The 43845-nt window shown below is 49.9% G+C and carries 36 protein-coding genes and 1 pseudogene (1 of these 37 cut by a window edge); 27 read left to right on the top strand and 10 right to left on the bottom strand.

The features are described from left to right. Positions 1 to 266: 266 nt before the first annotated feature. Positions 267 to 931 (top strand): annotated as a pseudogene (locus AC0YN3_RS29760) (DNA alkylation repair protein); the annotation flags it as partial. A 187-nt stretch (positions 932 to 1118) separates the two neighbouring features. On the opposite strand, the gene AC0YN3_RS29755 reads toward AC0YN3_RS29760, so the two are convergent. Beyond that, positions 1119 to 1346 (bottom strand): hypothetical protein, encoded by a 228-nt coding sequence (locus tag AC0YN3_RS29755; protein ID WP_475778530.1) that lies wholly within the window; start codon positions 1344 to 1346, stop codon positions 1119 to 1121. Positions 1347 to 1530: 184 nt separating this feature from the next. Between AC0YN3_RS29755 and AC0YN3_RS29750 the strand changes: the two genes are divergently transcribed. The 5 genes from AC0YN3_RS29750 to AC0YN3_RS29730 all read left to right on the top strand — a co-directional run bounded on the left by AC0YN3_RS29750 (position 1531) and on the right by AC0YN3_RS29730 (position 7573). Continuing rightward, complete coding sequence (locus tag AC0YN3_RS29750; protein WP_475778529.1) at positions 1531 to 1986, top strand: MarR family winged helix-turn-helix transcriptional regulator; 456 nt, start codon at positions 1531 to 1533, stop codon at positions 1984 to 1986. Positions 1987 to 2069: 83 nt separating this feature from the next. Continuing rightward, positions 2070 to 3482 carry an MFS transporter gene (locus AC0YN3_RS29745; RefSeq protein WP_475778528.1) on the top strand — a complete coding sequence of 471 codons (1413 nt, stop codon included), beginning with the start codon at positions 2070 to 2072 and terminating at the stop codon, positions 3480 to 3482. Between the two features lie 131 nt (positions 3483 to 3613). Continuing rightward, the gene (locus AC0YN3_RS29740; protein ID WP_475778527.1) at positions 3614 to 4270 is read left to right on the top strand and encodes an SDR family NAD(P)-dependent oxidoreductase; all 657 of its coding nucleotides are present in this window, start codon (positions 3614 to 3616) and stop codon (positions 4268 to 4270) included. A gap of 161 nt (positions 4271 to 4431) precedes the next feature. Then, the gene (locus tag AC0YN3_RS29735) at positions 4432 to 5556 is read left to right on the top strand and encodes an NADH-dependent flavin oxidoreductase (protein ID WP_475778526.1); all 1125 of its coding nucleotides are present in this window, start codon (positions 4432 to 4434) and stop codon (positions 5554 to 5556) included. A gap of 394 nt (positions 5557 to 5950) precedes the next feature. Next, complete coding sequence (locus AC0YN3_RS29730; protein WP_475778525.1) at positions 5951 to 7573, top strand: MDR family MFS transporter; 1623 nt, start codon at positions 5951 to 5953, stop codon at positions 7571 to 7573. A 72-nt stretch (positions 7574 to 7645) separates the two neighbouring features. Here the strand turns inward: AC0YN3_RS29730 and AC0YN3_RS29725 are convergent, their stop codons facing one another. After that, complete coding sequence (locus tag AC0YN3_RS29725; RefSeq protein WP_475778524.1) at positions 7646 to 8110, bottom strand: MarR family winged helix-turn-helix transcriptional regulator; 465 nt, start codon at positions 8108 to 8110, stop codon at positions 7646 to 7648. 112 nt (positions 8111 to 8222) lie between these two features. Here AC0YN3_RS29725 and AC0YN3_RS29720 point away from each other — a divergent pair, with 112 nt between their 5' ends. From AC0YN3_RS29720 to AC0YN3_RS29705, 4 genes are all read left to right on the top strand, one after another. Next, a complete protein-coding gene (locus tag AC0YN3_RS29720) occupies positions 8223 to 8633 on the top strand; it encodes a MarR family winged helix-turn-helix transcriptional regulator (protein ID WP_475778523.1) in 411 nt (136 codons plus the stop codon). A gap of 54 nt (positions 8634 to 8687) precedes the next feature. Next, on the top strand, positions 8688 to 9434 hold the full coding sequence (locus tag AC0YN3_RS29715; RefSeq protein WP_183560280.1) for a GTP pyrophosphokinase: 747 nt from the start codon (positions 8688 to 8690) through the stop codon (positions 9432 to 9434). 30 nt (positions 9435 to 9464) lie between these two features. Continuing rightward, the gene (locus AC0YN3_RS29710) at positions 9465 to 10031 is read left to right on the top strand and encodes a hypothetical protein (RefSeq protein WP_475778522.1); all 567 of its coding nucleotides are present in this window, start codon (positions 9465 to 9467) and stop codon (positions 10029 to 10031) included. A gap of 103 nt (positions 10032 to 10134) precedes the next feature. Next, on the top strand, positions 10135 to 10311 hold the full coding sequence (locus AC0YN3_RS29705; RefSeq protein ID WP_475778521.1) for a hypothetical protein: 177 nt from the start codon (positions 10135 to 10137) through the stop codon (positions 10309 to 10311). 213 nt (positions 10312 to 10524) lie between these two features. Here AC0YN3_RS29705 and AC0YN3_RS29700 read toward each other — a convergent pair whose 3' ends face one another. Beyond that, complete coding sequence (locus AC0YN3_RS29700) at positions 10525 to 11607, bottom strand: Gfo/Idh/MocA family protein (RefSeq protein WP_475778520.1); 1083 nt, start codon at positions 11605 to 11607, stop codon at positions 10525 to 10527. Positions 11608 to 11858: 251 nt separating this feature from the next. Here AC0YN3_RS29700 and AC0YN3_RS29695 point away from each other — a divergent pair, with 251 nt between their 5' ends. Continuing rightward, positions 11859 to 13574 carry an ABC transporter ATP-binding protein gene (locus AC0YN3_RS29695; protein WP_475778519.1) on the top strand — a complete coding sequence of 572 codons (1716 nt, stop codon included), beginning with the start codon at positions 11859 to 11861 and terminating at the stop codon, positions 13572 to 13574. A 7-nt stretch (positions 13575 to 13581) separates the two neighbouring features. Here AC0YN3_RS29695 and AC0YN3_RS29690 read toward each other — a convergent pair whose 3' ends face one another. Further along, entirely contained in the window at positions 13582 to 15198 is a 1617-nt protein-coding gene (locus AC0YN3_RS29690; RefSeq protein ID WP_475778518.1) for an ABC transporter substrate-binding protein, read from the bottom strand. Between the two features lie 130 nt (positions 15199 to 15328). Next, positions 15329 to 16321, bottom strand: a complete 993-nt coding sequence (locus AC0YN3_RS29685; protein WP_475778517.1) for an ABC transporter substrate-binding protein — start codon at positions 16319 to 16321, stop codon at positions 15329 to 15331. Positions 16322 to 16550: 229 nt separating this feature from the next. Here AC0YN3_RS29685 and rpsN point away from each other — a divergent pair, with 229 nt between their 5' ends. The 7 genes from rpsN to AC0YN3_RS29650 all read left to right on the top strand — a co-directional run bounded on the left by rpsN (position 16551) and on the right by AC0YN3_RS29650 (position 23282). Then, a complete protein-coding gene (gene rpsN / locus AC0YN3_RS29680; RefSeq protein WP_475778516.1) occupies positions 16551 to 16820 on the top strand; it encodes a 30S ribosomal protein S14 in 270 nt (89 codons plus the stop codon). A 31-nt stretch (positions 16821 to 16851) separates the two neighbouring features. Next, on the top strand, positions 16852 to 17187 hold the full coding sequence (locus AC0YN3_RS29675) for a DUF3024 domain-containing protein (protein WP_475778515.1): 336 nt from the start codon (positions 16852 to 16854) through the stop codon (positions 17185 to 17187). A 557-nt stretch (positions 17188 to 17744) separates the two neighbouring features. Beyond that, the gene (locus AC0YN3_RS29670; protein WP_475778514.1) at positions 17745 to 18845 is read left to right on the top strand and encodes a Gfo/Idh/MocA family protein; all 1101 of its coding nucleotides are present in this window, start codon (positions 17745 to 17747) and stop codon (positions 18843 to 18845) included. 8 nt (positions 18846 to 18853) lie between these two features. Next, positions 18854 to 19747, top strand: coding sequence for a carbohydrate ABC transporter permease (locus tag AC0YN3_RS29665; protein ID WP_475778513.1), 894 nt, complete (start codon positions 18854 to 18856; stop codon positions 19745 to 19747). Between the two features lie 11 nt (positions 19748 to 19758). Beyond that, the gene (locus tag AC0YN3_RS29660) at positions 19759 to 20601 is read left to right on the top strand and encodes a carbohydrate ABC transporter permease (RefSeq protein WP_475778512.1); all 843 of its coding nucleotides are present in this window, start codon (positions 19759 to 19761) and stop codon (positions 20599 to 20601) included. Between the two features lie 59 nt (positions 20602 to 20660). Further along, a complete protein-coding gene (locus tag AC0YN3_RS29655) occupies positions 20661 to 22022 on the top strand; it encodes an ABC transporter substrate-binding protein (RefSeq protein WP_475778511.1) in 1362 nt (453 codons plus the stop codon). 210 nt (positions 22023 to 22232) lie between these two features. Then, entirely contained in the window at positions 22233 to 23282 is a 1050-nt protein-coding gene (locus AC0YN3_RS29650; protein WP_475778510.1) for a LacI family DNA-binding transcriptional regulator, read from the top strand. Positions 23283 to 23347: 65 nt separating this feature from the next. Here the strand turns inward: AC0YN3_RS29650 and AC0YN3_RS29645 are convergent, their stop codons facing one another. Further along, positions 23348 to 24208 carry an AraC family transcriptional regulator gene (locus AC0YN3_RS29645; RefSeq protein ID WP_475778509.1) on the bottom strand — a complete coding sequence of 287 codons (861 nt, stop codon included), beginning with the start codon at positions 24206 to 24208 and terminating at the stop codon, positions 23348 to 23350. A gap of 211 nt (positions 24209 to 24419) precedes the next feature. Between AC0YN3_RS29645 and AC0YN3_RS29640 the strand changes: the two genes are divergently transcribed. Genes AC0YN3_RS29640 through AC0YN3_RS29630 form a run of 3 tightly spaced genes read left to right on the top strand, consistent with a single transcriptional unit; the run spans position 24420 to position 26972 of the window. Beyond that, positions 24420 to 25061, top strand: coding sequence for a carbohydrate-binding family 9-like protein (locus AC0YN3_RS29640; RefSeq protein WP_475778508.1), 642 nt, complete (start codon positions 24420 to 24422; stop codon positions 25059 to 25061). 23 nt (positions 25062 to 25084) lie between these two features. Next, positions 25085 to 25933 carry a sugar phosphate isomerase/epimerase family protein gene (locus AC0YN3_RS29635; protein WP_475778507.1) on the top strand — a complete coding sequence of 283 codons (849 nt, stop codon included), beginning with the start codon at positions 25085 to 25087 and terminating at the stop codon, positions 25931 to 25933. Between the two features lie 28 nt (positions 25934 to 25961). Beyond that, a complete protein-coding gene (locus AC0YN3_RS29630) occupies positions 25962 to 26972 on the top strand; it encodes a Gfo/Idh/MocA family protein (RefSeq protein ID WP_475778506.1) in 1011 nt (336 codons plus the stop codon). Between the two features lie 124 nt (positions 26973 to 27096). Here AC0YN3_RS29630 and AC0YN3_RS29625 read toward each other — a convergent pair whose 3' ends face one another. Continuing rightward, positions 27097 to 27933, bottom strand: coding sequence for a helix-turn-helix transcriptional regulator (locus AC0YN3_RS29625; protein ID WP_475778505.1), 837 nt, complete (start codon positions 27931 to 27933; stop codon positions 27097 to 27099). Between the two features lie 219 nt (positions 27934 to 28152). On the opposite strand from AC0YN3_RS29625, the gene AC0YN3_RS29620 reads away from it, so the two are divergent. Further along, a complete protein-coding gene (locus AC0YN3_RS29620; protein WP_475778504.1) occupies positions 28153 to 29154 on the top strand; it encodes a Gfo/Idh/MocA family protein in 1002 nt (333 codons plus the stop codon). A 27-nt stretch (positions 29155 to 29181) separates the two neighbouring features. Continuing rightward, positions 29182 to 30120 carry an aldo/keto reductase gene (locus AC0YN3_RS29615; RefSeq protein ID WP_475778503.1) on the top strand — a complete coding sequence of 313 codons (939 nt, stop codon included), beginning with the start codon at positions 29182 to 29184 and terminating at the stop codon, positions 30118 to 30120. Between the two features lie 28 nt (positions 30121 to 30148). On the opposite strand, the gene AC0YN3_RS29610 is transcribed toward AC0YN3_RS29615, so the two are convergent. After that, positions 30149 to 30961: a helix-turn-helix domain-containing protein gene (locus AC0YN3_RS29610; protein WP_475778502.1), complete on the bottom strand. Its 813-nt coding sequence runs from the start codon at positions 30959 to 30961 to the stop codon at positions 30149 to 30151. Positions 30962 to 31094: 133 nt separating this feature from the next. Between AC0YN3_RS29610 and AC0YN3_RS29605 the strand changes: the two genes are divergently transcribed. Both AC0YN3_RS29605 and AC0YN3_RS29600 read left to right on the top strand, forming a co-directional pair. Next, positions 31095 to 31904: a phytanoyl-CoA dioxygenase family protein gene (locus AC0YN3_RS29605; protein WP_475778501.1), complete on the top strand. Its 810-nt coding sequence runs from the start codon at positions 31095 to 31097 to the stop codon at positions 31902 to 31904. Then, complete coding sequence (locus AC0YN3_RS29600) at positions 31904 to 32770, top strand: sugar phosphate isomerase/epimerase family protein (protein ID WP_475778500.1); 867 nt, start codon at positions 31904 to 31906, stop codon at positions 32768 to 32770. Before AC0YN3_RS29605 ends, AC0YN3_RS29600 begins: the two co-directional genes overlap by 1 nt. A 184-nt stretch (positions 32771 to 32954) precedes the next feature. Here the strand turns inward: AC0YN3_RS29600 and AC0YN3_RS29595 are convergent, their stop codons facing one another. Together AC0YN3_RS29595 and AC0YN3_RS29590 are read right to left on the bottom strand one after the other, a co-directional pair. Continuing rightward, entirely contained in the window at positions 32955 to 34634 is a 1680-nt protein-coding gene (locus AC0YN3_RS29595; protein WP_475778499.1) for a hypothetical protein, read from the bottom strand. Further along, on the bottom strand, positions 34631 to 41329 hold the full coding sequence (locus AC0YN3_RS29590) for a DUF7507 domain-containing protein (protein WP_475778535.1): 6699 nt from the start codon (positions 41327 to 41329) through the stop codon (positions 34631 to 34633). The genes AC0YN3_RS29595 and AC0YN3_RS29590 overlap by 4 nt, the downstream gene beginning before the upstream one ends. A gap of 305 nt (positions 41330 to 41634) precedes the next feature. Between AC0YN3_RS29590 and AC0YN3_RS29585 the strand changes: the two genes are divergently transcribed. Further along, positions 41635 to 42987, top strand: coding sequence for a glycoside hydrolase family 30 protein (locus AC0YN3_RS29585; RefSeq protein ID WP_475778498.1), 1353 nt, complete (start codon positions 41635 to 41637; stop codon positions 42985 to 42987). 88 nt (positions 42988 to 43075) lie between these two features. Then, positions 43076 to 43845, top strand: partial view of a sensor histidine kinase gene (locus AC0YN3_RS29580; protein WP_475778497.1) — the beginning only. It continues 1012 nt past the right edge of the window; 770 of the gene's 1782 nt are visible here — the first part of the coding sequence; its start codon is at positions 43076 to 43078; its stop codon lies beyond the right edge, outside the window.

The raw sequence follows: 43845 nt of genomic DNA, 5'->3' as shown, positions 1-43845 counted from the left end.
GTTGACCCCAATAAAGTATACGTTCTCTCGGCCACCGCCATCATATGACACCTATGAAAAAAGGCCAACCAGAAATCTCTGGTTAACCTAATAATACGAAATAAAGTATTAGCAGGCAGTTGGAGAAAGCTTTAATAATGTACAGTAGTACTAAAGTGAAATTTGGATAATTCCTGTACAATAAGACATATTACGAAATTAAGTTTTTGATATACCCCATCAAGGACATATTGTGAAACGGTGCTTTAATAAAGGAATTGTATAAAATGAATGAAAATAAAGATACAGATAGAAAACGTTCTTCAAAAGCAGAAAACATTCTACTTCAGATCAATAGTAAAGCTAAGTTAGGCGACTTACGAAATATCGCAAAGGACATCAAAAAAGATCACGAACTAGCTATGGAACTTTGGTCAACCGAAGCGTTTTTACCCAGACTATTAGCAATCTTAATTATGGATAAAAAACTTCTTTCACAAGAAGTGCTAAATAAGCTCGAGAAGGATATGCAGACTCACCTTTTTGATGAGCAAAATAACTTATTGGATGGGTTAAGTGCTAATCAACTCACCAAAGACAAGAAGACAATTGCATTGATGGAGTCATGGGGAAATAGCCCTGCTGCTCTTGAAAGGCGAGCTTTTTGGTATTATCAAGCGCGATTGAGATGGACTGGAAAATACCGCCTGTTAACACCGAAGACTTACTATCTATAATAGAAGCTAATATTGCGCAGGAAGAACCGGAGGTTCAATGGGCTATGAATTTCACCGCAGGCTGGATAGGCGTGTATGATGAGAAGAATCGGGCACGTTGTATTGAACTTGGTGAGAAAATGGGTCTTTATAAGGATTAAGTGGCATAAAAAGGAATTAATACCATATATTTTACAGGGTTCATTACGATTGAAGTTAACAAACGACAAAATAATTTGTTACCTTTGAAGAATGTATTAAGGATTGATATAAAAAATAATGGAAATCAAATTCATAATTATGAAAATTGGAATAGTCTTCGATCGAAATTTAATCTGTTCGCTTCATAACCAGAAAAGCAGCATCGGCTTATGCTTGTTAGCACATAGGCCCATGCTGCTTTTTTTCGCTTAATATGCTCATTCATGCGGTTTGGCTGGTTATTGCAGCGGGCAGAAGCGAATATACATTTTGAAGCATAGATAGATTGGGACTGAGCTTGAATGAAGAGCCGGGAAACGTGCAGCGGTCATAATTGAACCGCAGAGACTGTATATGGATTGTGCAATTCGTAAATGAACAGCCAATATAATGCGACCCGTCAAAGTAAACGTCCTCGTTGCGATAAGCTTTGTTCGTTATATATTCCATTTGATATATCCTCCTTGGTTAAAGACCCGTTTATATGAGTATATGTATCTATTTCTATTGTTTATAACCTATTCATATTATTTTGAAACAATAGAGTTGCTTATCCGTGTGAATCGTTCTTGACAAAACGAGCGCTGGCTTTTACTATTAGTTTGAATTCAAACTAATAAGGAGTGGGCCCGGAATGGGAAAAGAAACCTTTATCGCTCGTTTTCCATGGGAGCATGAGGATAGCAATACGTTATTGATCAAGCTTGCATTTACCAATATAAGGCGAGAGATTGATTCTGCCCTTCGACCGCTTGGGTTAACCCCGCAGCAGTCGCAGTCGCTTCATTTGCTGGCGATTAAGCCAGGGGCCATGAATGCGGATTTCGAGCAGCTGCTTTTTATCGACAAGTCGAGCGTCACGAGCCTCATCAACGGCATGGTAAAGCGAGGTTGGGTCATTCGCCGCGAGCATGACCAGGATGCGAGAATGAAGCGCATGTATTTGACCGACGAAGGGCTGGCGAAATATAAGCAATCGAAAGAGGCAGTCCAGCAAGCGAAAAATAAATCGAGCAATCTGCTCACGAAAGAAGAAACGGTCGTTCTACAGGATTTATTGAAAAAAATCATTAAAGCGTACGAGCAATAACGCGCGGTTCGCTTTATTTTTAAGCATTTCGTTGGAATTCAAACGAAATAGGACAGTAGATTTAGGAAGGGTGTATCCAAGCTATGGAAGCTGCAAGCACGACTAACAATGGCGAAAAGCTGATGCCTATTTTAGCTTTTACATTAGTATTTTCAATTATGAATGCATCGATGTTCAACGTGGTAATGCCTGTAATCAGCAAGGAGTTCGGCATTACGCCTTCGCAGGTAAGCTGGCTGCTTACCGGGTATATGATCGTATACGCCGTAGGATCCGTTACATACGGAAAGCTTGCCGATAAATACCGCTTGAAAGATTTATTAACGTTCGGGCTTATTTTCTTTGCCCTTGGTTCGATCGTAGGGCTTCTGGCGTCTGAATATTGGATGATTGTATTGGGCCGCATATTGCAAGCTAGCGGAGCCGCTGTCATTCCGGCTACCGCAATGATCGTGCCCGTACGCTATTTCTCTCCTGAGAAGAGGGGAAGGGCGCTCGGGACGGTAGCGGCCGGGCTTGCGTTGGGAACTGCTCTCGCTCCGATTGTGGCAGGCCTCGTGACGAGCTTTGCCAGCTGGAGATTTCTGTTCCTGCTATCGGTTATCCCGCTGCTGGCCTTGCCGTTCTTCCGCAAATATTTGGATAATCAACGGGGCAAGGCTCAGAAAATCGATTTTCTTGGGGGCATTCTGCTCGGAGGCGCAGTCGCGCTGCTGCTGCTCGGAATATCTCAAGCCAATCTCTGGTTTGCTTTAGGCGGAATCGTGCTGCTTATCCTATTCGTCATACGCATTCGGACAGCAGCAGAACCATTTATCCAGCCTAAGCTATTTCAGAATAAAAAATACTCCTTCGGGTTGTTTATTACTTTTCTTGCGACAATGCTTAGCTTCGGAATGCCGTTTGTCACGCCGCAGTTTCTTTCAAATCTAAACCAATTGTCGCCTGCCGTAATAGGTCTAGTCATGTTCCCGGCTGCGATTATTTCTGCGCTCATGGGCCGCCGAGGGGGAAGGCTTGCCGATGAGAAAGGAAATTCCTTTCTCGTATATACAGCGATTTCGCTAAGCTTTACTTGCTTTGTTTTGTTATCTATCTTTGTTGGTGCGTCGCCTTATTTGATTCTGTTTTTGCTGATGTTCGGCAATATGGGTCAAACCTTCATGCAAATCGCAATGTCGAATACGATCTCGCGAACGCTCACGAAAGAACAGATCGGGGTGGGCATGGGGCTGATGTCGCTGCTGAATTTCATTTCCGGCGCCATGACCACCAGCGTGATGGGAAAGCTGCTGGACGCGAAGGAAACTAGCTTTCACTTAAACCCGTTTGCCATTCATATAGGGGCATTCCTATATAGCAATATTTTCTTTGCGCTTGCTATCCTGGCTGCCGTCATTGTGGGCATTTACTATTTCTCGTTCAGCGCCACAGGCGGTAAAACAGAATTAAAAACGAAGCTGAAAGAGCATGAATCGACTTCTACCACTGCTTAAACGTTTCTAGGCTATAAGAGCATGGCCATATTCTATTAGTCATTCAGAATGATTCATGATAACGTTTGAGTAGGCATTCCTGCTTGTTCTCATATGTTTCTTCATCATTTGAATATTAAGGAGACTAGAATATGAGCAAACCGCTTATCGTCATTATTGGTGCAGGTCCTGGTGTTAGCTTAGGCGTTGCAAAAAAGTTCGGCAATGAAGGGTATCGGGTCGTGCTTGGGGCAAGAAACACGCAATCGCTTGATTCTTACGTTAAGGAGCTTGAAGCCTTGGGGATTGAGGCTGATCGCGTTGAGGTTGATGCCTCGCTGCCTGTTTCAGTGGAAGCGGCATTTGAACGGATCAAACAGCAATTCGGCGTTCCGGAAGTACTTGTGTACAATGCAGCTGTTATTAGCATGGTTAAACCAACAGAGCTGGCGAATGAGCGGCTAATCGAAGAATTCAAAGTAAACGTAGCGGGAGCTTTATCGAGCGCGCAACAAATTATTCCCGATCTGTTGGAAAAGGGCAGGGGAACGATATTGTTTACGGGCGGCGGTTTGGCACTTGCTCCTGCAGCAGCCGTATCATCTTTGTCGATTGGGAAAGCGGGCATTCGCTCCCTTGCCTTCACGCTGTCTGAGGAATTGCGGCCGCAAGGTATCTTTGTCGGAACCGTAACAATCTGCGGGTATGTTGCCAAAGGGACTTTTTATGATCCAGATGCGATTGCCGAAAGTTATTGGAAACTCCATACTGAAAAGAAGGATATTGAATACGTGTTTAACGAAAGCTAAAGCAAAGAGATGTAGGACAGCTATACCAAACGGTGTAGCTGTTTTTTTGTCGCTTGACAACCGCAACTGTATAAACTAATATTACAGTATTATAAAAAGTTACAGTTATACGGAGGCTGTATGATGAATTCCGCAAATAGATAACGGGAGTGTTGAACATAATGAAACAGAGCTATATGCCTTTATTTGAAAAAGTGTCCTTGAAAAGCGGAGTGGAATTAAAGAACCGCATTATTATGGCGCCAATGACGAATTTCTCCTCGAATGAAGACGGAACCGTGTCGGAAGCCGAGCTGAAGTACTACGGACGCCGAGCAGGCGGAGTAAGCCTTGTCGTGACAGCTTGCGTGTATGTATCACCGAATGGGAAAGGGTTCCAGGGCGAATTTGCCAGCGACCATGATGGCATGGTACCGAGCTTGAGCAAGCTGGCAGCGACGATCAAAGAAAAAGGGTCGAAGGCGGTCCTGCAAATTTTCCACGGGGGAAGAGAATGCCCGCCTGCCTTGGTTCCTAACGGAGACGTCGTAAGCGCAAGCGCGGTGGCATCAGAGCAAAGCGCAGGCATCGTGCCGCGGGCTTTAACGGAAACTGAAATCGAACGGATCATCGCTGATTTCGGAGATGCAACGCGAAGAGCGATCGAGGCCGGGTTTGATGGCGTAGAAATTCACGGTGCGAACGGTTATCTTATTCAGCAGTTCTTCTCCGCGCATTCGAATACGCGCAGTGATCGCTGGGGTGGGAGCATCGAGAACCGGATGCGATTCCCGCTGGCAGTCGTGGACGAGGTGAAACGGGCCATTCACACGCATGCGAAGCAGCCGTTTTTGGTCGGCTACCGTTTTTCCCCAGAGGAGGCTACTACTCCCGGCATAACGATGGAGGATACCTTTGCGCTCCTTGACGAATTGGCACGGAAAGAGCTTGATTATCTTCATGTTTCCTTAATGGATTTCTGGTCTCTTCCTAAGCGAGGAGCAGAGGAAACAAAAACCCGCATGGAATGGATTCAAGAGCGGGTGGGGCACCTTGTGCCCGTTATCGGCGTAGGCTCGATCCACACGCCTGATGAGGCTGTGAAGGCATTGGAGACCGGCATACCGCTAGTGGCAATCGGCCGTGAGCTAATCATTGAGCCTGACTGGGTAGAGAAGGTTGCGCAAGGACGCGAGAATGAAATAAAAACAACGCTCAATAAAGACGACCAAGATCGTTTGGTCGTGCCGGATCCGCTGTGGCAAGCGATTGTTCACACGCCAGGCTGGTTTCCTTTGGGCGATTAATATAGATGAGTGGAGACAGGCCGGAGCTAGCACCGGCCTGTTTTTTTGTCGTATAGGAAAGGATATATGTTTGTACATACTTTCTCTTTGCGTTTCGAAGAAAGGATGCCGTCAGTCGTTTCTTCTTAACATATAGGGAAATATATCCTTAGGCGATACATTCTCTCTATTTCTCGGAATGAAACGCGTCACGCCGCCATAGGACGGTGAAGCCGTTTCATCTTGCATGCAAATATTGCTTTTCGGTGGCAGCGCATACATTGAAATTCACAGTTGTTTTAGTACTAAAGTTATTGTATCATTATCAAATAGGTAGGTAACCTACCTAAAGGGCTGAAGTAGTTTGGCAGCCAATCGGCCATACTAAATAAAAAGGTTTAGGAGTGCAGCGCATATGGAGCATTTGACGCAAAAAAAGAAGTTAACCATTATGATTGCGCTGATGGCTGCGATGTTTTTCGCAGCGATAAATCAGACAATCGTAAGTACGGCCATGCCGAGAATCATTGCGATTCTGGGGGGCATTGAGTATTACACATGGGTAATCACGATCTACATGCTTACCTCGACGATTGCCACCGTGCTTGTCGGCAAACTGTCCGATATCTACGGGCGCAAGCCATTTCTCTTAGTAGGTATCGTGTTTTTTATTATAGGTGCCTTTTTATGCGGAACCTCCGCGACCGTCTTTCAACTCATTACGTATCGAGGCATCCAAGGCTTAGGCGGCGGTATTCTAATGTCGGCAACGGTTACGGCAGTCGGTGATTTATTCGCGCCGCGGGAGAGAGCGAAATGGACGGGTATCATGATGGCCGTGTTCGGCTTCTCCAGCGTAATCGGACCGACGCTTGGCGGTTTTCTAGTCGATCATATCGCGTGGAAATGGATTTTCTGGATATTCCTTCCGCTTGGCGTTGTGGCATTCGGAATGATCTCGTCTATGTTTCCCAAAACAGCGAGAAAAACGACGGAATCGATCGATTACTTGGGTTCATTGTTCCTGTCATTAATGTTGATTGCCCTGCTGCTTGGCTTTTCTTGGGCGGGAACGAAATATGATTGGGGATCAACGCAAATTGTCGGATTATTCGCGGCATCGATCGTATTTCTAATCATTCTGCTCCTTGTAGAGCGCAAGGCTAAAAGTCCGGTATTGCCATTATCCATGTTCAAGAACAGCATCGTTACGATTTCGAATTCGATCGGATTCCTAATGAATGCCGGCATGATGGGCGCGATGATGTATCTTCCCTTCTTCGTTCAAGGCGTGCTTGGCATTTCTCCGACCTATTCGGGCTTCGTCAATATGCCGATGTCGATCGCAATGATCTTTCTTAGCACATTGTCCGGACGCTGGATTTCCAAATCGGGCAAATACAAACGTTTTGCGTTGGCAGGCATGCCGTTCATGGTTGTCGGAATGCTTATGATGGCCTTTATGAGCAATGTCGCGGTTGCAGTTGCCGCCATGATCGTGTTCGGTATCGGACTCGGTATTTCAATGCCGGTATTCACGCTGACGGTCCAGAATGCAGTAGCGCCAACGCAGCTTGGCGTTGCGACAGCTACGGCAACCTTGTTCCGCAACTTGGGCGGTACGATCGGTATTGCTGTAATGGGCACGGTCATGAACTCCACGATGTCGAGCAAGCTTGAGGCTGCCGTGAAGGCAGGCGAGGGACCGGATTTGACGCAGGTCGATGCCGAAACGGCAAACCAGCTATCCAGCTTCCTGAACCCGCAAATGCTGCTTGACCAGCCGAAGCTCAAAGAGCTGCATGCGACGCTACCCGAACAGGTGCAGCCGTTATTTACGCACATTATCGAGATGGTGCGGTCCGTGTTAAGCGACTCGCTCACTGTCGTATTTTTATTCGGAATGTCTTTGTTAATCGTCGCGTTCGTACTCGTTCTATTCCTGAAAGAAATTCCGCTTCGCTCCTCGAATGATTCAAAGGTTAAGGCGGAACCCGAAACAGCGGACTTAATCAAAAAAGAGCCTGCTCTGCAATAAACGCAGGAGCGGCTCTAAATAAAAGGGATTTCGCCAGCGGCAGCTGCAGCTGGCGAAATCCTCTTTCTATGTTTATAGGTCATCCGTTTTGTTCGCGTATTCCAAAAACTGAAATACTTGATTCAGCATCAGGATAAGCTGATCGGACTGCTCTTTGCCAAGCTCGTCAATGATGCCCTTAAATATCGAATGGAATCGGTCAATGGCCTTGGTTGCGAGCCGATCTCCTTTTTCCGTTAAAGTGATTTCGGTAATTCTGCGATCCGTTTGATCGGCCGTTCGGATTGCGCAGCCCTCAGCGATCAAGCGGTTGAGCATTTGAGTAACCGTAGGCGAGGTTACCTCTAATATTTTGCTGATTTCAGTGACAGTCGTAGCCGCCCTGCCTTTATCATTGTTTTGCTTGATGCTGACAAGCATGCGAATTTCACTCGCCTTTAGCCCGTCCCACATCGTTTTTTTACGCCAGTCAGCTCGCGCGAAGCGTTGGAAAACAGCGATAAGCTCGGATACGTTCTCGTATTTATTTTCGCCCATTCGATTCACCTCGGTGAACATATTTAATAGATTGATTAGGAAGCCTATGCAATTATAGTAACGTTTGGCGACAGAAGTCAATGCCGGATAAGAAATGAGGATGGACATGCATATGGATGAAGAATGGAAGGAGCTGTACCCGCTATTAAAGAGCGTTTACAAAAAAATGAAATCGGAATGGCACAAAGGCCTCGAATGCGGCTTTTCTGTTAACCAAACCAGAATGCTTCAGCATTTGAATCGGAAAAGCCCGATGAAATCTACGGAATTAGCAGAAATGCTTCTCATCACGGCTGGCGGGGTTACGCTGATGGGGGACAAGCTGCTTGAGAGAGGATTAATCGAGCGCGTGCGCTGCGATTCGGACCGACGCGTTGTGCAAATCGCGATTACGGATAAGGGCAAGAATTACATGGAGTCCTTTGATGAAAGAGATTCTGCTATAATTGCTTATATAAGCGAACGAATCTCAAATGAGGATTTGCATCATTTAAGTCGTATTTTCAAGCTTCTTGATCAATAGTAGAACGATCCAGCAAGGAATAACCCGCGTGGAGCGGAAGGGGAACTAAGCAGCATGTCGATGGAACAGATGCATATGGTCAAAGATTTCAAACAGCAAATTACGCGTTTCATGATGATGTACAAATTCGCGCTGCAAGAGCTTGAAACGAAGATAGAAATTCTAAAGGAAGAATTTCAACTGCTGCATGAGTATAACCCGATTGAGCATACGAGCTCGCGATTAAAGTCGCCGAAGAGCATTATCGAGAAGCTGGTCCGCAAGCAATGCGAGTTTAATTTCACGAGCATTCGAAATGAAATAAAAGATATTGCAGGTTTGCGAATCAACTGCTCCTTTATTTCGGATATATACCGGATAAGCGATATGCTGCAAAATCAGAGCGATTTGAAATTGCTGTCCGTCAAAGATTATATTAAAAATCCTAAGCCGAATGGCTATCAAAGCCTTCATCTGCTGATCGAGGTACCGGTGTTTATATCCGACCGCCGCGAAAATGTTTGTGTGGAAGTACAGATTCGCACCATTGCGATGGATTTCTGGGCGAGTCTGGAGCACAAAATCTATTATAAATATAAGCACGCGATCCCGCCTCATTTGCTGAACGAGCTGAAGGAAGCGGCTGATTCCGCCGCTGCGCTCGATAAGAAGATGGAGAGGCTGCATAATGAGATTGCGGAAATCAAGGATGAGCATGAAAATGATCTTGGCGAGGAAATGATCCGTCTGCTAATGGGCAATCAGAATGGTTCGATTCCGCAACTGCTGCAGGAGCTTACCAAGGACGTTATGCGAAAATAATAGTCGTGAACCCGTAAACAGCGTCATAAAGTGAAAGTAGTGCGATATCGTGCTGCCAAGCGTAATGCGTTGTTGAAGGGTGGTCATGCGGAGATGGTCATTGCAAGCTTTCAAGCCTTCATCCAGGTGTTTGGTTTATCGATTTCCATGAGCTTAGTGGGCGGACTAATTGGGCATTTTGTGAAAAACGGCATTATCGAAATGCCCAAGCTCGTCATTGAATATGACGAGATCGGACTTTCGCTTTCATCGAACTGGCTGATCAGATGGATCCAGCGTATTTATTATTTTGTCATTTTCGTCATCGGCTTCCGGGATCACAGCAATGCGAAAAAAAAGATTTTTTTCGATCTTGGCTTTTTAGGCGATCTTCTAATTGCCATTGGAACAGGGATTCTGGCGAAAACAGCTTTGTCGATGGCGGACACGTCCGACAACTTTGCGGTCGTCAGCAGCTCCCTGCTTGCAGGTTATGCAGGTTTAGCCTATTTGAAGGGCAAACAGAACAAGGAGTTCGCAGATTTGTTCCCGGAGGAAATGGATGATCCAAAGAATGATCCAAAGGATGATCCAAATCCGCGAACGCCTCCAAAATAACATGCAAGTTTATCAAGGTTTTGCGTATAATGACCATAGCTGGTAACCCTGAAGCGATTATGAAACGATTTCTGATCAAACCATGGTAAGGAGGGGGGAGCACGTGGGGAAAATAACGGTCAAAGTGACCCCTGAGGAAATGCAGGAGCTCAAGAAGTTAGCCGAGATTGTCAAAAACCCTCACCTTCCGATGTCTGACCGCCGGATCGCTAAGACTCAGTATGAGTCGATCATCAACTTTGCGAAGAACAGCAACCGCGGCATTATATCTTCTGTTTAAAGAAGACAGCATGACTTGAAGCTGCACCTGCGGGGCAGCTTTTTTTATTTGGGGACGTTATGTCGTCAGTTGATAGAATAAATATTGCTATGGCGCTCATACGAATCTCATTAAAAGAACCGCTTCACTACTTCGTTAAGCAAAAAAAGAAGCAGCTCAGACGGACATGGTCCGTGCAGAGCTGCTTCTTATGGTTGCAGTCCCTCATGTAATCTAAGGCAGTTCAATCGTTACTTCGCGCTTGCTTGCAGCGGACCGGAGCACACCGTCAATGATCGCTTGGTTATACAGGATCTCCGCGCCAGGAATCGGTGCAGGGCGATTTTCTCTGATGGCGGCGACAAAGTCCCGCACCTTCTCGTCAAACAAATTCAGGCCATGGTCGATGACCGGAATGGAGGATTGAACGTGCTGGTTAACCACATCGTGATAGAGAGTCATACTGCCAACGCTTCCGTCCCATACGCCGCTCCATGGACCTGAGCCCGCAGGCGTAACCTTTAGGCCGGCATCCGTACCGAGAAACATCGTCGCGCCAAGCGAATCCATATGCATCGCCCAGCTGGTCTTGTAATTTAATATAATGTCGCCTTCAAGCCGGATCATGGCAACCCCAAAATCCTCCACGTCGAAATTAGCGGCTTCGCGGTGGTAGATCGGATTCGTGCCAAAGTGGTTCGAGGTATAAGCCGATACCGTTAGCGGCTTCGGATAACCGAGCGCATTAAGCGCCATATCCAGCGAATAGCAGCCGATGTCAGCCATAGCGCCTGCTCCCGCAAGCTCCTGGCGGATAAAGGTGCCGCCAGGCATGCCGCGCCGTCTGCCGCCGCCGGTTTCGACGAAATAAACCTTTCCGAGCTTTCCGGATTGCACGATTTCTTGGATTAAGGACATATTCGGGTCGTATCTCGGCTGAAAGCCTACCGTCAGCATCTTGCCGCTGCGTTCAGCGGCTTCAACCATTTCAATCGATTGCTGAAGCGTCACGGACATCGGCTTCTCGACCAATACATGCTTGCCTGCGTTTAAAGCGTTTACAGATGTCTCGTGGTGAGCAAAGTTCGGTGTGCAAATGCTTACTCCATCCAGGTCCAGCTCCAGAAGCTTTCTGTGATCCTCGAAGGCAGCGGCATGGACAAGCTCTTCCTGCTCGATGAAGGCCTGCGCCCTGCCTGGCAAGCTGTCGGCCACCGCAACAATCTCTACGTGCATGGGCATTTTCTTATAAGCGGATGCATGGGCTCTTGCGATGCCTCCGCTTCCTATAATTCCGATTCGGATAGGTGTGGTCATTGTATGTCCCTCATTTCGTCAATATGCTCTTACTTTAGCACAGCTTATTCACGCATGAAATGATGAGAAAAGGACATGGCTTCTCTAAAATTATGACATGAACCGGCTGCACCCGCGTTTCATTTTGTACAAAAAAATGCTCACGTTTGTCCATTGTGCGAGCCGCGGCTTTGTTTTACGATGAATGGGCTGCAATTGATAACGATTTTCATTAAGGATTTGCCAAGATTAGGTTAGAGAGGAAGTTGTGTATGCTTCGCCGTTTTTTCGCGTATTACAAGCCCTACAAGAAGCTGTTTATTTTGGATTTCAGCTGCGCCATACTGGCTGCGTTGCTTGAGCTTGCGTTCCCGCTTGCGGTTAATCGGGTTGTTGATGATTTGCTGCCAAGCGGCAACTGGAAATGGATATTATACTCTTGCGTCGGCTTGCTGGGGATTTACGTTTTCAGCGCCGCGCTGCACTACGTGGTCACCTATTGGGGGCATAAGCTGGGTATCAATATTGAATCGGACATGCGCAAGCAGCTGTTCGACCGCGTGCAGAAGCTAAGCTTCCGTTTCTTCGATAACAACAAGACGGGACATCTGGTGTCGCGGATGACCAATGACCTGATGGATATTGGCGAGATCGCGCATCATGGTCCTGAGGATTTGTTTATCGCCTTGATGACGCTGACCGGCGCATTCGCTATCATGCTGAGCATCAACTGGCAGCTCGCGCTTATGACCTTTGTCATTATTCCGCTCATGATTTATTTGTCGCTGTATTTCAGCCGCAAAATGTCTGCGGCCTTCAATCGGATGTTCTCCGATATTGCGGACTACAACGCACGCGTCGAGAACAACGTCAGCGGCATCCGCGTCGTTCAAGCGTTCGCGAACGAGAAGCATGAAATGGCTCGCTTTGCCGAGAACAACGGGCGCTTCCGGTTGACGAAGCTGATCGCTTACCGTGTCATGGCATGGAATTCCTCAATCAGCTTTATTCTAATGCGACTGATTTCATTGTTCGTGCTCGTATGCGGAACCTGGTTTGTCATCCAAGGCGACATGAGCTATGGCGAATTCATTGCTTTCGTCATGCTGTCCAACGTATTTCTAAGTCCTATCCAGCAAATCAATTCCGTCATTGAAACGTATCCGAAAGGAATCGCTGGCTTCAAACGCTATTTGGAGCTGCTCGAAACGGCACCTGACATCGACGATGCACCGGATGCCGTAGCCGTTAACCATCTAAAGGGCGATATTCAGTTTAAAAAGGTAACTTTCGGTTACGAGAACAAGGATAAGGTTCTAACAGGCCTTAACCTGTCCATTCGTGCAGGGGAGACGGTAGCGCTGGTCGGGCCGTCCGGTGCAGGGAAAACGACGCTTTGCAGCCTGCTGCCGCGATTCTATGACGTGGAGGAAGGCTCCATTCTAATCGATGACATGGATATTCGTCATATGACGCTGGAGTCGCTGCGCTCTAACATCGGGATCGTTCAGCAGGACGTATTCCTGTTCGACGGATCAATCAGGGAAAATATTGCGTACGGCAAGCTTGGGGCTTCTGACGAGGAGGTCATGCAGGCAGCGCGTCAGGCACAGCTGGAGGAGCTTGTCCTCTCGCAGCCCGAAGGTCTCGATACCCTTATCGGCGAGAGAGGCGTCAAGCTCTCAGGAGGCCAGAAGCAGCGGCTGTCCATTGCCCGCATGTTTTTGAAAAATCCGCCGATACTGATTCTGGATGAAGCGACATCCGCGCTGGATACGGAGACGGAAGCTGCTATCCAGCTGGCGCTTGCTGAGCTGTCGCGCGGAAGGACGACGCTTGTGATCGCTCACAGGCTCGCGACCATCAAAAATGCTGACCGCATCGTAGTCGTTGCTGACCAGGGGATTGCCGAGCAGGGTAAGCACGAAGAGCTGCTTGCAGAGCGCGGCGCGTACAGCCGATTGCATCAAGCACAGTTCGGTACTTAGCAGGAAGCTAGGAAGACTGGGTAAGGAGCTGCGGAAGAAGGGAGAGAAGCTTGTCTCTGGCTGCCGCATCCTCCATGTTCCAATCCTGCTCATCAAGCAGATAGCTGAATCCGTTTTTCACTGCAGGGAGATTGCGCCAAACGGGGCTGTTCATCAGCTCCTCCATGGCTGCCTTGGACTCGGAACATTGCGGAAGCATCATGAATACCCGGTCACCCGCGTATTGATGAATGGTTTTGGCCGTAATTTCCTTGTAGGGTCTGCCTGACTTCATAATCTGCTGGACCTTGCCGGCAGGGCGGAAGCCATCGGGATGGTACAGGATCGAAGATAGACCGATATTGCCCATGACGAATAAGCGTTTTCCCCTGTGGAAAACAAACACGGAAGCGGTCTCCTCCGGTCGTATAAGCGTCCGAAGCTGCTTCCACATCAATAAAGTATTGCTGTTATGATGAAGAAGCCACTGCTGGGCTTCTTTTTTTTTGCCAAACCACTCACCGAGCATTAAAAGCCTGTCATCTAGCGAACCGCGGGAATTATAGGCAAGGGTTGGCGCAATTTGCGAGATTTGCGAATACAGGGCTTCGTCATAATGATCGAAAATGATCAAGTCCGGCGATAGCTTGGATGCCAGCTCTTGACTAAGCGGGTTATCCTTGCAGAAAATATGGTTCTCGATTAAGGGAATGCCCAGCATGTTCATGTCGCCAACCGTTTCACCGCAATAAAGAACCCGGCTCGGGTGCGAAGGGATACGGACTTCATGGCCGTTCCAATCTTTGACGAGAATGTTTTGGCTCATGGAGATGGCATATTGCCTCGGCGAGAAGCCCGTCATAAGCCGAAAGCGACGGCTGAAATAATATTCGTCCGTGAAGCCTACGCGCTCGGCAATTTCCCGGAGCGTGCTTTCCGTATGAGTTAACCACTCCTTGGCCCTATTGATGCGCAGCTCCGTCAAATAATCGAGTGGTTTTTTGCCGGTCAGCTCTTTGAATATTGACGTAAACTGCCAAGAAGGAACATTCGCCATATGCGCGAGCTGCTTAACGGTTATGTTGTCTTGGAAGTTTGTTTGCATGTACTGAATCGTTTGCTCGACCGTTTGCGCGGAACTTTGCAGCTGGTCAACCTGCAAATTATGCTCAAGCAGAAATTCGATGATCTTCTGGAAATGAAGCTGCTGACGGTGCGCTTCCAAGTCATCCTGGCTTGTCTGTCCGACATACAGCTGGCTGAGCAGATCATTCCATTGTGTTTGCGGGTATATGCGCAGCTCTTGCCGGTCCGGAAATAGTGGTTTTACATAAGGGGCTGCCTGGCCGCCATCAATGTGGAAGATGCGGAATGAGATCCGGTAATATTCGATCTGGCTATCATCGACGCTCTCGAACTGATAAGCCGTGGAGGGCGAGAGCAGGAAAGTGCTGTCAGGCGAGAAGGAAGCGCTGAATGATTCCGTATAAAGCTTGCCGTTGCCGCTTTTGAATATGAGCAGCATATAGCTGGAAGTCGTCTCCTCGGCTAAAACCGCGTCAGAAGCAAAGTCGAGCAAGTCGACATCTATATAGTGAAAGAGCAAGGAGCGGAGCGGTAGACGGGCTATCGGTACTGTAGACATGATGCTGCCTCTTTTCGGTAATGAGAATTATTATCAATTAAATTCATTATAGACAAAAAGAAGAAGCTTTTCAACAAGAGCTGAAAAGCTTCTTCCGGGTTTTATTTAAAAGCAGATTTTAATTTTTCAATTACTTTTTCAATAGGATGTTCGGCAACTCATCGATTAACCATTCCCTGGAGATTGCGTCGCTGCCTGCTTTCAAAATATCAAAGTTATATACTTGTCCGCTTTGAACGGCAGGGAGCTTTTGCCAAATTTCGCTTTTGAGCAGATCGCTGGTGGACTCTTGGGCTGCTGGATCAACGGGATTGAGAATAAAGATGCGATCAGCCGCGTATTGCGGCAGCAGCTCGGCGGAAATTTCGGCGAAACCTGTTTCTTTATCGATTAGATCTTGAATGATCGGCGTTGGCTTGAAGCCGCCTTCCTCATACAAGAATTGCGGAAGTCCCGCACCTGCCATGATAAATAGACGGTTGCCTGGATACATGGTGAATACAGAAGCGGTCTCGCCTTCTTTCACTCCGTTTGCGTGCAGCTCTGTCCACATATCGGACATTTTGACTGCATGCGCGGCCAGCCAGTCCTCGGCTTCTTGCTTCTTATTGAACAGGTCGCCTAAAAAGCGCATCCGCACATCAAGCTTGTCGAACGTATTAAAGGTTACGGTAGGAGCAACCTTCGAGATAGCATCGTATTGCTGTTCGTCGGAATTGGAGAAAATAATGAGATCGGGCTTCAGCGACAAGGATTTTTCTACGCTTAGCGGAAAACCGACATCTTCAACGTCAGGAAGCTGATCCTCCATGACTGTACCTGTAATGGCATCTACCATAATGCCAATCGGCTTAACGCCAAGGGCAAGCAAATCACCGGTCGTTTCCCCATGATAAATGACGCGCTGAGGCGTTACGGGAACTTCGACCTCATGCTTCGACCAGTCGGTGAACACGCGGGTCGTAGCTGCGGCTTCCTCGGTTGCCACAGGCGCTTCCGTCGTTTCTGCGACAGGACTTGCCGCGTTGCTTTCATTGGCGTTGCTGCTGCCACAGCCTAGCAATAATGCCCCCATTAATGCGAAAGTGCTCAGTAGAGCGACAGTTTTGGAACTTCGGTACATGTGTGTTCTCCTCCGGAAAAATATTTGGGATAATGATAATCATTATCGGTTAAAGCTATCGTAAAGGATATTTGCCTTGCACTCAATGGACAAAATAAAGGAAGCCGTTTGGTTTTGTCCAAGCCCGCCTTCTTTTGCGTCATGCTTGAATAAACAAAATAAGGGTTGCAAAGCTGATCATTTCTGCTATATTTAATTAGTAATAATTACGAATAAGGAGGTGGGAAAGATGGCGAAAAAATCAAAGGTAGTGAAAGAGCTGAAGCGCCAAGCGATTGTCGCTAAATTTGCTGACCTAAGAAGAGAGCTGAAGGAAAAAGGCGACTTCGCGGCGCTGCAGAAGCTGCCCAGGGATTCCTCGGCTACGCGCTTGCACAATCGTTGCGAGCTGACTGGCCGTCCTCATGGCTACTTGAGCAAATTCAAAGTATCCCGGATTAAATTCCGCGAGCTGGCGCATGCCGGGCAAATTCCTGGCGTTAAGAAAGCTAGCTGGTAGGCTGCATGATGTTTTAAGAGGTGGGGGAAGGATGCTGGATCCTTTTACAATTAAACGACTTGCTTCAATAATGGATGGTTATATCGAGCAGAAGGTGCCTGGGGATTTGCGCGTATCCGTCAGGCTGCGGCATGAGATAGTAGGCAATCAATTGACGCTTGCCGAGGAGCGCCCCACGGCTAGACGGAACGAGTGGGACCGCATCGACATTGTACAGTTCCGCTTAGAATCGCAAAAGTGGAACGTATACGCAAAAAACGAGGAAAATGCATGGTCCTTTGTTGAAGTCATTTCTCCAAACGAAGATTTCGAGCAGCAGCTGGAATGGGTTGAGCTGGATCAGGAAGGCCTTTTCTGGAAGTCATAGCTCGTCTGTTCTAGTCTTGAATGGTTCTGTTAGCTCTGAATATAGCACATCCGGAGGCTAAACAAGGAATGTCTCTCCTCGTTGAATATAACTGCGGGTTATCCAAAAACAAGAAGGTAGCAGATCCATACAAAATAGGCATTAGATTTAACAAAGAAATAGAGCAAAAGCCGGTATCCTATACGTGGATGCCGGTTTTTTTTGCTTGGATACGAAGCTTATTTGCAACAATTGCGATAAACATTTAAATGTAACACATACATAACATTTAATAATTTGCGGCAAATGAAAAAGCTTACATTTTCAAAAAATACATTGTATATAGCTGGATGTATGGGGGTTAATGAGAAGATACGTCGAAAAAGTATCCGTAAAACCGATAAAAACGATTATCAATTTTTTGCCGCAAATTATCATGATAAATTAGCCAAAAAATTGTTGACAACGCGAAAAAATTGCATTACTATCAAAACATGAAATGAAGTTGGTTAGCTTATCTCACATGGATTCCTCGAAGTGAGGCTTGGCGCAAAAAAATGACAACGGAGAGTGCGGACATGAGCAAGATTAGGATGGCATTTATCGGCGTAGGTGATATGGGCTCGCATCATTGCATCGGCTTTGACATGTTGGAAGAATGCGAGGTGTTGTATATATGCGACATGAATGAGGCGAATGTAGCGCGTACGATGGCTGAACTAACGAATAGCAAGCCGACGGTGTGTACGGACTACCGCGAGCTTCTTCAGAAAGAGGATTTGGACGCGGTCGTAATCAGCGTTCCGAACTATTTGCACCGAGAAGTAGCGGTTGCGTTCTTGGAAGCAGGCAAGCATGTTTTTCTGGAGAAGCCAGTCGCCCATACGTTGGAGGATTGCGATGCCATCATCAAAGCGGCAGAGGACAATCAACGGATTTTGCAAATTGGCCTTGTGTATCGCTATTCGAATGTGTACCGCAGGATGGCGAAGGAGCTGGAGAAGGGGCGTCTTGGCGACGTGAAGTTGATGTGGTGCAAGGAGTTTCGCGATCCGTTCCCGCCAGCAGATTGGTTTTATGATAAATCGAAATCAGGCGGGGCGATCGTAGAGAAGGACTGCCATCACTTTGATATTTTCAACTGGATGATCAAGGCGAAGCCGGTGCGCGTGTTTGCTTCTGGCGGCCAGCATGTGATGAAGCAAGGCCAAGAAAACCGGATTACGAATTCGTACAGCCATTATCCTGCCAAAAATATTTCGGACCCATCGATCGTCGACCATGCTTTTATCACGATTGACTACGACAACGGAAGCAAAGCCAACTTGGGCTTGTGCATGTACTTAAAACCAAGAAATTTAATGGGTGACGGACTTGAAATTGGGTTAATCGGGGAAAATGGAGGTCAAATGGTAGCCAAAAACGATAAGACCATCGATATTGTCGGCGGTGAGGATTTGACCAAGGATCATCTTGAGATTGACGTAACCTCTGACTCGATCATGGGCGGGCACACAGGCGGACAAACCCAGCGTAAAGCGTTCGTTGCTTGCCTGAAGGAAGGGAAGCAGCCATTCGCTACCGCGCAGATTGGACGAGATGCTTTGCTAATTGCTCTTGCCGCGGAGAAATCGATTATTGAGGAACGGTATGTCTATTTGGAAGAACTAATGGGCTAAGGGGTGTCATGATGAAGAGTTTGAGGAAGTATGACACATTGCTGTTCTTTGTGTTCATTATGCCGTGGATCATCGGTTTCATTACCTTTTTCTTAATTCCGTTCGGAACCTCGGTCTTTTATTCGTTTACGGATGCGAAGCTGCCGGGAGCAGTTGAATATGATTTTGTAGGCCTCAGCAATTTCATCCATATGATCGATGATCCTATATTTATGAAAAGCCTGCTGAACACGATGTATTTCGTTGTCTTCGGCGTTCCGATCGTAACGGCAGGCATGCTGGTTCTAGCGCTGCTGCTCAATTTCAACGTACGGGGCATCGCCTTGTTCCGTACGTTCTATTACTTGCCGACCTTAGTGCCAATCGTCGCTACGGTCATAATATGGAGACTCGTATTCAACTCCGAGTTCGGCATTCTGAATGCAGGTCTCAGCCTGCTCGGGCTGGCGAAGACGGATTGGATCGGCGGCGAGCATACGATTAAGCCGGTTATTATTTTACTGCAGGTATGGATATCCGGCAGCGGCGTGCTGATATTCCTGGCGGCGCTCAAAAACGTTCCGATGCACCTGTATGAGGCGGCTGATATTGACGGGGCCAGCAGATTGAGACGGTTTTTCGCGATTACGCTGCCGATGATCAGCCCGTCGATACTCTTCGTCATTATTATTCAGACGATGTACAACTTTCAAATGTTCACGGAGGCCTTGCTGCTTTCAAAGGGCGGACCGAACTACGCGGCTTATACGTTCGTGTATAACATCTACAAGTCGGCTTTTACGGATTTGAAGTTTAGTATGGCCATGTCGCAGTCTATCTTTTTATTCGCATTAATTGCACTGGTCACTTTTGTCCTCATGAAGCTATCAAACCGCTTTGTGTATTACGAAGGCGAGAAATAGGGGGAACATATATGAATGGCGGACAAAAAACCAGCCTAGGCGGAACCGCGCTGAAATATTTCTTGCTGTGCGCAACGCTGATGGTATTTGCAGGGCCTCTCGTTTGGATGCTCTCCACGATGATGAAGACGAAGATGGAAACCTATAAGGTGCCTCCATCCTTGTTTCCGGAGCAGCTGACCTTCGAAGCCTTCGATCGCCTGTTTACCGTACAGCCGCTCATGTGGAAATGGATACAGAATTCATTCACGATATCGATCTTTGTCGCACTTGGAGCGGTGATTTCAAGCTCTATCGTAGCTTATGGCTTCTCGCGGTTTGCGACCAAATATAGGGATAAGCTATTTCCGATCGTATTGCTCACTTTGATGATTCCTCCATCCATTATGATGATTCCATCCTATGTGCTGTTTGCCAAGCTGCATTGGATCGATACGTGGTTGCCGCTTATCGTACCGGCATGGCTCGGAGGAGCTTATTACATTTTCTTGTTCCGGCAGTTTTTCCTGACGATACCGCAGGAGCTGGATGAAGCGACTTATCTCGATGGCGGCAACCGGTGGACCGTGTATGCCAAAGTCATTATGCCGCTTTCCAAGCCAATCATCGTGACGACGATTATATTCGCATTTGTGAATTCCTGGCTCGATTTCCTTGGTCCATTCCTTTATATCAAAAACAATGAGATGTTTACGCTCAGCGTTGGGCTTCAACTGCTGATCGGACAAACCAGTCAGGATTTCCCGGCACTTGCTGCCGGCGCATTCATAAGTATTATCCCGATCGGGCTGCTGTACTTCTTTGCGCAGCGCTATATCGTCGAGGGGGTGGTCCTTACAGGATCGAAAGGGTAGCTCTGGTGGTCAGGTCCGTGTTTATCGTTTTCTATACTATCGTAAAAGGGGAACTTTGCATGAATACGAAAAGCAAATGGTTGTCTAGCGCTTGGATCATGGTTTTGGCAATGGCTATTATTTTTACGGGGTGCGGAAACAATGCCGGGAGCAATTCAAATGGGGCAAACGATACTGACGCTGGCAGCAACGGAAACTCGGGCTCCGCAGAGCCTGTAACGATTACTTATTCCCAGTGGGGAACGGCAGAGGAACTGCTGCGCACGCAGGAACTACTTAACGCATTTATGGCAGCGAACAAAGATATTAAAGTGAAGCTGGAAGGCAAGGACTGGGGCAGCTATTGGGATGGTCTAACAGCCAATGCGGCTGGCGGCACGCTGCCTGACGTGTTCAAAACCAGCTATGCTTACATTGAAAAGTATGCTGAGCTAGGTATATTCAAAGAGTTGGATAGCTTATTGACCGCGAACTCATTCGATCTTGGCAATATTGACGAAAGCCTGCTTGGCCTCCATAAGTATCAGGACAAGCAAGTGTCTCTTCCGATTGACGCGAATGTCATCGTCTGGTATTACAATACGGCGTTGTTCAACGACTCCAAAACGAACCCTTACGGTGCTTCCGCGCCGAGCCTAGAGCCTACTTGGGACGAAATCGTAGATATCGCGACAAAAATGACGCTTGATAAAAACGGAAAAAATGCCGGAGATGCTGATTTTGACGCAAAAAATATCGTGCAATGGGGCATGTCCGTCTCGCCTGGCTCGACGATGGATTGGTTCCTCGAGCCTGAGCTTTGGTCGAACGGCGCAAAACTCGTCAATGATGACGGTACGCTTGCCCTTGATACGCCTGAAGCGCTTGAAGTGCTGAATTTCTTTATCGACTTGACGAAAAACAAAAAAATCAATACGACGCCTGCGCAAATCGAAGGCCTTGGCGGCCAAGTCAATCTCAGCATTACGACAGGCAAGGTTGCCATGAATCCAGGCGGCAACTGGAACACTACGAATTACAAAGAAGCGGGCATTAAATACGGTATTGCTTATTTGCCGAAATTCAAGACTAACCAAACGGTTGTGCAGCCTGCAGGCATGGCAATCAGCGCCAATACGAAGCATGAGGACGCAGCCGTTAAATTGCTTACTTGGCTGGCAGGACCCGAAGGCCAAACGGAGCTAGCGAAACAAGGCTACTCGATTCCTGCGAACAAAGCTGCCGCTGACGCGTATATTCAAACGGCAGGCAACGAGAATCAAATCTTCTTGGATGCTCAGCAATACGGCATCATATCGCCATTTACCGCAAAGAAAACCGATTTGGTCTGGACGTATGGCGAACAGGCGTTGAAGCTCCCGCTATCAGGTGAAGGCGACCTGCAAGCAGCGATTAGCGATTTGGCTTCCAAAATCAAATAACGCGATCTTCTTTCCATCCGGATCATGAAAAGCAGGGCAAGCGCAAAGCAGCGTTTGCCCTGCTTTTTTGCTTAGACAGCGCTTGTTTTCTTGACATCCTTAGTTGAGGAATATACAATTAAATTTGCGGCAAATTTTAATGATTGAGATTAATTTGCCCCAATTAAACAAGCTAGTCTAGATTTGGATTTGTGGAGAGAGGGCTGGGAAATGGCTAAACTGAAAGATATTGCGGAACGGGTAGGCGTATCCATCTCGACCGTGTCACGAGTGATGAAAAATGACTCCAACCGTTCGGTTAGCGACGAAACGCGCAAAAAAATCTGGGAAACCGCAGAACAGCTCGGGTACCGGACCAATCGCGTGCCGAAGACCAAAAAAAATGACTCCAAGAGCCCGTACCACATTGCCTGCGTCGTTGCGATCCCGCAAAATAAATATAATAATCCTTATTTTTCCGTTATTCTGGAAGGTATCGAAAAAGCGCTTGCCTTAGCAGGGATGCGGCTTGAATTCGTCTACAGCATTGAGAAGGAGACGGATGTCGAGGAGCTGCGCTCGCTCGTGAAAGAGCATCGGATCGATGGCATGCTGGTCGTGGAACGGATTGACTCAGAAGCTTATCAATGGATAAAAGCCAACGTTAGATCGGTAGTCGGAGTTGATATCTCAGACAAAGAGGTTCCCGTTGTCAGCTATGACCGCGCGGCAGCCGCCAAGGAAGCCGTACAGCATCTGATTGACCAAGGACACCGGGAAATCGGCTATATCGGAGGGTCCGAGCTGGACGATGACTTCCGTGACGAGAAGCGTTTTTTGGGGTATCAGAGTGCGATGAAAGAAGCGGGGCTACCGATCTATGATCACTGGGTCATCGATGTGAAATGGGATGTGGCGTTAAGCTACGAGCTGACGAAGCAAGCCTTCGAGAAGGATGACCATACGCCGACCGCTATTTTTGCTGCGAGCGACATGATGGCGATTGCAGCCATGCGGGCAGCAACAGAGCGGGAGCTGAAAATTCCGGATGACATTGCCTTTTTTGGCGTGGATAATATTGAAATTTCGGAATTCACCTCGCCGCCATTATCGACGATTCATGTTCCCAAGCTGGAAATGGGAATGTTTGCTGTCAAGCTATTGCTTGATTATTTGGAGAACCAATATACGATTCCGGTCAAAATGATCATTCCATACACATGCATGCTAAGGCATTCAACGAGATCCAAAATCGTACGCGAGCTGGAAGCATCGAAGTAACGGCGGTTCGCATGCCGAAATCCCCTCTATCCAATCGGAAGAGGGGATTTTTGCGTCCGCCTGTTCTATAAGATTTTGGATAGCTTGCGGTATTCCCGGGGGGATATGCCTTCATGCCTTCGGAAAATACGGCTGAAATAGTGGATATCCGAATAACCGACTTGATCACCGACGATCTCGATGGGCCAATCAGATTCGCGAAGCAGCCTGCGGGCTTCCCTATGGCGCACCGATTGCACGAATTCGCTTGGCGGCATGCCGGCCATTTGCTTGAAGAGCTTTGCCGCATGATCAACGCTCATGTTCATTTGCTCGGCAATGGCCGTGTTAGACCAAGATGTGGCGGGTGCTGCTTCAATCCGTTCCATGAGCGCTGCCAGCCGTTCCCCATGGAGGGTCGCTTGCGTAAGCGTACGGGATAAGGGAGTGCGCAGCAAATAGGCGAGAATATTCAGCATCAATCCTTTGCAGACCAGCTCATAACCGAGCGCACGCTTGGTAAACTCTTCAACGAGCTGCTCCATCAACTGGACACATGCAAGAGGTGGCGTGTAGACGGGATGCTCCGTTAAATGGGCTTGTCCTTCTACGACGGCTTCGAAACAAAATTTATCGGGCCAAACGCTAGATTCATTGACGACCATATCCGCTTCAGTCTGGATGTCCAGCTCATTGAAAAAGTCGAAATGAATGCCGAGGAAACGGACGCCTGCGGCAGCTATGATCTCATTCTGGTGATAGACGCCAGAGGGCAGCAGGATGAGCTGCCCGGCTTCGAGCATGTAACGCTGTCCTTGCATGCGCGTGGCTGCCTGGCCATGGCAGACGTAAAGCAGCTCGAAATCATACAGTCTTCGCTCAGGAAGAATCCCCGCAGGCATATGCTGAAACTGGGCGTAGTGAACGCTCGGCGACCATTCGCCCATGCTTGCCGTTCTTTGCTTCGGATAGTGGGCTGGATCGTTGTTCAGGCGTTATCATTCCTTCCAGATATTCGATTTGAAAGAGAACGGAATAGTCCAAATAATCGCGATTTCAGCTAAATAAATATACTGCATGATCATGTATTATATGTATTATCACATGTGAGTGATTCATATTCAATATCACGTAATTTGTTAAAAAGGAGCTTTAATCATGGATGCTGCCGCGTTTCAGGAAAGTGGAGTCTACTATTGCAGACAGCTGCCTAACGATTCGGATAGCATGTCCGCTGCTGCTATCGATTGGGAGAGCTATGATGCGCTGGATTTGGTTGAAACGGTGACGGGTGCAAGGCCGAAGGAACGAACCGAAGTACGTGCATGCTGGAGCTCGGCTTATTTGCACATCCGTTATGAATGCAGCGATTCTTTTGCCAGATCAACCTTTACAAAGCGAGACGAGCCTCTTTATGAGCAGGATGTCGTGGAGCTGTTTATTGATGAGGCAGGGGACGGCAGGCGTTACATCGAGCTGGAGATAAGTCCGCATAATGTCGTGTTTGATGCTCTCATTTCACATGATGGAGAGTACCGCGTAACTGAAACCGATTTGACATGGCAGTTGGATGGTTTGGAATCTTCTGTCGAGCTGCTGGATGAGAGCAAGCGTGTTTATACGATTCACATTCCGATCGGCAATTTCCAACGTAAGATAGAACCGGGATTGAGCTGGCGCGTGAACTTTTACCGAATTGACGAGGATCGTGACGGAGTTCGGGAATATCAAGCATGGCAGGCGACAAAAGCGGTAAATTTTCATCTCCCTCGCAAATTTGGCAGGCTGGTATTTATATAATCAATCAAATAGGAGGCTATCGTATGAAAAAGGGCATTAATATTTGGTCGTTCCAAGGTGACGCGAAGATTGCCGATTGTATACTAACGGCTAAGAAAGCAGGTTTCGACGGAATCGAGCTTTCATTGAATGAGACAGGCGAGCTGAGCCTTGCCGCTACGGACAAGGAAATCAACGACATCAAAGAGAGATTGCAAGAGGCCGAGCTGGAAATCGCGGGACTGGCGACAGGCTTATATTGGTCTTATCCAATGACTAGCGCTGACGCGGCAACGCGCGAGAAGGCGACTGACGTATGCAAGAAGCAGCTTGAGCTCGCGGCTGCATTAGGCGTGGATACGATTTTGGTTATTCCAGGCGCGGTAGGCGTCGATTTCATTCCGGGCAGCGAAGTCGTCGATTATGAGCATGCATATGACCGCGCGCTCGAATCCATCAATAAGCTGATTCCTTTCGCGGAGGCCGCAGGCGTATCCATCGGCATTGAAAATGTGTGGAATAAGTTTCTGCTGTCGCCGCTAGAATTGCGTTCCTTCATCGACTCGCATCATTCGGAATTCGTAGGCTCCTACTTCGATGTAGGAAATGCAGTGCAAAACGGATATCCGGAGCAATGGATTCGCATATTGGGGCACCGCATTAAGAAAGTGCATTTCAAGGATTATCGCCGTCAAGCAGGCGGATTGCACGGTTTCGTCGATCTATTGGCGGGGGATGTCCATTATCCTGCGGTTATGGAGGCGCTGAACGCTATCGGATACAGCAACTATGTTACAGGCGAGATGATTCCCTCGTACGCGCATCATTCCGAGCAGATCATATACAACACTTCTCGGGCAATGGATGCCATTCTCGGTCGTCAAATCGGTTAAATTCAAATCGGAAATCGGAGGTCATATTATGTTAAAGGTTGGATTGATTGGGTTTGGATTTATGGGACGCATGCATTTTGACAATTATGTACGCCTAGCTTCAGAGGGAGCGCCGGTGCAGCTCGTTGCAATCTGCGACCTGCTCATTGAGGAGCTTAAAGAAGGCAAGGCTTCCGGCAACATGGCGACGGAGCAAGAGGTTTATGATCTTTCTCCATACCGCCTGTACGATAACATTGCCGCGATGCTGGAAAACGAGGAGTTGGATATCGTCGATATCACGCTGCCTACTTATCTGCATGCGGATCTTACCGTCTCGCTGCTTGAAAGAGGCTTGCATGTATTATGCGAGAAGCCGGTGGCAGGAACCTCGGAAGACGGTTACCGCATGGCTAATACAGCCGAAAAAACGGGCAACACCTTAATGATCGGGCAATGCCTGCGCTTCTGGCCTGCTTATGAATATTTGAAGGCTGCCGTTGAGGATGGCCGATATGGCAACGTTACCGGAGGGTATTTCTTCAGGGGCTCCGCTGCGCCCAAGGGCTGGTTCCTTGACGGCAGCAAGAGCGGCGGCTGTTTGCTTGACATGCATATTCATGACGCGGATATGGTGCACTGGCTGTTCGGCAAGCCTGAGAAGGTATCGACGCTTGCGCGCAACGTTATCCCGGGCAGCGGCTACGATGTCGTGTCCACGCATTACAGCTATCCCGATGGCAAAGTGCTGAATGCGCAAGCCGATTGGACGCTGGAAGGCGACTACGGCTTCTCGATGACATACCGTGTCAATTTCGAAGGCGGAAACTTGGTATTTGAGAATGGTCAGGTAAAGGTCAATCCGAATGACGCGCCGGGCTTCGTGGCCGAGCTTTCGGAAGACATGGGGTATTATCGCCAGATCAAATATTTCATCGAATCGGTGAATGAAGGCAAGGCCGTGACAACATGCATGCCTTCAAGCGCTGTCGGCACGCTCGAAATCATTGAGGCTGAGCTACGCTCAGCAGATCAGGGCGGAGCTTGGGTGTCGCTATAAAAGGGTTAGAGCAATCCAATAAATAGGCATAGAATAGGGGCAGTTTCAACAGCTACGGCTGATGGGACTGCCCCTTTTGGCATGATATACCGGCTTTTCTGGTTTCCTGGCGTTGCGCGGCGTTTCAAATCCCATAAAGCTGGCGATATAAGGTTGGCGTCATGCCTTCATGCTCCATAAACCGTTTATTGAAATAGCTGACGCTCGGATACCCCGCATCTTCGGCAATTTGCCCGATGTTCGTATCTTTGCGCTCAAGCAGCCATTGCTTCGCCATCTGGAGCCTGGAACGGGTGATGAAGTCCATCGGCGTCATCTCCATGACGCTGCGGAACAGCTTGCAGAAATAATAAGGGCTGACGCCAGCCTGCTCGGCCCATTGCTCCAGTACGAAGGGCTGTGCGGCCTCCTGCTGCATGAGGGGCAGCAGTTCAACGATGCGATTGCCTGCGCTGCTCGCTTTGCTGCCGGATATCGGCACGGCTTGCTCGACAAATACGGCAAGAATGGCATAAGTGAGCGCGGAGAGCTTGGTCGGATGCAGCATGCGATGGGTCTCGGCTTCGACGAGCAAATCCTCGTGTGCCTGCTCGAAGGCGGTGCGCTGCCTAACCGTCCAAAGCTGGCTTTTGTGAAAGCCTCTTTCAATCATGTAATCCTGCAGTCCCGTTCCGTAGAAATGAAACCAGCGGATATCCCACGGGTCATCTTTGCTGCTATAGTATTGCTGGCGCTGTAAGGGGAAGTATAATACGGCTTCTCCTGCTTCGAGCGTGTGTACCTTGCCGTCCCATTCGACGTAGCCTTTGCCGGAAACGACATAATGGATGTTGAAGTTGTTCAAAGAGCCGGCTTCCCGAAGGGAATAATGCTCGGGATGGCTCCAATAGTTGCCGACCGATTCGGGAAAGCAAAAGAAGGGGTTATTCGGCAGCGTAAGCAGGTGGCTTTGCCTTTGCATGAGATGCGCTCCAATGACAATATAATTTTAATGTATAACAAAATAATATCATTTTATTTTTGCGGATTCTACTTTAAACTAAAAACAAGCACAAGATAAGCGTTGGATTTTTGTGAAATAACGGACGGCTACGGCTTGCTTCCGTAATAATGACGGCTGCGCATAAGTGCTTTTAATCACAATATAGTCATACATTAACAATTCGAGGTGGCTGATGAAATGACAACGAAAAAACTGAAGTGGGGCATTATGGGCTGCGCTGGCATCGCCAAAAGAGCGGTCATTCCGGGTCTTCATCTCTCCGAGCTGAACGAGGCGTCCGCCATTGCCAGCCGCGACGAAGAAAATGCAAAACGAACGGCTGAAGAGCTGAATATTCCAACCGCGTACGGCAGCTATGAAGCGCTGCTTGAAGATGATGCCATCGACGTTATTTATATACCGCTGCCTAACCATTTGCACCGGGAATGGGCGATCCGCGCTGCGGAAGCGGGCAAACATATTTTATGCGAGAAGCCGCTGGCTTTGACAGAGAAAGAAGCGGCGGAGATGGCGGAAGCGGCAGCGAAGGCAGGCGTACTTTTATCCGAAGCCTTTATGTATAGATACCATCCGCGCTATGCGATGATCAAGGGCATCATCGACGAAGGGCAGATCGGCGAGGTTAGAGGCATTCGCAGCGCCTTTACCTTCAATAACGCGGGACACAAAGAAAACGTCAGGTATCGCAAGGAATGGGGCGGCGGCTCCTTGTACGATGTCGGCTGCTATCCGATTAACGCGGCCCGCTTGCTTCTCGGCAAGGAGCCGGAGGCTGTGACGGTGCAGGCTATGTTCTCGGAGCAGCACGACCATGTCGATATGATGGCTTCCGGCTTGATCGAATTCGGCGGAGCGGTCTCGCTGACCTTTGACTGCGGCATGTGGGCCGCGTTCCGCAATCCGTTGGAGGTGCTCGGTGACGAAGGAATCATCGAGGTTCCCTCCGCATACGTGACGGGCGAGCCGGGCAGCGGCAATTTCTACGTGAGCGCCAAAGGCGAGCGCAAGGAAATCGTGGTGCCGCACGTTAACGCATATACCGAGCAAGCGGATCAAATGGCGAACGCAATCAATGGCGAGCAGACGATCCTATACGGCGCAGCAGATGCTTTGGCGAATATGAGAGTCATTGATGCCTGTCTGGCATCCGCGCATTCGCGCTCAAGAATTACGCTTTAAAAACAACTTTCAAGGAGGGTATTAAACATGGAATATATTCAAATTAAAGGTTCCCCGAAGCAGGTATCCCGATTAATGAAGGGCACGGATTATTTCTTCCATCATTCGTATGAGAAAGCGGCGGCAAACCTGGATGCTTTCATCTCGATTGGCGGCAATTCCGTCGATACGGCGCATATTTACTGCGGCGGCCAAAGCGAGGAAGTCATTGGCCGCTATATGCAGGAACGCGGAAATCGGGAGCATATGGTTATTCTGACCAAATGCGCGCATCATGACCAAAACGGCCCGCGCGTAAACAAGGAAGCGATTCTTGCCGATTTGACAGACAGCCTTGCGCGGCTGCAGACCGATTATATTGACCTTTATGCGCTGCATCGTGACGATCCTGCCGTTCCGGCGGGAGAGGTTATCGAAATATTGAACGAGCATATCCGAGCAGGCAGCGTGCGGGCGATTGGGGTTTCGAACTGGACTTGGCAGCGGATTAAAGAAGCGAATGAGTATGCCGATGCCAAAGGGCTTGTCGGCTTCACGTTCAGCAGTCCGAACTTAAGCCTTGCGAAAGCGAACGAGCCGTTCTGGGCAGGCTGCGTATCCGCGGATGAAGAAACAATCGCTTGGCATGAACAGCAGCAGTTCCCGCTGTTATCATGGTCCTCGCAAGCGAGAGGCTTTTTTACGGGCAGATTCTCGCCGGAAATTCGTGACAATGCCGATCTTGTACGCGTATTTTATAGCGACGAGAATTGGGAGCGCTTGGAGCGCGCGAAGCAGCTTGCTGCTGAGAAAGGCGTCAGCGCGATCCAGATTGCGCTTGCGTATGTGCTTAATCAGCCGTTTCCAACCTGCGCGCTAATCGGTGCGCAATCGATTGAAGAGCTTCATTCCTGTGACGCCGGCTCGCTTATTGCGCTGACGAAGGAAGAGATGGAGTGGCTGGATTTGGCTGCTCAGAAGGTATAGGCTTGCTGCAAATATAAGACAGGAAGGGCTACTCCACGCGGGTAGCCCTTTCTTTTTTGTATGCTCTCGGGCTAAGCCCGTATGCGCCGCGGAATAAATCGGCAAAGTGATTATAGTTGTTGAAGCCGACATCAAGCGCTGCTTCGGTGGCGGTTCTGCCCATATGCTCCATGAGCAGGGCAGCCTGCTGGAGACGGAGTCGATTCAAATGCTCGATAATCGTCCCTCCCGTTTCCTGTTTGAATAGATGAGACAGCCTGGAGAGAGACAATGAAGCTGCGCCGGCAACATCCTCGAGCCGAATCGCGCGGGTCATGTTGCGTGATAAATATTGCAGGGCAAGCTCGATTCTAGGGTCAAGCCTTTTCTCGAGCAGGCGAGCGGCAAGCAAAATCGTTTCGCGCAGCGAATTCTCGCACAGCATATGCCAGAAGCTAGCCCTCTCCCTTGAATCTGCCAGCACGTTCTGGATCGTTTGCTGCACTCTTTGGAATAGCTGGCCCTCAGGAATGTCGGCAATAATGATTTCGTTGTTCGGCAGGTAGTCGCTTTCAGGTAGTTTTTGAAAATGAACCCAGTAGAAATGCCAGCGTTTGCCCTTTACGGTTCCGTACTCATGCGGAATGCCGGGACGGAGGAACGCGATTTGGCCGCTATGGCAAAGCTGTTCTTCCCCGGCAGTCCGCAAGTAGCCTTCTCCTTCCAACGTGAAAAATAGGAGCCAATCCTCCATGCCGCTTGGCCTACGATGCTTATAGGTGTCCGTTTCATCCAGGCGTCCTCCGAATAGATTGTTGTATGAGGTGCTTATGTCAGACTTTGTCTGCTGGGATTTAGGCAAGGCGCATTCCTCCAAAAAATAATAAATAGCAGAATACCGTTAGTTTTCAGCAGTAAGCTTGCTTCCTTAAAAATAGCGATAGTCTTATGATGATGTCAAGAAGATTAAATGAAAATCAGAGGAGAGAGGCACAATGGCTAATCCGTTTATTTCTTTAAATGAAGAGCAGCGCGAGCAATTTCGCACAGAAGGTTACCTTATCGTCAAAGGTTTGTTCACGGAGGAGGATGTGCGTGTCATTGAAGACCGCTTTGAAGAAATCAGCCATCGAACGATACCTGGCATGTTCGAGCCTGATCTGAGCGAGCACGCCGATGATCCGCTCAAGCGTTATCCGCGTGTGATGCATCCGCATCGCTTCGACGACGTCGCGAAGCAATATATGCTCCATCAGCCCGTGATGAACGTGCTTGGCGAGCTGTACGGCGAGGAAGCGCTGGCAGCGCAAAGCATGTTCTATTACAAGCCTCCTGGCTCGCGCGGGCAAGCGCTGCATCAGGATAATTTCTATTTGCAGGTTGAGCCGGGCAACTGCATTGCGGCTTGGACGGCTATCGATGCGGCAACGGAGGAGAACGGCGGATTGCTAGTCGTCCCGAAAACGAGCGAGCATGAAATCAGCTGCCCGGAGCTTGCCGATTCTTCGGAATCATTCACGACCCATTACGTAAAGCCGCCTAAGGAGCACAAAGCGATGCCTGTTATTATGGATAAAGGCGATGTTTTGTTTTTCAACGGGAACCTGATCCATGGCTCGTATCGCAACAAGACGAAGGATCAGTTCCGCCGCGCCTTTATTTGCCATTATGCAAACGCTTCAGCAACCCATATCAGCAACCATTACCGTCCCCTGCTTCGTCAAGACGGCACGCCTGTCGATTTGGAAATCAATCCGAACGGAGGGCCATGCGGCGCTGAATTCGACATGGCGTATCCGCACTAATGCTGAACAAATGGCAAAATAAGCTGCTTGTTGAAATGTCATGGTGGGGAATGGAGGGATTAGCCGGAACGGCGGGATACGCGGCGACGACAGAGGAGAAGATTAAACGAATTGCGGAAAATGGTTTTGATGGCATAAATGCTTTCGTGCCTTCAGCGGACGACAGCCCATTGTGGAAGGAAAAGCTTCAGCAATACGGCTTGTCCTTCAGCGTGAACGCGTACCCTTCGTCCACTGCGAACATGTCGGATTTTATTGAGAAAGCCATCCAGTTCGGCAGTGTTGACTATATAAATGTTCAAGTGATGAAGCCTTTCCTAACCGGTGACCAGGCACTGGAGCTGTTGTCAGGGATTGATGCGCTTTCCAGGCATTCAGGGATTCCGATATTCGTAGAGACGCATCGCGGCACAATCACCCAGGATTTGATCCGTACCCGGCAATTTCTTGAAGCGCTTCCGGAGCTTCGGCTTACGATTGATTACTCGCATTATGTCGTAGCGGGCGAGCTGCATACCATTTCGGCAGAAGCGGAGGAGATGCTGCAAAGCCTGCTGCCGCACGCAGGCAGCATCCACACGCGGATATCAAACGGCGAGCAGGTTCAGGTAGATCCAGGTGAAGCGGGCGAGCACCCGATGCTTCCCCATTTCGCAAGATGGTGGGAGGGGGCAATGAACCAGTGGCGGATAGCGGAGCGAAGGGAGAGCGACCGCTTCCCCGTTGTAATTGAGCTGGGACCGGCGCCTTACGCGATTACGCGGGATGAGGCAGGCGCTAGACGGGAGGAGCTTGGAGACCGGTGGTCCCAAGCGTTGTATCTGAAGCAGCTGGTGAGGCAGCTTTGGAGGAAGGGATTGCAATAAACGGAAAACGAGGCAGTACAAGAAGAAACGGCTTCGCCGACCTCTGCAAGAGGAGGTACCGTTTCCCGTAAAAATAGAAGAATGCTTTATCGCGTGAATCATATGAAGTCTTATATTTGGGAAAAAGGTATCCATGAGGGGCATGCGCCTCTCTTGGATACCTTTTTTTGCAATTGAAGCACGTCTATTCGTCGTCACCGGTTACGGTAACCTCAAGTACGTTGGAGCTTACCTCTCCGCTAAAGTTTCTTCCGCGTACCTCATACGTGAAGCGCGCTCTGACATAACCGATCACATCATCGGAGAGAATGGCGTCGGTAACGATTGCCGAGTATACGATCTGCAGGCTTGCGCCAGGCGGAACGCTGCCGAGAAGCCAGGTTCGGTTGCCGTCATAGGCTTCCGGGCTTAAGCGGGCGCCGTCTACGCGAAAGGTTCGGGGCAGCAGATCCACGCCGAAAGGAAAGTCGCTTGTGAAGTAGGCGACTGCGGATAAATTGCCTTTGTTCATGAGGACGGAGCGAACGGTTATCGTATCGCCATACTCAACCACGGGCGGCACCACGCTGCCAGTCAACTGGATGACAGGTGCAGCTACGGCAGTAGCGACCGCGTTCGAAAGGCTGGTATTGCCAACGACCCTGCCATCGGCAAGGCGAAACGTATAGGCGACCTTCGCCGAATTGATCAATGGAGCGGTAGTTGCGAGCTGCAGCGGTATTTTGGCAGCAAAGGTAACGATGGTTTGGGAATTGCCGAGCAGCGTACCGAGATTCACGCCGTCTTCAAATGAAGCGCCTGGCTGCGGAATGCCGTTCAGCTTAAGGCTGTTTGCCATAAATATGACGCCTGCTGGCAGGATATCCTCGAGAACGGCATCGACTGCGGTCGTCTGGGCGTTCCTAACGGCTACCGAATAGAGCAAGGTATCGCCAGGTACGGCGATGGTTTGGTCGACCTGCTTGCTAACCTGGATCTCCGGATTGATGAGAATGACGGAAACTTCGTTCGATTCCGTATAGCTCTGCGCACCGTTAAGCAGGTAGCGGATCGTGGCTTGGCTGATCGATACATATTCGGTTTGGTCGGTAGTTTGCGTACGGTACGTGACGATGACGGTCGAATTGGGCCGCAACGTACCGAGCGGAATGCCTGATCTTGGATCGGCTCCCGGCGTAATGATTCCGTTAATCGTAACGCTGCCGGGGACAAAAAGTACCCCGACAGGCAAGTTGATAAAAGCAAAGGCATCTCTAAGGCTGAGATTGCCGTCGTTCACGACGGTTAGCTCATAGGTGACATAATCGGAAACGAACGTTTGGTTCGTGCTTGCTCGAAGCCGTGCATACATGGAAAGGGCATTGACGGGCGTAACGAGCGAATTGGAGTACGTGCTGCTCGTTACGGAACGGCCCTCCGCCGTTTGGAATACCGCATCAGCCCGGGCTTGGTTAACCAGCTGCAACGAGGCTGGAATCGACACGACGATAAGCTGGAATACGACGCTGGCGGAAGCTAGGGGCGCTAAGTTTCCGAGTGCGATGCCGCTGTCCGGGTTGGCTCCGGGAGCAGGAGCGCCGTTCAGCAGCACGCTGTTTGCAACGAAGGCGGTCCCCTCCGGAAGCTTGTCGGTTAGGGTTACGGCTCCCGTAACATTGCCGTTGTTAGTCAGAAGCAGCTCATACGTAATGGTGCTGCCGAGCAGCACTTCGCTCTCGTAAGCACTTTTAATAATATCGACCTGCGTTCCGATTAGCGCGGTATTAACCGTATTCGAGTAAGTGACAAGCTCGACGCTTCCAGATGCGAATTGTACGAAGGACTGGTTTTGAAGCATCGGATTGCCGGCAGGTGACGGACTCATATCGTGACGACCACCACCTCGAAGCTAACCGTAGAGCTGGCACCTGCGGCAATCGTGCCGACTGAAATGCCGGAATTCGGATTAGCGCCTGGCACTGGCGAAAGGTTCACGAGCACGCTGCCCGCCGTAAATACGGTTCCCACTGGCACGGGATCGACGAGAATGACATTGTTGACCGGTGCGATGCCGTTGTTGGTAACGACGATCGTGTATAGAATCGTATCGCCGACTACGGCATCGATGACCGATGCGCTCTTCACGGCCGTTACATTCGGTGAAGAAACCGGAATCGACAAGACGTTGGACAATATCGTACCCGTGAGCAACCGGCCATCAGGCGGAGAATAGGAGAAATTAGCCGAAGCTTGGTTGACGAGCTGCTGCGGCGAAGGCAGTGCATCGACGGTTACCTCAAGCGTAATCAACACGCTGACCGTGCCGCCGGCAGGAACGGTTCCGACCGGTATGCCGGACGAGGGATCAATGCCCGGCTGCGGGACGCCGTTGATGAGCACGCTGTTCGGTATGAAAGCCGCGCCGGTTGGTATCGTATCGAATACGGTTGCTTGGGCGTCGATGTTGCCTGTATTCGTAAGCGTAAGCGAGTAGGTGATCGTATCGCCGACCGTTGCATTCGAAGTATTGGCCGTTTTGAGAAGCGCCAGAATCGGTTGATAGACAGGCGTTACGAGCGTGTTGGAGAAAGTATTGCCTGAGAATGCGCCTGAAGTAAAGCTGATAGTCGCTCTGTTGCTCAGCGTGGCCGGACTCGGGAGCGAAGTCACGAGTATGTTGAAGTCAATCAGAACGGTTGCGCTAGGCGCGATCGTCCCGATAGAGATTCCCACAGCCGGGTCTGCGGCAGGCCTAGGCGTGCCGTCGACGACAACGGTTCCTGCGACGAAGGCTGCGCCGGCCGGAATCGGATCGACAACGAGCACGTTATTAATATTAACGATTCCGCTGTTCGTTACGGCAATGCGGTACGTCACGGTATCGCCAACGACAGCATCAATGACGGTCGTGCTTTTGACAGCTGCCACGTTAGGCGCGGAAACCGGAATCGACAGCGTATTCGTATTGAACGCTCCATTCAAGGTCCGCCCGTCCGGCAGCGTGAAGGAATATGTCGCGGAAGCTTGGTTCACGAGCTGCTGGGAAGGCGGCAAAGCATTGACGACTACCGAGAACATGACGGAGGTCGGAGCAGAGACAGCGCCGAGTACGATGCCCGAAGCAGGATCCGCGCCAGGCAGCAGCTGGCCGTTGACGATGACGCTGTTCGCGACGAAGCTTGTGCCTGCCGGAATCGTATCGGTTAGCGTCACGTTGCCTGGATAATTCCCGGTGTTTTGCACAAGAATGGTATACACGACGGTGTCGCCAATCGTTGCATTGATGGTGTTGGCGCTCTTCGTGCCAGTCAGAATCGGCTGATAGACGGGAACGATGACGGTATTGGAGAACGTGACGCCAGAGAACACGCCTGATGTAAAGCTGACCGATGAGCGGTTGCTAAGCTGAGCTGGATTCGGCAGCGAGATGACGGTTACATTGAAGCTAACGATTACGGTTTGGCCCTGCGCGATCGTGCCAATGGCCACGCCGGTCGCCGGGTTGGCCGTTGGTCTGGCTACGTTGTCGACCAGCACGCTACCGGGAACTAAAGCACTGCCGACAGGCAAAGGATCGGTGAATATGACATTATTGACGGCGGCAATGCCGCTGTTAAGAATGGCGATGGAATACGTAACGACGTCTCCGACGGCGACGGACGTGGATAATGTGCTTTTCGTTACGCTGACGTTAGGCGCCGATACGGAAATAACGACCGTATTCGAGCTGCCGCTGCCGCTGAGCGGCCGGCCGCTTGGCAGTGTGAAGGCGAAGGTTCCATTCGCTTGGTTCGAGAGCTGCTGCGGATTCGGCAGCGAATCGACGATTACCGAGAATACGACCGGAACGGTTGTATTCGGCGCTACAGATCCAACTACGATTCCGGTTACGGGATCTGCACCAGGCTGCGGCGCACCTCCGACGAGTACGCTGTTTGTCACGAAAATCGTACCTGCCGGGATATTGTCCGTCACCGTAACCGAGCCGGGGTAATTGCCGGTATTGCTCACATTGATCGTGTAGCTGATCGTATCGCCGACCGTGGCGTTAATGGAATTCGCGCTTTTCACAAAAGAAATGATCGGTTGGTAGACAGGCGTGTTGACGACGTTGGACATCGTATTTCCCGAGAATACGCCCGATGTAAACGTAACGTTCGCTTGGTTGCCGAGCTGGCCGGAAGCGGGAATAGAGATGACGCTGAGCTGGAAAGTTACGGTTATCGTAGCGGAAGCGATAATGGAGCCGAGAGAGATTCCGCTTATAGGGCTTCCCGGTACGGGCGTCCCGTTAACCGTCACGCTGCCTGGCACGAACGCAGCCCCGTCAGGAAGGGGGTCTGTCAATACGACGTTGTTGATGGTTTCGATTCCGCTATTGTTGACGGCTACCGAATAAGTAATGGTATCGCCAAGCGCAAGATCAATGGCTGTCGTGCTTTTGACGACGGCAACGTTCGGCGCCGATACGGGAATCGATAACGTATTGGACACGGCAGAGCCGTTCAGCAGCCTTCCGTCAGGCGGCGAATACGTATACGTCGCGGATGCTTGGTTAACGAGAAACTGCGGGCTAGGCAGCGTCGTTATGATCGTAGAATAGGTCACCGGAATAGTGGCGCCTGGAGGAACAGAGCCTACGTTGATGCCGGTCACTGGCGACACTCCAGGCTGCGGAACGCCTCCGACCACTACGCTGTTATCAGAGAATGTAGTACCCGCAGGAAGCAGGTCGGTTAAGTTCAGAACTGCCGCGACATTCCCGGAATTGGTTACAAGAACCGTGTAGGTAACGGTGTCTCCGAGCGTTGCGTTCGCCGTATTGGCACTGAGCACCAAGCTGATTTGCGGCTGCGTGACCGGTGTCGTCGTCGTGTTGGATGAGGAAGAGGCCGAGAATGCGCCCGATGTAAAGCTTACTGTTGATTGGTTCGTAATCTGTGATGGTACTGCCATCGTTACGCTCACCTCGAATGTTACGGTAGCCGAGGCGCCCTGGGCCAAGGTACCGATTGGAATGCCGGAGGATGGCGATGCATCCGCCCGGGGAGTGCCATTAACGCTTACCGTTCCGCTGACGAAGGCTAGATTCGAGGCGAGCGGATCATTGAGAATAACATTGTTGACCGGAGCGATACCGTTGTTGGTTACGACTGAAGCATAGATGAACGAATCGCCAACGACTACAGCGGTTGGGAGTAACGATTTCACGACGGATACGTTCGGCGGCGAGACCGGAATGGAAACGCTGTTCGAAAGTGAATTCCCGAATATTTGCCTTCCGTCAGGGAGCAAATAGTCGAATGCCGCACTTGCCTGATTCACGAGGAACTGGGGAGCCGGCAGCGAAATGACCGTAACGACAAAGCTGACCTCGAACGTGGCTCCGGCAGGCACCGTGCCGATCGGAATGCCGTCTGACGGGCTAAGACCGGGGTAAGGAACCGAATTAATCAAGACGCTGTTCGTATCGAAGGCTGAGCCTGCCGGGATATTATCTGTCAATACAACGTTCGCCGCAGCATTGCCGCTATTGGTTACGTTAATCGTATACGTGTACGTATCGCCGACAGTGGCGCTAGCCGTGCTAGCGGATTTGGCAAGGCTAATGATTGGCTGAAAGACGGGAATATTGACCGGCTCGGAAATCGATGATCCGGTGAAAGCACCTGACGTATAGGCGACGCCTGCACGATTGGTATACGCAGCCGGATTAGGCAGAGAGACGGCCGCGAGCTGGAACATGATAGTTACGGAGGCTGACGGGTTTATGGTGCCAAGTGAAATGCCTGCGCCAGGATTGGCACTGGATGGAGCTCCATTGACCGTCGTGCTGCCAGCGACAAAAGCGGTGCCGCTCGGAATATCGTCCGAGACGATTACGTTGCTGACAGGAACGATGCTGTTATTGGTGACGATAACGGTGTAAATGATGATATCGCCTATTGCTGCCGCGGTGTTGCTTGCTGATTTGGTGATGGATACATTCGGCGCTTGCGCGGTCAGTGTTGTCGCATTGGACAAGGTGCTTCCGTTAAGCGTTCTTCCGCTCGGCAGTTGATAGGAAAAGCTTGCCGTTCCTTGATTGACTAAGGTCGGCGGCGAGGGCAGCGTGTTCAAGGCGACTTGGAACGATACCGATGAGCTGCTTGCAGGCACAATGGAGCCAAGAGGGATGCCGGTTGCTGGGCTTTCTCCCGGTCTGCTGATGCCATTTACGATGACGCTGTTTGGCACAAAGGACGTGCCTGCCGGAATGTTGTCTGTCAAGGTGGCCTGAGCCGCGAGATTTCCGGTATTGTTTACGGCAAAGGAATAGGTAACGATCTGGCCTACGGTTGCGCTTGTTGGCGAGCCGCTTTTTGTGATGCCGATAATAGGCTGGTACACGGGAGTAGCTACGCTGTTGGAGAGCGAAAGACTTGTAAATGAGCCTGAATTATACGAAACGGAAGCTTGATTGGAAAAGCTGCCCGATCCCGGAACGGAAACGGCGGTAATGGCGAACGTAACCGTAACGGAGCTGCTTGGCGCAATCGTGCCGATGCTAATCCCGCTAGAAGGGTTGGCTGTCGGCTGGCCCGTTCCGCCTGCGACAACGCTGCCTGCCACGAAAGAGGCGCCTGCAGGGATGGCATCCGTCAAAATAACGTTAGAGATAGCGGCGATCCCGCTATTCGTAACGATCACGGTATAGGTCATAGTCTCGCCTACCGCAATATCGGCGAAGCTTGCGCTTTTAACCGAGGTTACGTTCGGAAGCCTGACCGGAATCGTGATGGTATTGGAGGCGAATGAGCCTGTAAATATCCGACCATCCGGAATTTGATACGAATAGGTTGCAGTGGCTTGATTCACAAGCTGCGGCGGCGAAGGCAGCGAGTTGACCTGCACTTGAAATGTAACCGTTGATGCTCCTCCGGCAGCAACGGAACCAATCGCCACGCCGGCAGGCGGATTGGCGCCGGGCACGATTACGCCGTTGACGCGGAAGCTGTTCGGGATAAAGGTCGTTCCCGCTGGAATATTATCGCTCAGCGTGACGGTGGCAGCGGAGCTGCCTGTATTGGACACCTGAAGCGTGTAAGTAACTTGGTCGCCTACCGTTGCATTTGGCGTATTTGCGCTTTTGACCATGGAAAGATTTGGCGCATATACCGGTAACGTAACGGTATTCGATGGGATAACGCCGGTTATGATCGGTCCGCCGGCAACGCTCTGGAAAGTGAAAGCAGCGTTGGCCGTACTGGAAATTTGAGCACTGGCAGGCAATGAGGTGACGACCGCTTGGTAAGTGACGGTGATTGAAGAGGCTAAATTCAATGAACCGAGCGGAGCGCCTGTTCGAATGTCAAAGGTAGGCTTCGGTACGCCGCCAACGACAACGCTGCCTGGAACAAAGGTTACGCCGGGAGGCAGCGTGTCGGTTAGAACGACGCTTGCGGCATTCGCCGTGCCTGAGTTGCTAACGGTGACGGTAAACGTAATGACGTCTCCGATGGTAGGTCCCGTTGCATTCTCGCTGAGTACTACATTAATAATCGGTGCATTGATATCGACCTGGATCGCATTGGCGTTAAGCACGTATGCATCGCCTGAGGTTGTTAATGAAAGCACGGCAGAGCTTTGGTTATTCGTTAATCTAGCCGAGACATCGACATTCGTAATATCCCAGCCCTGCCGGCCGCCGACGATATTAGACCCTGGCGCTCCGTTCGTTTGATTGCGGTTGCCGAACGTTCCGGTAGTATTCAATGCGCCGGCATTGTTATTGATCTGCGAAGCGAAGAAGTTGTTGGCGAAATTGTTCGTTCCCGACAAGGCGACGAGAGTGGCGGCGGTTGGACCGAATAAGGCTTGATCTCCCGTCCGGTTGGCATCGCCTTCTTGCGCGCTGAACAAAGCCCTGCCGCCTAATGCGCCTGAGATTGGCGTAGCGAATCCGGTAATTGTCGTATTGACGGGACCGGATGTGCTTTGCACAAGCACGGCGCCTGCCCTCAGGGACATATTGCGGAACGGAAGGGTAGGGTTCTGGTAAATAACCGCCAACGTCCAGCCGGCATGGTTCGCCGTGGAATCACCGGGAATGACGATCGTGCCAACGACGCTGCCTGTCGTATAAGTGCCTGCCATGCCTGCTTGCACAAGCGAGGTAACGTTAGCGGAGCGAACGTAGCCGAACGCGCCGCCTCCAAGGTCAAACGTATTGCTCGTTGCGGCATCCGGAGACACGCTGGCTGTGGCTGCAGGGGTAATAAAGGTAACGGGATTGTTGATCGCGGCGCTCAGGTTCACGGTTCCGTTAATGTAGCTCCCGCCCCATATGAGCTCTGCGTAAAGCACGGTGGTGCCGACGGGAAGGACAAGCTCGGCAGCGGCGCTGTTGGCTAAGTAGTTGCTCGTCGTCCCAAACGGATAGGTGCCAAAACGAACGGCGGTGTTCGTTGTGGTAAAGGCACCGATACTGTCGGAGGTTCCGGGGACGCCTGCGGTTTCCGAACGGCTGAGACCTAGCGTGTTGCCCGTAAACGTAATGGCACCGGTAGCGTTAAAGGTTGCTCGGACGACCAGAGGTATTGGATTCACCCCCTTTGAATGAATTGCAGCGCGAGATACCATACACTGCTGGTTAAGCTAAATAGACCTTGTTTTAAATGTATGTGTAAACCGGGAAAATTCTGTTTGTACAACAAAATTAATCTGTACCCGTTTCAATTGGATGCAGAATGAGGGCGCCGTGCAATATTAGTAGGAAGGTAAACGCGAATCCATTCGTTTTGGTTTAATATTGTCCAACCTTGGGAACTAAATTTGTCTAATTAAACGCTTACATCTAGCCGTTATAATGAGAAAAACGCTTACAAGGAGTTGGGTTTGCGGGAATGGAACAGAAACGGATACAATGGTTGTCAAGTATAGAACAGAAACAATGGATAGATAAATCGGCAAATATCGCGGCGGATACAGCGAATGGCAAGCCTAATCTTACGGTTACGGGGGACGAGTACCAATTGTTGGAGGGTTTCGGCGGCTGCTTCAACGAGCTGGGTTACGCCTCATTAAAGCATTTGACGGATGAGGAACGTAGCAAGGTGATGTTTGACCTTTTTCATCCCGACGGCGAGCAAGGATTCAGCATTTGCAGGCTGCCGATCGGTGCGAGCGATTACGCGCTGGATTGGTACAGCTTGAACGAAACCGACGGCGATTTGGCGATGGAGCATTTCTCCATTGACCGCGATCGTGAATATTTAATCCCCTATATAAAAGAAGCCTTGCAGCTTAACCCGGATTTGCAGCTCTTCGCTTCGCCATGGAGCCCGCCGACGTGGATGAAGTTTCCGAAGTCCTATAACTACGGGACGCTTCGATGGGAGAAAGAAATATTGGAGGCGTATGCCCTTTATTTCGTTCGTTTCGTACAAGCCTACAAGGAAGAAGGCATAACGATCCATCAGGTGCATGTGCAAAACGAGGTTGTCGCCGATCAGAAGTTTCCATCCTGCGTGTGGACAGGCGAGCAGCTTCGCGAATTCATCCGCGATTATTTGGGTCCGGCGTTCGAGCAGCATGGCTTGGATACGGAGATTTGGCTGGGCACCATTAATGCGCCGGAAGAATGGGATGAATGGCTGAAAAAGAAGTCATCGGATTTCAACGCCTATGCGAACACCGTTTTAAGTGACCCGGAGGCGTATAAGTACGTGAAGGGCGTCGGCTACCAATGGGCTGGCAAGCATGCCATACAGCGTACGGTTCAAAGCTATCCGGAGCTTCGTTATATGCAAACCGAGAATGAATGCGGTGACGGGGAGAATACTTGGTTTTATGCCAGATATGTATTTAATCTGTATCAGCATTATTTCATGAACGGCGTGAATGCTTATATTTATTGGAATATGGCGCTCGAGCCAAGAGGCCGGAGCACTTGGGGCTGGGAGCAGAATGCCATGCTCACGATCGACAAGGAGAGCGGAAGCGTTACCCGAAATCCTGAATTTTACGTCATGAAGCATTTCTCGCATTTCACGTCTCCGAACGATAGGCGGGTCGGATTACAGGGACCTTGGGCAGGCAACGCGATCGCGTTCAAGAAGCCGGACGGTTCGCATGTTGTTATCGTAACGAATCCGTTCAAGGATCAGCGGGACCTGCGCTTGGCCATCGGCGGCACAAGGCTGGATATCCAGCTGGAGCCAGAATCCTTTCATACGATCGTGGTCCCTATCGGATGACGAATGCAAGCAGACTAACGCCAGCAATTATGGGGCGTTAGTTTTTTGCGCCATATTGGCTTGAAATCATTGGAGGAGTTGTACAGCTATGATTTCCAAACTCGCAAGGCTGCTGACGGACCCGTTCCGCCGAAGCATCCGCAATAAATTGATTTTTACGATGATCTTTTTATCGGTTGTCCCCATTATAGCTGTAACGGCATTAGCGGCTGAAAATAACCGAAAATCGATGGAGACGGAAGTTATTAGCACGAATTTATCGAACATGAAGTGGACAGGCGTTTATTTGGGCGAGCAATTCGCACAGCTTAACAACCTTGTCTATACCGTCCTGATCAGCCCGCATCTAAGTGACTATTTGGCCAGCACGGAAGGTTCGGTGCTGTACAATCCCTATGCCGCGCAAAAAAACATAATGGACACGCTTAACAATTTATTTTACTCCGCGGGCAATCATGTCATCGGAGCCGGGCTTTATTTGAGAGAACCGGGCAAGCTGTTCAATATCAATGCCAACCAGTACGACCTTAAGTCTACGACGGTTATCCCTTCTCCATATAAGAAGCTGTTTGAGGAAGACAAGGACTTCATTATTCAATCAACAAGCGGAGACGACGGGCAATTCCAATTGGTCCGAAGCATCAACCGTTTCGAAAACCGCGACAAGCTGGGCGGCATCTCTTTGAATATCCGATGGTCCATGCTGGATCAGACGCTCGCATTGATCGGTCGAGGCGAAGAGCATATGGTACTGATAGCAGGCGATGACGGCAGCGTGCTCTATCAGCCTATCGGGGAAAAACCATCCGATGAAATCATGGACCGCGTAAAGCACGCGACTGGCGGACAAGGCTACTT

Source organism: Paenibacillus sp. J22R232, from assembly GCF_056269165.1.
Note: the sequence above shows the minus strand (reverse complement) of the source record. Positions and strands in the feature narration are given on the sequence as shown.

Bases quoted from the DNA above. Each gene is read 5' to 3' on its own strand.
- AC0YN3_RS29615 (WP_475778503.1), top strand. From the start codon at position 29,182: ATGGAATATATTCAAATTAAAGGTTCCCCGAAGCAGGTATCCCGATTA.
- AC0YN3_RS29755 (WP_475778530.1), bottom strand. From the start codon at position 1,346: ATGGAATATATAACGAACAAAGCTTATCGCAACGAGGACGTTTACTTT.
- AC0YN3_RS29600 (WP_475778500.1), top strand. From the start codon at position 31,904: ATGCTGAACAAATGGCAAAATAAGCTGCTTGTTGAAATGTCATGGTGG.
- AC0YN3_RS29595 (WP_475778499.1), bottom strand. From the start codon at position 34,634: ATGAGTCCGTCACCTGCCGGCAATCCGATGCTTCAAAACCAGTCCTTC.
- AC0YN3_RS29720 (WP_475778523.1), top strand. From the start codon at position 8,223: ATGGATGAAGAATGGAAGGAGCTGTACCCGCTATTAAAGAGCGTTTAC.
- AC0YN3_RS29640 (WP_475778508.1), top strand. From the start codon at position 24,420: ATGGATGCTGCCGCGTTTCAGGAAAGTGGAGTCTACTATTGCAGACAG.
- AC0YN3_RS29745 (WP_475778528.1), top strand. From the start codon at position 2,070: ATGGAAGCTGCAAGCACGACTAACAATGGCGAAAAGCTGATGCCTATT.
- AC0YN3_RS29650 (WP_475778510.1), top strand. From the start codon at position 22,233: ATGGCTAAACTGAAAGATATTGCGGAACGGGTAGGCGTATCCATCTCG.
- AC0YN3_RS29725 (WP_475778524.1), bottom strand. From the start codon at position 8,110: ATGGGCGAAAATAAATACGAGAACGTATCCGAGCTTATCGCTGTTTTC.
- AC0YN3_RS29695 (WP_475778519.1), top strand. From the start codon at position 11,859: ATGCTTCGCCGTTTTTTCGCGTATTACAAGCCCTACAAGAAGCTGTTT.
- AC0YN3_RS29620 (WP_475778504.1), top strand. From the start codon at position 28,153: ATGACAACGAAAAAACTGAAGTGGGGCATTATGGGCTGCGCTGGCATC.
- rpsN (WP_475778516.1), top strand. From the start codon at position 16,551: ATGGCGAAAAAATCAAAGGTAGTGAAAGAGCTGAAGCGCCAAGCGATT.
- AC0YN3_RS29675 (WP_475778515.1), top strand. From the start codon at position 16,852: ATGCTGGATCCTTTTACAATTAAACGACTTGCTTCAATAATGGATGGT.
- AC0YN3_RS29605 (WP_475778501.1), top strand. From the start codon at position 31,095: ATGGCTAATCCGTTTATTTCTTTAAATGAAGAGCAGCGCGAGCAATTT.
- AC0YN3_RS29660 (WP_475778512.1), top strand. From the start codon at position 19,759: ATGAATGGCGGACAAAAAACCAGCCTAGGCGGAACCGCGCTGAAATAT.
- AC0YN3_RS29685 (WP_475778517.1), bottom strand. From the start codon at position 16,321: ATGTACCGAAGTTCCAAAACTGTCGCTCTACTGAGCACTTTCGCATTA.
- AC0YN3_RS29715 (WP_183560280.1), top strand. From the start codon at position 8,688: ATGTCGATGGAACAGATGCATATGGTCAAAGATTTCAAACAGCAAATT.
- AC0YN3_RS29585 (WP_475778498.1), top strand. From the start codon at position 41,635: ATGGAACAGAAACGGATACAATGGTTGTCAAGTATAGAACAGAAACAA.
- AC0YN3_RS29735 (WP_475778526.1), top strand. From the start codon at position 4,432: ATGAAACAGAGCTATATGCCTTTATTTGAAAAAGTGTCCTTGAAAAGC.
- AC0YN3_RS29750 (WP_475778529.1), top strand. From the start codon at position 1,531: ATGGGAAAAGAAACCTTTATCGCTCGTTTTCCATGGGAGCATGAGGAT.
- AC0YN3_RS29730 (WP_475778525.1), top strand. From the start codon at position 5,951: ATGGAGCATTTGACGCAAAAAAAGAAGTTAACCATTATGATTGCGCTG.
- AC0YN3_RS29655 (WP_475778511.1), top strand. From the start codon at position 20,661: ATGAATACGAAAAGCAAATGGTTGTCTAGCGCTTGGATCATGGTTTTG.
- AC0YN3_RS29630 (WP_475778506.1), top strand. From the start codon at position 25,962: ATGTTAAAGGTTGGATTGATTGGGTTTGGATTTATGGGACGCATGCAT.
- AC0YN3_RS29625 (WP_475778505.1), bottom strand. From the start codon at position 27,933: ATGCAAAGGCAAAGCCACCTGCTTACGCTGCCGAATAACCCCTTCTTT.
- AC0YN3_RS29690 (WP_475778518.1), bottom strand. From the start codon at position 15,198: ATGTCTACAGTACCGATAGCCCGTCTACCGCTCCGCTCCTTGCTCTTT.
- AC0YN3_RS29740 (WP_475778527.1), top strand. From the start codon at position 3,614: ATGAGCAAACCGCTTATCGTCATTATTGGTGCAGGTCCTGGTGTTAGC.
- AC0YN3_RS29665 (WP_475778513.1), top strand. From the start codon at position 18,854: ATGATGAAGAGTTTGAGGAAGTATGACACATTGCTGTTCTTTGTGTTC.
- AC0YN3_RS29635 (WP_475778507.1), top strand. From the start codon at position 25,085: ATGAAAAAGGGCATTAATATTTGGTCGTTCCAAGGTGACGCGAAGATT.
- AC0YN3_RS29645 (WP_475778509.1), bottom strand. From the start codon at position 24,208: ATGGGCGAATGGTCGCCGAGCGTTCACTACGCCCAGTTTCAGCATATG.
- AC0YN3_RS29700 (WP_475778520.1), bottom strand. From the start codon at position 11,607: ATGACCACACCTATCCGAATCGGAATTATAGGAAGCGGAGGCATCGCA.
- AC0YN3_RS29670 (WP_475778514.1), top strand. From the start codon at position 17,745: ATGAGCAAGATTAGGATGGCATTTATCGGCGTAGGTGATATGGGCTCG.